At 60.0% G+C, this 40,556-nt stretch carries 31 protein-coding genes; 7 read left to right on the forward strand and 24 right to left on the reverse strand.

Translation table 11 applies throughout. From position 1 onward, the window contains the following. Positions 1-130: 130 nt before the first annotated feature. Positions 131-823, reverse strand: a complete 693-nt coding sequence (locus DWY05_RS08435; protein ID WP_117821305.1) for a GntR family transcriptional regulator — start codon at positions 821-823, stop codon at positions 131-133. Positions 824-1,212: 389 nt separating this feature from the next. Here DWY05_RS08435 and DWY05_RS08440 point away from each other — a divergent pair, with 389 nt between their 5' ends. Together DWY05_RS08440 and DWY05_RS08445 are read left to right on the forward strand one after the other, a co-directional pair. After that, positions 1,213-2,022: a gluconate 5-dehydrogenase gene (locus tag DWY05_RS08440; RefSeq protein ID WP_117797090.1), complete on the forward strand. Its 810-nt coding sequence runs from the start codon at positions 1,213-1,215 to the stop codon at positions 2,020-2,022. Between the two features lie 30 nt (positions 2,023-2,052). Beyond that, on the forward strand, positions 2,053-2,694 hold the full coding sequence (locus tag DWY05_RS08445; protein ID WP_055309683.1) for an RpiB/LacA/LacB family sugar-phosphate isomerase: 642 nt from the start codon (positions 2,053-2,055) through the stop codon (positions 2,692-2,694). Between the two features lie 140 nt (positions 2,695-2,834). Here the strand turns inward: DWY05_RS08445 and DWY05_RS08450 are convergent, their stop codons facing one another. The 20 genes from DWY05_RS08450 to DWY05_RS08545 form a co-directional block, all read right to left on the reverse strand. Further along, the gene (locus DWY05_RS08450) at positions 2,835-4,784 is read right to left on the reverse strand and encodes an NAD(P)/FAD-dependent oxidoreductase (protein ID WP_117821306.1); all 1,950 of its coding nucleotides are present in this window, start codon (positions 4,782-4,784) and stop codon (positions 2,835-2,837) included. Between the two features lie 198 nt (positions 4,785-4,982). After that, positions 4,983-6,200, reverse strand: coding sequence for an FAD-dependent oxidoreductase (locus DWY05_RS08455; protein ID WP_117821307.1), 1,218 nt, complete (start codon positions 6,198-6,200; stop codon positions 4,983-4,985). Between the two features lie 102 nt (positions 6,201-6,302). Further along, a complete protein-coding gene (locus DWY05_RS08460; protein ID WP_158558723.1) occupies positions 6,303-7,208 on the reverse strand; it encodes a sugar phosphate isomerase/epimerase in 906 nt (301 codons plus the stop codon). A 1-nt stretch (position 7,209) separates the two neighbouring features. Next, positions 7,210-8,448 carry a glycoside hydrolase family 105 protein gene (locus tag DWY05_RS08465; RefSeq protein WP_117821309.1) on the reverse strand — a complete coding sequence of 413 codons (1,239 nt, stop codon included), beginning with the start codon at positions 8,446-8,448 and terminating at the stop codon, positions 7,210-7,212. A gap of 106 nt (positions 8,449-8,554) precedes the next feature. Continuing rightward, positions 8,555-9,223 carry an SGNH/GDSL hydrolase family protein gene (locus DWY05_RS08470; RefSeq protein ID WP_233504062.1) on the reverse strand — a complete coding sequence of 223 codons (669 nt, stop codon included), beginning with the start codon at positions 9,221-9,223 and terminating at the stop codon, positions 8,555-8,557. A gap of 69 nt (positions 9,224-9,292) precedes the next feature. Further along, the gene (locus tag DWY05_RS08475) at positions 9,293-11,458 is read right to left on the reverse strand and encodes a pectinesterase family protein (protein ID WP_117821311.1); all 2,166 of its coding nucleotides are present in this window, start codon (positions 11,456-11,458) and stop codon (positions 9,293-9,295) included. A gap of 131 nt (positions 11,459-11,589) precedes the next feature. Next, positions 11,590-13,185 carry a glycoside hydrolase family 28 protein gene (locus DWY05_RS08480; protein WP_117821312.1) on the reverse strand — a complete coding sequence of 532 codons (1,596 nt, stop codon included), beginning with the start codon at positions 13,183-13,185 and terminating at the stop codon, positions 11,590-11,592. Positions 13,186-13,301: 116 nt separating this feature from the next. Further along, positions 13,302-14,861: an MFS transporter gene (locus DWY05_RS08485; protein ID WP_158558724.1), complete on the reverse strand. Its 1,560-nt coding sequence runs from the start codon at positions 14,859-14,861 to the stop codon at positions 13,302-13,304. 373 nt (positions 14,862-15,234) lie between these two features. Further along, entirely contained in the window at positions 15,235-16,719 is a 1,485-nt protein-coding gene (locus DWY05_RS08490) for a UxaA family hydrolase (protein WP_117821314.1), read from the reverse strand. A 75-nt stretch (positions 16,720-16,794) separates the two neighbouring features. Next, positions 16,795-18,309, reverse strand: coding sequence for a tagaturonate reductase (locus DWY05_RS08495; RefSeq protein WP_117821315.1), 1,515 nt, complete (start codon positions 18,307-18,309; stop codon positions 16,795-16,797). A gap of 96 nt (positions 18,310-18,405) precedes the next feature. Then, on the reverse strand, positions 18,406-19,833 hold the full coding sequence (uxaC, locus tag DWY05_RS08500) for a glucuronate isomerase (protein ID WP_117821316.1): 1,428 nt from the start codon (positions 19,831-19,833) through the stop codon (positions 18,406-18,408). A gap of 461 nt (positions 19,834-20,294) precedes the next feature. Beyond that, positions 20,295-21,374 (reverse strand): substrate-binding domain-containing protein, encoded by a 1,080-nt coding sequence (locus DWY05_RS08505; RefSeq protein WP_117821317.1) that lies wholly within the window; start codon positions 21,372-21,374, stop codon positions 20,295-20,297. 125 nt (positions 21,375-21,499) lie between these two features. Next, the gene (locus DWY05_RS08510) at positions 21,500-21,700 is read right to left on the reverse strand and encodes a hypothetical protein (protein WP_035136858.1); all 201 of its coding nucleotides are present in this window, start codon (positions 21,698-21,700) and stop codon (positions 21,500-21,502) included. Positions 21,701-21,874: 174 nt separating this feature from the next. Then, positions 21,875-24,205: a ferrous iron transporter B gene (locus DWY05_RS08515; protein ID WP_117821318.1), complete on the reverse strand. Its 2,331-nt coding sequence runs from the start codon at positions 24,203-24,205 to the stop codon at positions 21,875-21,877. 123 nt (positions 24,206-24,328) lie between these two features. Further along, complete coding sequence (locus tag DWY05_RS08520) at positions 24,329-24,550, reverse strand: FeoA family protein (RefSeq protein ID WP_006234774.1); 222 nt, start codon at positions 24,548-24,550, stop codon at positions 24,329-24,331. A gap of 40 nt (positions 24,551-24,590) precedes the next feature. After that, positions 24,591-24,833: a FeoA family protein gene (locus tag DWY05_RS08525; RefSeq protein WP_022094360.1), complete on the reverse strand. Its 243-nt coding sequence runs from the start codon at positions 24,831-24,833 to the stop codon at positions 24,591-24,593. Positions 24,834-25,021: 188 nt separating this feature from the next. Continuing rightward, positions 25,022-25,270 (reverse strand): HPr family phosphocarrier protein, encoded by a 249-nt coding sequence (locus tag DWY05_RS08530; protein WP_158558725.1) that lies wholly within the window; start codon positions 25,268-25,270, stop codon positions 25,022-25,024. Positions 25,271-25,691: 421 nt separating this feature from the next. Continuing rightward, a complete protein-coding gene (locus DWY05_RS08535; protein WP_117821320.1) occupies positions 25,692-27,155 on the reverse strand; it encodes an amino acid permease in 1,464 nt (487 codons plus the stop codon). 153 nt (positions 27,156-27,308) lie between these two features. Then, complete coding sequence (locus tag DWY05_RS08540; protein WP_117821321.1) at positions 27,309-27,764, reverse strand: hypothetical protein; 456 nt, start codon at positions 27,762-27,764, stop codon at positions 27,309-27,311. Positions 27,765-27,767: 3 nt separating this feature from the next. Continuing rightward, positions 27,768-30,776, reverse strand: a complete 3,009-nt coding sequence (locus tag DWY05_RS08545) for a glycoside hydrolase family 2 TIM barrel-domain containing protein (protein WP_117821322.1) — start codon at positions 30,774-30,776, stop codon at positions 27,768-27,770. Positions 30,777-31,152: 376 nt separating this feature from the next. Here DWY05_RS08545 and DWY05_RS08550 point away from each other — a divergent pair, with 376 nt between their 5' ends. Beyond that, the gene (locus DWY05_RS08550) at positions 31,153-32,169 is read left to right on the forward strand and encodes a LacI family DNA-binding transcriptional regulator (RefSeq protein WP_117821323.1); all 1,017 of its coding nucleotides are present in this window, start codon (positions 31,153-31,155) and stop codon (positions 32,167-32,169) included. Positions 32,170-32,474: 305 nt separating this feature from the next. Here the strand turns inward: DWY05_RS08550 and aspS are convergent, their stop codons facing one another. After that, complete coding sequence (gene aspS, locus DWY05_RS08555; protein WP_117837245.1) at positions 32,475-34,262, reverse strand: aspartate--tRNA ligase; 1,788 nt, start codon at positions 34,260-34,262, stop codon at positions 32,475-32,477. Between the two features lie 256 nt (positions 34,263-34,518). On the opposite strand from aspS, the gene serB reads away from it, so the two are divergent. The 4 genes from serB (at position 34,519) to DWY05_RS08575 (ending at position 37,509) form a co-directional block, all read left to right on the forward strand. Next, positions 34,519-35,154, forward strand: a complete 636-nt coding sequence (serB, locus tag DWY05_RS08560; protein ID WP_117821325.1) for a phosphoserine phosphatase SerB — start codon at positions 34,519-34,521, stop codon at positions 35,152-35,154. A 114-nt stretch (positions 35,155-35,268) separates the two neighbouring features. Further along, entirely contained in the window at positions 35,269-36,051 is a 783-nt protein-coding gene (gene larB, locus DWY05_RS08565) for a nickel pincer cofactor biosynthesis protein LarB (protein WP_117821326.1), read from the forward strand. Positions 36,052-36,061: 10 nt separating this feature from the next. After that, positions 36,062-36,967, forward strand: coding sequence for a LarC family nickel insertion protein (locus tag DWY05_RS08570; protein WP_117821327.1), 906 nt, complete (start codon positions 36,062-36,064; stop codon positions 36,965-36,967). 2 nt (positions 36,968-36,969) lie between these two features. After that, positions 36,970-37,509 carry a TetR/AcrR family transcriptional regulator gene (locus tag DWY05_RS08575; protein WP_117821328.1) on the forward strand — a complete coding sequence of 180 codons (540 nt, stop codon included), beginning with the start codon at positions 36,970-36,972 and terminating at the stop codon, positions 37,507-37,509. Between the two features lie 305 nt (positions 37,510-37,814). Here the strand turns inward: DWY05_RS08575 and larD are convergent, their stop codons facing one another. Together larD and larA are read right to left on the reverse strand one after the other, a co-directional pair. Next, positions 37,815-38,546: a D/L-lactic acid transporter LarD gene (gene larD, locus DWY05_RS08580; protein ID WP_117821329.1), complete on the reverse strand. Its 732-nt coding sequence runs from the start codon at positions 38,544-38,546 to the stop codon at positions 37,815-37,817. Positions 38,547-38,595: 49 nt separating this feature from the next. Continuing rightward, complete coding sequence (larA, locus tag DWY05_RS08585) at positions 38,596-39,873, reverse strand: nickel-dependent lactate racemase (RefSeq protein WP_233504063.1); 1,278 nt, start codon at positions 39,871-39,873, stop codon at positions 38,596-38,598. Positions 39,874-40,556 lie beyond the last annotated feature (683 nt).

The following is a 40,556-nucleotide window of genomic DNA, read 5'->3' on the forward strand; positions in this document are numbered from 1 at the left end:
CCATAAAAAAGCCTCCCATTTCTTGTGTCCAAGAAATGGGAGGCAGTTCAGTGAGTGAACTGGGGGGGGCGTCTGCACCACCTGGGCAGCACAACAACCCCTATTTCATCGCGACTTATGGGGGAGACGATTAGATGGCCGAGTCTTTGGACAGCTCAAAATAGTCGGGATGCAAGGCGATAACCGGACCTTGCTCCTCGGGCATCAAGTGCAGGTGTGTCTCTGCCAGATAGCTCGCCGCGTCGGTATCGCCCCTCTTAATGGCCTCGAGAATCCGGCGATGCTGCCGACGAATCGGCTCCCAATCCAGATCCTGCGACACCATACGCAACCAGTTGTATCGCTCAAAATGCGTGTTGACGCTCTTCATCCAATCCCACAACATGTGACGGCCAGCAATCACGAAACACGTCTCATGGAACAGGTTATCCAGGTCGAAAAAGCGACGCGTTTCGCTATGGTCGAGCGATTCGGACTCGGCAAGAACCTGCTCGAGCCGCTGCTTTTGCTCGGGCGTGGCGGCAGAGCAGCATTTAATAAGCACGCTTCTCTCGAGTTTCTCGCGCAAGAAACAGGCGTTCTCGGCGTGCTCCATGCTGATTTTAGAGACATAGGTGCCGCTTTTGGGACGCGTTTCCACCAGCTCCTGCTCGCGCAGGCGCACAAAAGACTCGCGAATGGGCGTGCGCCCGATCCCCGTCTCCTTTTCCAGACCAATCGCCGAAAGGCGCGTGCCGGGCCTGAGCTCGGCATAGATGATCTTGGAGCGCAGTGCGTTGTATGCCTGATCTTGCAGGCTCTGATAATGCTGGTGTTGTTCCATAAAGCCCTCGGATGAAGCCCACAGTTTGTCGAATATCTCTCCACGTAATACTATCGCATCCTGCGACGCTCCCCGCACAGGTTATGAGCATGTCGCCTCCCCTTCGAGCCGCAGATGGCAAGCATGGCCACAAAGCGCGCAAGCCCACCGCGGCACACGATGCGATGTGTTTGCACCTGCCCTACAACCGCAACATGATTGCGGAGAGTGCACAGGCACAGAGCGAATGGCGGGCATCGCGACAATCGGCCACAACCGTTCGCCTTTTAAAAGTGAACGTTCACCTGATTCTAGGAAAAGCTGCGAGTAAATTCCTCTGCTTCTCCTATACTGAGCTTGTATTAGAAGTAGGACTCATAAAGATGAACGTTTCTTTAGGAAGGATTGCTATGTCTGATCTTATGGACAGCTTCCGCCTAGATGGCAAAGTCGCGCTCGTGACCGGTGCCACCTACGGTATTGGCATGGCCATTGCCGAGGCACTCGGTGAGGCCGGGGCCAAGATTGCCTTTAACGCCCGTCACGCCGACAAAGTCGCCGAGGCCGAAAAGCACTACCGTGAGCTGGGCTTTGATGCTCACGGCTATGTTGCCGACGTCACCGACGAGACCGTCGTCGCCGAGCTCATAGCCAAGATCGAGGCAGATTTTGGCACCACGCCCGACATCCTGGTCAACAACGCCGGCGTCATCCAGCGCACCCCGATGCTCGACATGAGTGCAGAGGACTTCCGCCGCGTCGTCGATATCGACCTCAACGCACCGTTTATCGTGTCCAAGGCCTGCCTGCCCGGCATGATCGCCAAGGGCCACGGCAAGATCATCAATATCTGCTCGATGATGAGCGAACTGGGTCGCGAGACCATCGCCGGCTATGCCGCCGCCAAGGGCGGACTCAAGATGCTCACCAAGAACATCTGCTCCGAGTTCGGCGAGGCCAACATCCAGTGCAACGGCATTGGGCCCGGCTATATCGCCACGCCGCAAACCGCACCGCTGCGCGAGACGCAGCCCGACGGCAGCCGCCACCCATTTGACCAGTTCATCATTGCCAAGACGCCGGCGGCCCGTTGGGGCACGCCCGAGGACCTGAAGGGTCCCGCTGTGTTCCTGGCTTCCGACGCATCGAACTTTGTCAACGGGCACATTCTGTACGTCGATGGCGGCATCCTGGCCTACATCGGCAAGCAGCCACAGTAAGAAAACTGAAAAACTGAAAGGTTAACTCAAATGAAGATCGCACTTATCAACGAGAACTCTCAGAACTCCAAGAACCCCATGATCGAGGCTGCCCTTAAGAAGGTTGTCGAGCCCATGGGCCACACCGTCTTTAACTATGGCATGTATGCCGACGCCGACTCCAAGCCCCTCACCTACGTGCAGAACGGCATCCTTGCCGCCGTGCTGCTCAACTCCGGTGCCGCTGACTACGTCGTGACCGGCTGCGGCACCGGCGAGGGCGCCATGCTCGCCTGCAACTCCTTCCCCGGCGTGCTGTGCGGTCATGTTGCCGACCCGCTGGATGCCTACACCTTTGCCCAGGTCAACGATGGCAACGCCGTCGCCATGCCCTTCGCTCTCAAGAACGGCTGGGGCCAGGAGCTCAACCTCGAGTACACCTTCGAGAAGCTCTTTGGCTTTGGCTCGGGCAACGGCTACCCCGCCGAGCGCGTTGAGCCCGAGCAGCGCAACAAGAAGATCCTCGATGGCGTGCGCGCTGTGACCATGCGTCCGCTCGTCGACGTCCTGGGCGAGATCGACCAGGACCTGGTGAAGGGCGCCCTCGCTGGCGAGCACTTCCAGGAGTACTTCTTTGCCAACGCCACCGACGAGGCCATCATCGCCAAGGTCAAGGAGATCTTGGGCCTGTAATAAGGCCCACGGGGCGCACCGAACCCCAACAAACCACCAAGCAAAAGGCGCCGCGACAATCCATGTGTCGCGGCGCCTTTTTTTTGATTGGCTATCGCTTGAGCCACTGCAAGGCGGTCGCTCCCCTATTTGCCAAGAGCCTACAGTTCGCAGGCAACCTTGTAGCCATCGCCGATGGCGTCGCGGATGTTACCACACTTGTTGGCATCGCCCAGCACGTGGGTGGCAACACCGGCTGCAGCCAGGTCGTCGGCCAGCTTGGTATTGGGACGATAGCCCATGGCAAGCACCAGCGTATCGGCATCGGCGATGGTGTGGACCTCGCCGTCCTTCTCGTAGCTGATAGCATCCTCGGTAATCTCGGTCACCTTGGCCTCAGTCAGCACGTGGACACCCTTGGAGAGCATGCGCGTGATGAGCACCGCGCGGCCGGCGCCGCCCTCGTTGGCGGCGAGCGTCTTGGTCATCTCGATAACGGTGACATCGCGATTGGCCGGCGACAGGTCGTTGACCAGCGGGGCCAGGTAATCGGCCGTCTCGCAACCGACGGTGCCGCCGCCCACGATGACGATCTTCTTGCCCGGGAAAGCCTTGCCACCCAGCAGGTCGTCAGCCGTCATAACCTGCTTAAAGCTCTGCATAAAGGCCGGAGCGATGGGTTCGGCGCCATAAGCCAGGACAACCTCGTAGCCCGCGTAATCGCGCTGGATGTCCTCGGCAGAAAGCTCGGTACCAAAGACGCACTTCACGCCGGCCTCGGCCAGGCGACGGTACTGATACTTGATCACACGCGTGAGCTCCTGCTTTGCCGGCGGAACGGCCGCAATGCGCATCTCGCCGCCCGGCTCGTCCTGCTTGTCAACGAGCACCACGTTGTGGCCGCGCTTGGCGGCAATGAACGCCGCCTCCATGCCCGCGGGACCGGCGCCCACAACCAGTACGTTCTTGGCCTCGGCGGCAGGCTCGTAGCCGGCCTCGTCGCGCTCCACGTCCGGGTTGACGGTGCAGGAGATGCGCTTGCCAAACATGATGCCGTTCAGGCAGCGCAGGCAACCGATGCAGGGGCGGATGTCGTCGGCGTTGCCGGCAGCAGCCTTGTTGCAGAACTCGGCATCGCACAGATTGGCGCGGCCCATCATGCAAATATCGGCAGCGCCGTCCTCGATCAGCTCCTCGGCAATCCAGGCCTCGTTAATGCGTCCGACGGTGGCGACGGGAATGTTGACGTGCTTCTTAATCTCGCGCGAGCAGGCGGCATGCGAGGCCTGCTGCGTGCCGGCGGCAGGAATCGCGGAGCCGCGCTTGATGGTGGTACCACCCGACACATGAATCATGTCGACGCCGGCCTTCTCCAGGCGACGCGAGACGTAGATCATGTCGTTGAGGGTCAGGCCGCCATCGGTGTACTCGTCGCCCGAAATACGAACGTCGATGATAAAATCCTTGCCGCAGCGCTCGCGAATCTCAGCGATGACCTCGAGCAAAAAGCGCATGCGGGCGTCGAGCGAACCGCCGTACTCGTCGGTGCGCTTGTTGTAGAGCGGAGTCAAAAAGCCGCCAAGCATGCCGTGAGCGTGCGCCGCATGGACCTCGACGCCATCGACGCCAGCCTTCTGCATGCGCACAGCGGCATCGCCAAACTGATGTGTGAGCTCGTGAATCTCATCAACCGTGATGGGGCGCGGTGCCTCGCGGGCATAAGACGGGCCCACAAAGGACGGAGCGATCAAGCGCGGCGTGCCCGGAATGTTAAAGGCCATGTAGGCGGGGTGGAAGAGCTGCGGCATGATCTTGCAGCCATACTCGTGGACGGCTGCGGCGAGCTTTTCCCAACCGGGGATGAACGTGTCGTCGTAGCAGCACATGTCACCCGGCAGATAGGTATAGGTGGGCTCGACCGTCACGACCTCGGTGATGATCAGGCCCACACCGCCCTTGGCGCGGGCGCGGTAGTGGTCGACCAGATCGTCGGTCACATAGCCATGATCGGCCAGGTTGGTGGACACCGGCGGCATAAAGACGCGGTTCTTGACCTCGGTCGTACCGACCTTGATCGGGCTAAAGAGCATCGGGTAGGCGGAGGACTCCATACAGGGTTCCTTTCATTTGAGCCGCTCGGCGGCAGTTGCTGACGTACCTATCGTATCAGTATCCGCGCAGTACCCGATCGCACGCGCTCCCCCAGCTTTCGCTCGACCCACAAAAAATTTGCGGTGAAATAGTTCCTGAATGGGGCTCTTGGCGCGTCAAACAGGAACTATTTCACCGCAACTGATGGATGGGATGGGTTAGAGGCCCAGGTAGTTAGTCATGCCTTCGACGGCGAGTTTGGCGCCCGCTACGGCATGGACCACGGTGAGCGGGCCGTTGACGACGTCGCCGGCGGCAAAGACGCCCGGCACGGTGGTCATGCCGCGCTCATCGACCGAAAGAAGGCCGCGATGGTCGGTCTCCAGACCGCCCGTCGTAAGCACCAGCTTGTCCTTAGGCACCTGCGAGGCCGCAATCACAACCGTGTCGGCGGGCACATGGTCAAGTTCTTCCTCGTAGCCCACCACGTTGTCGTCCTCGTCAAAGATAGCCGTCTCGAACACCGGACCGTTATCGTCGATGGCGCAGATCGCCTTGCCGCGCACGATCTCGGCACCGTCAAGCTCGGTCAGCTCCACCTCGTCATCGATGGCCGAGATATGGCGCGATCGGGCATACACGGTAACCTTGCGAGCACCTGAGCGCAGGGCCGTACGGGCAACATCCATGGCCACGTTGCCGGCACCGATAACCGCCACGTTCTGACCGATCGCCACGCTCGCGGGATCGACCAGGTAATCGATACCAAACAGTACGTTGCCACGCGACTCGCCGGGAATACCCAGCTTGCGGGCGCGCCAGGTACCGGTACCGACAAAGACCGCATCGTAACCGTCGCGCAGCAGGTCGTCGATATGCAGCGCGCCACCGATGGTGGTCGAGGGACGGACGCGCACGCCAAGCGAGCACATCACGTGACGATACTTTTGCACGAGAGCACGGGGCAGGCGAAACTCGGGGATGCCGTACTCCAGCACGCCGCCGATCTCGGGGCGCTGTTCAAACACCGTGACGGCACAGCCCAACTGGGCCATCTTAATGGCCACGGTAATGCCGGCAGGACCGGAACCGACCACGGCAACCTGCTTGCCGCACGACGGCGAGGGCTTCCACTCCTTGCGGTCCAAATATGCAGTCGAGATATAGTTCTCGATGCTCGAGAAATGCACCGGTGCGCCCTTGCGGCCCTGGATGCACGCGCCCTCGCACTGGCCCGAATGGTTGCAGACCATGGAGCAGACCGCGCTCATGGGATTGTTCTGAAACAGCAGCTCGCCCGCCTCTTCAAGACGGCGCTGCTTAAACAGGTCGATGACCTGCGAAATAGGCGTCTGAACCGGGCAGCCTTTAAGCTGGCAGAACGCCTTCTTGCACCCAAGGCAACGATTCGCTTCTTCGACAATGTGGATAGCCATGCAACTCCCCTTTTTGATGTAATCCAATGGGGCGACGATAAAGATCCTTCACCGCCGCCCCCGTCAGGCAAACTCAATCGGCCGCCACGGCAAAAGCCAATGCTATATCTCGCGATGCGAAGCCCCACAGCGAGCAGACATGCGCTCGAGTGTCGACAGGCACCCGGCCGCCGTCGCCGGCACGCTGTTCTCGACCACGCAGGGAATCCCAGGGCAGGCGGCAGCCGCCCAGGCCACCACGGGCTCAAAGTCATATCGTCCCGTCTCGCCCACACCGTGGCACACCAGGCGCGAACCCGTACCGTCGCACCAACCAGCCTCGTCCTCGTTGTCGACGACCTCAAAATCCTTGGCGTGCAGCACGCGAATCTTGCTGCCGCACAAGTAGAGCATACGCGCTGTGATTTCCTGCGCCTCGTTAACGACGCTGGGGTGCAGCAGCGACACCGGGTCGTAGATCACGCCGAGCGCTGGGCTCGAAACGCGCTCCAGCACCACACGGCAGCGATCCGGCGTGTTGACCGTCTCGTTCCAGCCGGGCTCAATCAGTATTTGCCCGCCAACGGCCTCGGCGCGCTCGCAGACACGTGCGAGTCCGTCCATAAACGCATCGAGTGCCTCGTCGGTCATACGGTCGTCAGCAACGCGGTTCTGCGCATTGGGACGACCGGTCTCGGTGCCAACAGGACATCCGCCGAGCATCTGGGCAAAGTTCAAGCACGCCTCATACTCGGCATAGTTATCCATGAGCTGCTGGCGATCGGGCGTCGCCAGATTCTTATAGCAGCCAAACACTGCCACCGCAACGCCTGCCTCGTCGAGCACCGCACGCAGGTGCTCGGCAAGCTCGCGAGTCAGGCCGCCCCGATCGATCCCCATCGATGCGTAGAGCACCTTGCTCGGCAGTTGGATGCACGAATAGCCCAGCTCTCCTGCCATGCGAATGCGTTCCTCGACGGTTCCCTGCACAAGATCGTGCAAACGTACGCCCGGAGTAATGGCCCCCACGCTATTCACACCCCTTATGAGCATTGATGCCCGGCGTGTAGCCGCCAAACGGGTCGTCGATAGAGCACACACCCGAAGGGGCGAGCGGATCGCGCTTGCCGGCCAGCTTGTCGTGATGCATGGTCTCGATATAGGCAAGCACCAGCGGCGCCACGCCCTTTGCATCATTTTTGACCACAGGCTCGCTCATGTAATACTCAAACGTGCCCTCGCGGTGCGCGGCGTTGCCAAGACCCGCCACCAGGCAGATGTTGTCGAGCGCCAGCTGCCCGTCGCGCTCGGACAGGCACGTATCGCAGATGCCGTCAAACGCACGGCGGCCGTACTGGTAGTAGCGCTCGCCCAGCACGCCCAGGCGCACGCCCTTCATGATGGCATTGGCAAAAATCGCGCTGCCCGACTCCTCCAGATAGTTGGGGGCGATATTGGGCAGGTTGATGACCTGGTGCCACATGCCGGTCTTCTCGTCCTGATACGGCAGCATAGCGTCGATCAGGTCGTGGAACATCTTACGGATCTCGTCCTTCTCGGCCGACATCGAAGGCGGCATGAGCTCCCAGGTATCGATGAGCGCCATGGCAAACCAGCCCTCGGCGCGCAGCCAGAAGTTGGCCGAAAGACCGGTAACGGGATCGCACCAGAACTGCTTGCGACTCGCGTCGTAGGCGTGATAGTACAGGCCGTTGAGGGGGTTGCGCATCAGGTCATGCACCACTTGGAACATATGGAAGCTATCCGAGCAGGCACGGCGGTTGTGGAAGCTCAGCTCGTACTGCATGTAGAACGGCTGAGCCATGTACATGCCATCGAGCCAGATCTGGTTGGGATAGACGGCCTTGTGCCAAAACACGCCCTCTTTGGTACGCGGCTGGGTCTCGAGCTGACGATAGATGGTATCCATGGCGGCACGGTACTTGGGCTTGCCCACCAGGTCATAGAGCTTGTAGAGGGTTTTGCCCGCGTTGACGTTGTCGAGGTTGTACTCCTGGGGATCGTAATGCTTGATGGTGCCGTCATCCTGGACAAAGAAGTCGATATAGTCGTCGGCGAAGGTCAGGTAACGCTGCTCGCCGGTGATCTCGTACAGCTCGATGAGTGCCTTGATCATGCAGCCGTCAATGTAATTCCAGGTGTTCTCCTTGCCGGCGCGAAGCTTTTCGATGTTCCAGGCCGGCGCCTGCGGCGTAGAGGTCTCGATCAACTGCTCGATATAACGGTCCAGAATCTGATTGCAACCCATTGCTGTCCCCTCTGACGTTTTTGATGGGTGAACGTTAACCCTAGTGTAACGCGAAGGGGATTATAGGGTGAACGTTAACCCTATAATCCCCGCAAACGGCATCCTTTTAGCGGCAAACGGCGGTGAGAGCCGCGGCGATGCGATGCGCCAGGCGCTCGTAGCCGGCAGGGCTGTAATGCAGACCGTCCGGCATGTAGAGCTCGCGGTGCTCCGGCAAAAACGGGCTGATGCCGCTTTGCGCATACAGGTCGATCACCGGCACCGAGTAGCGATCGCAAACCTCCAGCATCGCGCGCACATAGGCGTCTTGCGTCAGGCCCAGATGGTTGGCCTCGTTGCTTGCCGGGATATCCTTCTCGTGCTTACCACTTGTCTTGCACGGCGTCATAAACACCAGCTTTGCCTGAGGCGAGCGCGCCGTGATGGTGCGGATAAGGTAGTCGAGCGCGCCATAGAACTCGTGCACGTCGGTGCTGCCCGGCTCTCCCAGCGGCACGTTACGGCTAAAGTCGTTAACGCCGCCAAAGACGATGCAGATGTCTGCCGCGTGATCGATGCCGTCCAAACGCTCAACAAACGAATCGGTACGGTCGGCCTTGACGGCAATACGCGAACCCTTAATGCCAAAATTCTCGACCGTAGCGCCGCCCAGCAGCGCACCCAGGTGCGAGGTCCAGGAGATATTGTTGCCTCCCCCGCCGCATCCGTTATCGCCCCAGGTGGTCGAATCGCCAAAGCAGCAGATGGTCGATTCACTCAAGTTTTTCGTTTCCATATTCTTCTCCTCACCCGCACACCGGCGGTCATACAGGTACATACCGTTCATTCGCAACATGCCGAGGGGCTATGCGTGGGCGCATTCCGCAACTTGCGAATCGAGCCATTCGATATCCTCGGCAAGATGCGCCACGCCAAGATGGTGTCCACCCGGACACACCTCGTGCCGCAGGCCTCCTCTGCGGCCCAGCAACTCGTAGGCATCGCGCACGATTTTGAGTTGCTCGTCAACATTTTTGAGCCCGCGTACCCCATTCAAATGATCCTCTTCGCAACTTTGGACCAACAACGGCCGTGGCGCGACAAGCGATGCAATGTCGCCCATGTCGAGCAGACGCCAGAGTCCAGGGGTGTAATTGCAACTGCAGTTGCCGTTGAGATGCAGCAGCGAGTCATCGACACCGTACAGGTAGCCCGAGACAAACGCCTTGCGCACGCGCGGGTCGAGTGCGGCCAGATACAGCGTCATGTAACCGCCGCCCGAAAAACCAAAGCAGCCCAGGTCGTCCATGGCAATGTCACCGCGTGTCTCCAAGTAATCAATCAAGCGCATGTTGTCCCAGGCGTTGAGACCCGCGACCGTAAGACCCAGCGGCTCGGCCATACGTGCTTGATTCAGACACGTACCGCGTAGGTAGCTATTCTCGTCGTCGCCCTGACCCTTCCAGTCACGACGGTATCCCCAACCACGCGCATCGGGGCAGACGGTCACGTAACCCATGCGCGCCAAACGCAGACCGTAATCGTAATTGAACTTACGCACGGCATCGTCGACCGCCGGCACGCCCGCAACGCCGGCTATGCTTGCAGCACCCGCCCCCTGGTGACCATGCGGGCAGATATAGCAGCGCTTGAGTCCCCGCTCGTCAAGCTTGGGGCGGGACGGCTCCAACAGGTAAAACGGCATCCACACATCGTGCTCAACCTGCAACACCGCATGAGTACGCACGATGCTGCCGGCAACCCGCACGCGATTGAGCTCACGAATCTCAATCGGGACGCGGTCCATAAGCGAAAGACCCAAAATATCGTACAGACGAGTCCTGGTCGCAGCCTTCCATGCCTCAAAGTCTGTGGGAGTCTTGCCCGTAAATGCGGCCGAGCGCCCTTCGCGCTTCAGTCGGGCGCGCAGCGCAGGTTCGTCCTCGTAGTACGTCTCGATGTGCACGGTGCGGCCATTGGCAGATAGCCCGGCCGTCTCTACCGCATCACCGTCGCCGCCCTCGGGATCCCAACCATCCGTGCCGGCAAGCACTCGGTCACGCGCATAGCGTTCGGAATCCTGACCGGTCAGGCAATGCGCCCACGGCACCCAAGCGGCAGCATCACCCGCCGGGCCAAACAGGGTACCGCCGGCATACAGGGTGCCGTCATGTGCCGCTGGCTTATTCCAATCCCACCAGCCCTCGGACTTGATATGCGAGCCCAGCCAGCAATCGATAAGCACGGTCTGGGCCCATTCGCGCCACGGGCGACCCAGATAGACCGAACCGGGCGCCATGTCGTCCGGCGCCGTGAAGGAACAACCGTGAAACACAAAACCACAGGGCTCGCCCTGGGGCGTCGAGGCCGCCGTAACGTAGCCGTTCACGTCCATGTCGCGGTTGAGCGAGCGAATCTCACACCCCTCAAAGTAGGCACGCGCGCCGCCAAAGATAAAGTCGACATCGCCCTCGATCCGGCAACGTCGAAAATACTGGCGCCCCACCCGGCGCGGGGCGAACTGCTTGGGGCCTATAAAGCCGCCCGGCTTAGCCTCGCGCGGCGGCAGCGGCCCCAAAAAGAGCGTGTCCTGATGGCCCAGGATGCGGCAGGTATCGACCACCAGGCGGTCGCCGTCGGCATACAGGGCAATCGCCTGGCCGACCTTGCGACTGTCACCGGCGTCGTTTTCGATTGTTAGGCCCGCAAGCGTCACGTCGTCGGCATCGACCAGCACCGTGTACGTACGGAAGGTGCCGAGTCTTCCATCTTGGCCGCTACCGTCTTCCGAAGGCATCTTGGCGCCCAGACCGCGCACGATACGCACGCTTTCGGCCGTCTCGCCCTCAAGCGTCACATGCGGACGACGAATTTCAACCCGCTCGCGGTACTCACCCGGCGCCACCAGCACGCGCACCGGCACGGTCGCATCGGGCACACACCGCTCCGCCGCCTCGAGCGCTGCCGAAATGCTGCGATACGCGCCCTCGCGTTCGAGCGATACCTCAAAGAGCTGTTCTTTCCCACTCATCTGTCACTACGCTTTCTGTCGCAGAATACTCACCATGCAATACCGGCGCCTATAGATTGCGTGCGACGCCCGGGCAGCCCCGTCCGTCGCACGCCTCAACATGCCGTATTCACTTGTGCAGGAGCACTACCCTATGCGCGAATCACCTTGTCGACGTTCTGCAGCTGCAGCTCGTCACCGTCCTGACCCTCGATCACCACGTTTTGCAGGTCGAGCACGGCAACGTTCTGCGCGATGATGCCCTGGCGCACCATCGGCTCCACACCACAGGCCATGGCCGGCACAAAGGGCTCGGCATCGTCGGCAAAGGTCACATGGACGTCCTGGAACGTCAGGCGCGTCACTTTGCTCTCGGGCAGGCCCGTGATATAGGCCGCGGCAGCATGGCAGTTGGTTGCCTCGATATCGCAAAACGTCGTGGCGCCAAAGCCGGGCGTGCGGTCGTCGACGGGCAGCGCCTCGCGAGACTGCACGTAGTCGGTCTTGCCGTCCTTGTCGCAAAAATAGAACGAGTTGACCACGAAGGGCGTAAGCACCTCGTCCATGCGAATGTGCTCAAAGGTGATTCCCTCGTTGACGGCATCCTTGCCGCGGCCACGACGGGTCTTGACGCGCAGGCCGCGGTCAGTGCGCTCAAAGAGGCACTTGCTCACGGTAAGGTCCTTGATACCGCCGGCGGCCTCGGATCCCAGTACCACGGCGCCATGGCCGTCGTGCATGTAGCAGTGCGAGATCAACACGTCGTGTGTGGCGGGACGAAGCTCGGGCTCAATGCCCAGCTTGCCGCTCTTGATGGCGATGCAGTCGTCGCCCACCGAGAACTGGCAGCCAAGGATGCGGACAAAACCGCAGCTCTCGGGATCAAAGCCGTCGGTGTTATGAGAGTTCTTGGGACCCTCGATGGACAGGCAGAGCGCATCGACGCGCTCGCACAGGACGGGGTGGATGTTCCACGCGGGGCTATTGCACACGGTAAAACCAGCCATGCTCACGTTTTCGCACTCGGACAGGAAGATCATGCGCGGGCGGGCGATCTCGCGGCCCTCCTCGGGGCGGAAGATGTTCTTAAAGTCCTTGTTCCACCAGTTGTCCTCGGCAAAATCGGTCTGGCCATCGATCGCGCCGCGCCCATAGATGCACACGTCGTGCACACCCAGGCCCGTAAAGGTAGAGCAGTAGGTCGAGAAGCTCTCGCCCTCCCAGCGGCCCAGGGGCAGCATGTCGGTACCGGCATACCCGGCGCCCTCATCGCCCGTGACCGTGCCCGGAATGTAGGCGAGCGCCGCGCGGTCGTAGCGGGCCAGCAGCACCGCACCCTCGGCAAGCTCAATATTGATATCGCTCTTAAGGAAGAGCGACTTGATGCGGTAGCTGCCGGCGGGAATCAGCACGCGTCCGCCCTTGGGGCAGGCCATGATGGCAGCCTGGATATTGGTGGTGTCGTCGTGCTCGGCATCGCCCTTGGCGCCGCAGTCGCGAACGTTGATGGTGAAGGGCTCGGCCGGCGTGGTGACTCCCACGCTCAGCTCGCGCTCGCCACAGACAAAACGAATCAAGTTGCGCTTGCCGGGAATCAGGCCGTCGACATAGGTCTCGACCGTATTGGTGGTACCGGCGGGCTCGCCGTTGACAAAGACCTCCCACGTATCGGCACAGGTAAAGTAGCCGCCATCGTCAAGCTCGATAACGGCCGCACGCGCGTTGCGCCAGATAACGTTCGTCTCCATGGGTTTCTCCCTCAAAAAAGATGCTCTAAAGGCAAATTGTACGCTGTAGAAAAAGGGCCGTGCCTGCCGGCGGAATTCCGGTGGCACGGCCCTGTGGTTTGAACGATGCGTATGTCCTACTCGGCGGGAATTACGCTACCGTCCTGGAAGCCAACGTTGTTGTGGGCAAAGCAGTCCTCGTACTTAAAGCCGGAGAGCTCCTCGCAAAGCGCCTTGACCTCGGGCTTGACGTCGGCCATCTTGCCACCCTCCTTGACACGGTGAATCTCGTCGCAAAGGATGTCGCACTGCTCCTTGTCGATCTTGATGCCGCGGGCAAGGACAGCCGCGAGCAGGAAGAAGCCGGCGCAGCCGATGAGCATGTAGCCGCAGATGTACAGAGGCACGGTGGCGGGCTGGGTCACGGCGTCGCTGTTGCCGGCGGTCTGAATGAAGCCGGAGGCAGCAAGGACGATAGCCCATACGTTGACGGCAACAGCCTGGGCAATCTGCTGGCAGAGCTGCTGAGCGGAGCTGTAGATGCCCTCGCGGCGACGCAGGGTGATGAGCTCATCGACATCGGGGATGTAGTTGAGCAGAACATCGGGCAGATACTGGAAGCCAACGTAGAAGAACTTCCAGATGGCGAAGATGATGGGATAGGCGATCATGGCGATGGCGACCGTGGAGGTGCCGTTGATCTGACCAAAGGCGAAGTAGTTGTAGGCGATGATGCACGCAGCGCAACCGACGTTGGCCAGGTACCAAGACTTGTGGAAGCCCTTCTTGGCCATGAGGGCGACCCAGATGGCAGTGCAGACGATAGCGACGACCTTGCCGGGCATCTCCATCACGGACTCGTAGGACTTAGGAATCTGCAGGCAGTAGACGATGAAGAAGGACAGGCAGGCAGACCAGCAGGCGGCAGCGAGCTTCGTGGAGACCTGTGCATACAGGACCTTGCGGAAGGACTTGTTGCGGAACGTGGAGATAACGTCGATGAAGAACTTCTTGATGCCCTCGCCGACGCTCTCGATCTTCTCCTGAGCGACCTCCTCGGGGGTGTGCTCCCACGTGGACAGGTACACGCAGAGCAGCGAGATTGCCATGACCGAAGCGTTGATCGTAGCGATGATGAAATAGCTGAACGGGTTGGTCTCGCCGAAGGTGCCAAAGCCAAAGCCGACGAGCGCTGCCATCAGGAAGCCGGCGGCGTTACCAAAGAGGTGCTTGTAGCCGGTGAGGTACGTACGCTCCTTGAAGTCGTCGGTCATCTCGATGGTAAGCGGCGACAGGTTGGCGGTGCAGAACGTGTACGCGACGTTGTAGATCAGGTACAGCGCAAAGTAGTACGGGAAGCCAAACGGCGTAGCCACAAAGATGAGCGGCTCAGCGACCATCATCGGGATAGCGAGCAAGATCCAGAAACGGCGACGACCAAAGATGCGGCCGATCTTGGTGGCATAGAAGTTATCGGCCACAAAACCCATCAGCGGGCAAAGAATGGCGTTGAGATAGATGGCGAACGAGCTAATCAGCGCAGCCTCGCCTGCGGACAGGCCGCACTCCGTGGACAGGAACAGCACCATGTAGCTGTGCGTAAAGCTCAGGGCACCGGAGTTGAGCATGCCGCCCATACCAAAGCCCAAGCGCGTCCAGAATGTGATTTTGCGCTTTTTTCCAATCTTATTAGTCATCGAGCTCCCTCTCTTCTCTCGATTGTCTTGTAACAAGACATTGGAATCCATACCGACATCCGTCTGCATGTCGTTCAGGGTGAACGTTTAGCTAGATTATGCGCGATTGCTTATGATAGGTGAACGTTCACTTGAATAATATCCCTGAACGGTCGTTTTTCATCGCTGAACGGACACCTAACTCAAAATATTCTCGATTACAGGGGCATTCGGTGGGTTTTAATTTCAGGGTGACTGGGTGAACGTTTATTGTATTCACCGCCCCCCGCGCTCCCAGGAAGACGCGCTTCTGCAGCCCGGACAAAAATGGCCCCGCCGGGAACACTCCCGACGGGGCCATGGCCAATAGCGCCCTATGCGAACCCGCTTGCCGCTACAGGCAGACGCCGTCCTTCCAGATGCTGATCTCGTGACAACCGCGACGCTCGGCACTCGTAAGCTTGCCGCCCGCCGTCTCCAGCACCAGCTGGTACAGGTCGTGGGCAGCCTCGTCGAGCGTGCACTCGCCTGTGGCGACCACGCCGGCGTTAAAGTCCATCCAGTTGGCCTTGTGGTCGCACAGACGCTGGTTGGTAAACACCTTGAGCGTCGGCGCCGGCGCGCCAAACGGCGTGCCGCGGCCGGTCGAGAACAAAATCACGTGGCAGCCGGCAGCCGTCAGGGCCGTGGTGGATACCATGTCGTTGCCCGGACCGCACAGCATGTTCAGACCATGCTTGGTGGCCTGACCGGCATACGGCAGCACGTCGACGATGGGGGCAGATCCGCCCTTTTGCACGCAGCCGCAGCTCTTGTCCTCGAGCGTGGTAATACCGCCGTCCTTGTTACCGGGACTCGGGTTCTCATAGACGACCTCGCCGTGGCTAATGAAGTAGTCCTTAAAGCCGTTGAGCATGTCGGCCGCCGCGTTAAAGACGTCCTGACTCTCGCAGCGATCGAGCAGAATGCTCTCCGCGCCAAACATCTCGGGCACCTCGGTGAGCACCGACGTGCCGCCGCGGGCGACAACCATATCGCTCACGCGGCCGATCGTGGGGTTGGCGGTAATGCCCGAAAGACCGTCAGAACCACCGCACTTAAGGCCAATGACCAGCTCGGAGGCCGGAATGGGCTCACGCTTGGCCTGCTTGGCCAGGTCAGCCAACTCGGACAGAATCTTGTGGCCCTCGACCTGCTCGTCAGCTACATCCTGGCAGGTAAGGAAGCGAACGCGCTCGTGATCGAAGTCACCGAGCTCATCGAGCACCTGCTGGTGCGTGCAGTTTTCGCAACCGAGGGACAGGAACAGTACACCCGCAGCGTTTGCGTGACGCGAGAGCGCCACCAGCAGACGACGCGTCTGGGCATGGTCGGCGCCGGTCTGCGAGCAGCCAAAGGGATGTGGGAAGTAGTAAACGCCCTCCAGCGAGCCCTCGACCAGATCCTGAGCCTGCTCGCACATGGCACGTGCGACCTCGTTGACGCAGCCGACCGTGGGGATGATCCACAGCTCGTTGCGCGTGGCGGCGCGGCCGTCGGCGCGACGGAAACCCATAAAGGTCTCGGGCTCAACCGGCTCAACAACCGGATGCGTCGGGTTGTAAGCATACTCGACCTCGCCCGAAAGGTTGGTCTTGACGTTATGCGTATGAAGCAACTGACCGGGCTGGATGTCGCCCGTCACGTGGCCGATAGGAAGACCGTACTTGACGACGTCCTCCCCCGCCGCAATGGCACGCACGGCCATCTTGTGGCCCTGCGGAATATCCTCCGCGGCCACGACCTCGCCCACCCCGGGAACCGCGACGGCGGTGCCCTTGGCAAGCGGCGACAGCGCGACGATCACGTTATCGGCCGGATTGATCTGGATAGTGTTCATTACAAATGGTCCTAACCTTACAGGTTGAGCAGAAGTCGAGGCGCGGACAAGCCGTCTGGCGCCCGCACCGGGAATTTACGCCTGAGCGTTGGCGAAGGCCTGCTTGGCGCCCTCGACGCGCACGACAGCGAGCGCGTTGACGACAAACTCCTCGAGACCAGTGATCTGCGTAAGGTCCTCGCCCCACATTTGCTCATTGGTGAGCACGTCGTGCACCAGCTCGGCATCGTCGGTGCCGGCGTGGGCGGCGTAGAAATCGAGCACGAAGGCATCGTCCTGAGCGGTGTACTCGGTGCCGTCGGCGCGACGCAGGTGCAGGCCGTCTCCCTCGCGAGCAACGAGCTCCTGCGTATAGAAAGCGATGAGCGTAGCGAGGCTCGTCGCCAGGCACTTGGGCAAGCTGCCGGTCTTGGCAACGTAGTCCTTGAGCGTGGGCAGGTCGCGGGCACGCCACTTGGCGGTGGAGTTGAGACAAATGGAGAGCAGCGCGTGGTCGATAAACGGGTTGTCGAAGCGGTTCTCGACGGCGGCGGCAAAGGCCTTGCAGTCCTCGACATCCAGGTCGGCGGCAAGCGTCGGGATGACCTCGTCGTAGAGCATGGTGTTCATGAAGCCGCGAACAGTCTCGTCGTGCATGCAATCGCGCACGATATCAAAGCCAGCGACCCAGGAACCCGGCACAAAGGCGGTGTGGGCGCCGTTGAGGATGCGGACTTTGCGTTTCTTGTACGGAGTGACGTCGGGGGTCACAAAGACACCCGGCAGGCCGGCCTTCACAAAGGGAAGCTTCTCGGCAAGCGACTCGTCACCCTGGATGCCCCACATCTGGAAGGGCTCGCGCACAGTCAGGAAGGGATCCTCATAGCCCAAGCGCTCGGCAACCGCCGCAGCCTCGGATGCGTCGCGGATACGACCCGGCACGATAGTGTCGACGAGCGTGGTGCAGACGGTGCAGTCGTTGGACATCCACTGCGAGAACTCGTCTTCCCAGCCCCAGTCGCTCACGTACTGGTTCATGATGCGCAACAGCTCCTCGCCGTTGTGGTCGATGAGCTCGCAGGCGAGCACGATAACGCCCGGCTTGCCGGCAGCCCAGCGGGCATGCAGGACCTGAACAAGTTTGGCGGGGAAGCTCGCAGGCGGCATGTCGTCGGCCTTGCAGGACGGATCGTAGGCAATGCCGGCCTCGGTGGTGTTGGAAACGATGATCTCCAGATCGTTGGAAACAGCGACCTCCATGATGGCGCGGTAGTCCGCCTCGCGATACGGATTGAGGCAGCGGCTGCAGGCGCTGATCACGCGGGACTCGTCAACCGTGTCGCCGTTCTCTTTGCCGCGCATCAGCACGGTATACAGGTCGTCCTGGGCATTGATGCCATCGGCAAAGCCAAAGGCGCCGTTGATGGGCTGGACCATGACGATCTTGCCGTTCCAGCCGGTTGCCTCGTTGCCCATGTCAAAGAAGCGGTCGACGAAGGCGCGCAGGAAATTGCCCTCGCCAAACTGCAGAACCTTCTCGGGCGCGTCCTTGGGCAGCAGGTAGCCCTTGTAGCCGATCTTCTCGAGCGCATCGTAGCTGATGTTCTCCATCTATGTCTCTCCTTAGATAGCTGTTAGCGTGCAGGCAAAACGGGGGCGCCGCGTGTGGCAACGGCACTCCCGATCTCGATGTAATTCGGTGCGGGTCTAGGCCTCGACGGTGTCCAGGTCAAAGCCAAAGTAACGGACCGCATTGTTGTAGCTGATGTCGCGCACGATGGTGCCCAGCAGCTCCATGTCGGCCGGGTACTTGCCCTGCTCGACCCACTCGCCGATCACGCTGCACAGCACGCGACGGAAGTACTCGTGACGCGGATAGGACAAGAAGGAACGGGAGTCGGTAAGCATGCCCACAAAGTTGCCCAGCACGCCCTCGTTGGCAAGGGCCGTGAGCTGCTCGCGCATACCGACCTCGTTGTCGTTGAACCACCAGGCAGAACCGTTCTGGATCTTGCCGGCGGTCGGAGCCTCCTGGAAGCAGCCCATCACGGTATCGATCATGGTGTTATCGATGGGATTCAGGCTGTACAGGATGGTCTTGGGCAGGCCGCAGGTCTCCTGGATGGAGTTGAGGAAATCGGCAAGCTGGTCGGACGGCGTGTAGTTGGAGATGCAATCGTAGCCGGTATCGGGGCCGAGCTTGGCAAACATGGCGCGGTTGTTGTCGCGCTTGCAGCCAAAGTGCAGCTGCATGGCCCAGCCCAGACGGACATACTCGCCGGCAACGAACTGCATAAAGGCAGTCTTGTACTTGAGGACCTCGTCTTCGGTAAGCGGCTCGGCGGCAAGGCCCTTGGCAAAGATGGCCTCGATCTCGTCGGCGGTAGCCGGGGCGTACATAACGTAGTCGAGTGCATGGTCGGATGCGCGACATCCCAGCTCGTGAGCAACGTCGTAGCGCTTGGAGATGGCGGCCTTCATGCCCTCGAAGTCGCTTACCTCAACGCCGGCAACCTCGGAGAGGTGCTTGCAGTAGTCGGCAAACTCCTGGCCGCGCTCGATGCGCAGGGCGGCATCGGGGCGCATGGCAGGAACGACCTGAACGTCAAAGCTGTCGTCGGCGGCAATCTTTTTGTGCCACTCAAAGCTATCGGCGGGATCGTCGGTAGTACAGATCATGCGAACGTTAGACTGCTTGATCAGGTTGCGACAAGTAAAGCTGGACTCGGCGAGCTTGGCGTTGGCAAGGTCCCAGACCTCCTGAGCGGTTTTGCCGTTCAGAACGCCCTCGTAGCCAAAGTAGCGCTTAAGCTCCAGGTGGCTCCACTCAAAGACGGGGTTGCCCACGCAACGGCCCAGGGTCTCGGCCCACTTTTGGAACTTCTCGCGGGCGGGGGCGTCGCCGGTAATGAAGCGCTCGTCAACGCCGTTGGCGCGCATCAGGCGCCACTTGTAGTGGTCGCCGCCCAGCCAAACCTCGGTGATGTTCTCGAAACGCTTGTCATCCCAGATTTCCTTGGGAGAAATGTGGCAGTGATAGTCGACGATGGGCATGCCCTCGGCAAAGTTGTGGAACAGCTCCTCGCCGGTCTTGGTGCTCAGCAGGAAATCCTGATCGTCCATAAAGTTTTTCATCAAACAACCCCTTTGTTGGCAAAACGGGCGCACGGCGCGCTCGTTATCCTTTAGGTGAACGTTCACTATACTAGTTCATTACGGCTGAAAAGGTGAACGTTCACCTAACCCTCACGGGGCGAACGGTCGATTTTGCCCGTTCAACGGTTGTTGGAGCTGTGATCTGTATATGTTGCGGCTCGGCTGGCGTCCCCGAACACCAAACATGAGCGCTTTTGTCCAGGTGGGTCATGTCCCGACGTTCATTTTTAGGAATATTCAGCATCGGAGCGCACCGCGTACCGTCCTTGACGCCCTATTTGATACGCATATTGCGCCCGATCGGCATAAATAAGTGCCGCCGATGGCGAATTACGCCACCGGCGGCACTTAAAACAGTCGTTCTGTCCCTCTATCGGAACATGCGTTTGCTGAATATTCCCAAAAATGTACGTCGCAAGAGGGGGTACCCGCCCAAGCGGCTAAATTCCCGCAAGCTTGCAGTAGCGGTCGACGTTGCTGGCAAACACCATCTCGACGGAACCCTTCTGCACGGGCTCCGCCGGAGTCCTTCCCCACAGCAGATAATCGCCCAGCGTCTTAGCACCGCGGTATGCCAGACTCACCGGGTCCTTATAGACGATATTGGTAAAGATGCCACGGCGCAAAGCCAAAGCGCTTTCGGGAAATAGGTCGTTGCCAATTACCATGACCTGGCCAGCCTTGCCGCTCGAAACGAGCGCGTCGGCGACCACTTCGGAACCAACGGCAAAAACGCTACAGATAAGTTCGGGGGCGTTCGGTGCACTCAAGCGCTTCTCAAGCTCGCACTCGAGCTGTTTGACTTGCGCATGGGCGCCGGCAAGGTCCTCGACCTGCCACGGAATATCATGTTCGCGCAGGTAATTATGGAAGGCGCGGGCGGTTAAATAGTGCGAATCGGTATAAGGGTCGCCTGTCAAGAGGAGCACGCGAGCGTCAGCACCAGAAGCATGGACCAGGTTTGCCGCCTGCTCGGCCATAAGGCTGCCTGCCGTCGAATAGTCGGCCAAGCTCGCACCCAAACGGTTCAAATGCGGGCGGTCGCCGTCGACGAGCTCAATCACCACGCCCGCCTCGGCAATCTGTCCCAAAAGCTCAGTTGCACGATCATCGCCCGGCGCATAGGCAAGCAAGCCATCGATCTTCTCGCCCACCTGCAGACGCTCATCGATTTGCTCAAGGGCATCGGCGTAGCCGCCCACGCCAAATTCAACGCGTTCAACCGTAATGCCCTGGTCGATGACCTCCTGTTCAAAGCGATTGCAACCTTCCCACAGGTAACGGAAAAAGTACGCTCCCTCGCGCGATGCGCGGGGCAGGCAAAATACCAGGTTGATATCCTTGCGGCGCAGGCTCGAGGCGCTCGTATTGCGATGGTAGCCCATGGCCTCGGCCTTGGCATTCACCTTGGCGCGTACGGATTCGCTCACGCCGGCCTTGCCCGTCAGGGCCTTGTGCACGGTATTGATGGAAACGCCAAGCTCGGCGGCTATGTCCTTCATGGTTACGCGAGCGCTCATGGGGTTACTCCGTTATAGATAAGTTGCCAATCAACAGTACAGGTAACGATACCCCAAAATTACTCTTCAACTCGCCGCGCTCGCCCCCAAATGCGCAAAGCGCCCCGCGAACGGATACCTGGGCCCTATTTGATACCGCGGCCCAAGTCTTCGGCAATTTTGTCCACGCCCTTAAGTGCGGCGCAGGTCTTTTTGTTGGAACAATGTCCTGTACAAACGCCACCCTGGGCGCAGTCGGCGCAGGTGCCCTTTCGGTAGATGCGCACACATACCGCGACAAACGCAATACCGATAACAGCCAGTACAACAATATCGATAGGTGCCATAGCAAGCCTCCTCTAGTTAACCATCACTTACTTTACCCCATTCTCCACCTACCAAAAAGGGACAGGTTTGTTTTGGTCGGTTTTATCTGCGGAAACGCCACATCTCCCTACCAAAAAGCCCGAGTGTCGCTGGGACACCCGGGCTTTCGGAAAGGGGTTGATCCTTATTCGGACTTAAGCGGAAACTGCGGCGGAAGCAGTGTTGGTCTCGTCCTCATCGGTCCATGCATGTTTGGGCATGGGACGGAAGATCTGGAAGAGCATCGCAACCAGTAGCACAATGGCCACAACCGTCCAGAAGCCAAACTGACCCAGAACAAGCAGGTTGTAGAACTGGTTGATGAACAGGCCGATCACCCAAGCGAAGGCGCACTCGTAACCGATGGCAATCGCGGTCCACTTGCCGGAGTCCATCTGGTTGCGGATAGTGCCCATGGCGGCAAAGCACGGAGCACACAGCAGGTTGAAAGCGCCAAAGGCAACGCAAGCGCCCATAGTCGGGAACATGCCGGCGAACGCGGTCCACAGGCTCGGGTCGGTCTCGCCGGCGTCGGCGACGGACAGCAGCGAACCGGCGGTGGCGACGACGTTCTCCTTAGCGACAAGGCCCGAGACGGTCAGCGCAGTTGCCTGCCAGGTGCTAAAGCCGAGCGGGGCGAAGATCCAGGCGACCAGGTTGCCCAGCATGGCGAGCACGGAGTAGTCCATGAACTCCTCGGGGATGCCGTCCATCGCAGGCAGGAAGCCAAACGTGCCGTTGTAGCTACCAAAGTTGGACAGGAACCAAACCGCGACAGTGGACGCGAAGATGACCGTGCCGGCCTTCTTGATAAAGGCCCAGCAGCGCTCCCACACGTGCAGCGCCCAAGAGCGGATCGCCGGGAAGTGGTAGGCAGGAAGCTCCATAACGAACGGCGTCGGGCGGCCGGCGAAGAGCTTGGTCTTCTTGAGCATAAGGCCCGAGGCGATGACGGCAAAGACGCCCAGGAAGTAGAAGAGCGGGCTGATCCACGCGGCGGTGGTGGAAGAATCACCGATGATGGAACCCATGAGCAGGGCGATGATCGGCAGCTTGGCGCCGCAGGGGATGAACGTGGTGGTCATGACCGTCATGCGGCGGTCCTTCTCATTCTCGATGGTCTTGGTGGCCATGACGCCGGGGACGCCGCAGCCCGAGGACACGAGCATGGGGATAAAGGACTTACCGGACAGGCCAAAGCGGCGGAACACGCGGTCCATAATGAAGGCGACGCGGGCCATGTAGCCGCAGTCCTCCAGGAAAGACAGCATCACGAACAGCAGGAACATCTGCGGCACAAAGCCAAAGATGGCACCCAAACCGCCGACGATGCCGTCGCAGACCAGCGAATCGACCAGGCCACCGTCCTCGGTGCCGCCCGCCACGAGGGCATCGTGCACCATGGTGGTAATACCCGGAACATATGGGCCGTACTGTGCCGGGTCGATCGAATCGGCAGCGTCCTCGCCCGCAGCCTCGACGGCTGCATCGTAGGCGTCGCGGCCCTGACCAACCACATACCAACCGTCGGTGCCAAAGAGCTGGTCGTTGGTGAAGTCGGTCACCGTGCCGCCCAAGGTAGAGACGGCAATGTAGTACACGCAGAACATGATGACCACAAAGATCGGCAGGCCCAGAATACGGTTGGTAACCACGCGGTCGATCTTCTCGGAAGTGCTCATCTTGGCCGGAGCCTTGGTGAGGCACTCGTCAATGATGTGGGCAATCACGCCGTAACGCTCGCCGGTGATGATGGACTCGGCGTCGTCATCGCAGTCCTGCTCGCACTGGGCAACCAGCTGCTCCACGCGAGTGGCCTTCTCCTTGGTGAGGTTGATGAGCTTGCAGGCGTCCGCATCGCGCTCAAACAGCTTGACAGCGTAGTAGCGACGCTTGTTGGCAGGAACGCTCGCAGGCAGATTGTTCTCGATGTGGTCCAGAACGTCCTCGATGGAGGAATCGAACTTGTGCTCCGGCACCTGGCCCTTGGAAGCAGCGGACTTCTTGACCTGCTCGAACAGCTCCTTGATGCCCTTGTTCTTAAGAGCCGAGATCATCATGACCGGGCAGCCGAGCTTCTTGGAGAGCTTGTCCGTGTCGATCTTGTCACCGTTCTTCTCGACCAAGTCGGCCATGTTGAGGGCGACGACCACGGGCAGGCCGGTCTCGATAACCTGAAGCGCCAGGTACAGGTTACGCTCGAGGTTGGTGGCATCGACCACCTGGACGACAACATCGGGCTCGCCGCTCATGAGGTAATCGCGCGAGCATTGCTCCTCGGGGCTGTAGGGGGAAAGCGAGTAGATGCCAGGGAGGTCCGTAATGGTAACGTTCTTGTCGCTTAGGAGCTTGGCCTCCTTTTTCTCAACCGTGACGCCGGGCCAGTTGCCAACGTAGCCGTTGGCGCCGGTGATCAGGTTGAAAAGCGTGGTCTTGCCGCAGTTGGGGTTACCCGCCAGCGCGACATGGATCTGAGAATCCGCCATTCAATCCTTCTTCCTTGTGTGCCTGTGCTGCTTTCTCCGCGCAGGCTGGATAATGTGCTTCAAAGATGCTGCATTAAGTTAGAAAAACCTAACTTTATCTGCAGAAATACGCGCCGCGAGTCCTTACTGAACCTCGACGACGGCGGCCTCCTCCTTGCGGATGGAAAGCTCGTAGCCGCGCACGTTGATCTCGACCGGATCACCGAGCGGTGCAACCTTCACGACCTTGAACGAAGTGCCCTTGATGAGCCCCAGGTCCATAAGGTGGCGGCGAAGCGCACCCTCACCGTGAAGCTTGACGATGGTGGAGCTCTCGCCCACCTTAACGTCACCCAACGTCTTCATTTACTTGTCCCCCTTTCAGTGCGTACAGAAATACCGTCGACTAACCGACGGTCATGATGTGCATGGCAACCTTGGAATCGATGCCAAAGCGTGCGCCCAGCACCGTGACGATGATATTGGCGCCACTCGAGCTCACCACGTGGATTTCGTTGCCCTCGACAAAGCCGAGGTCCTTGAGGTGGTGCTTCATATCCTCATTGCCCTTTACACGAGACACGCGCACGGTTTCGCCCGCTTTTACCATCGAAAGCGGCATTGCCGGCATCTGCGGTCCGCAAGACATGAGTGGCTCCTAACGTCAGTTCGTCCTCAACATCGACGCGATAAAAGTTAACCACGTCTATGTTCGCTTTAGTAAACTAGCATGTGGTTAACTTTTTGGAAAGGGTCCCCATTCAGATTTCGAAAAAGTTTCCTATACGAAACAAAAAGGCGCGGCAAAGGACCATCCTTTACCGCGCCCTATCATGCTTAGAGCGAGAGATTTCTGATCGATGTGACACAGGAGGCCTCATCCACGCCCGAAACGCGGAACACGATGTCCTCGCCACATTCGCCACAGAGTGCCATGAGCCCTATAACGTCGCGGCCATCGACATGACGATTGCCAATCGAAACCGACACGTCGCTACGATGCTTGGCAATGATGTCATAAAGCAGCGCAACCGGGCGGGCATGCAGTCCCAACGGATCTTTAATCGTCTTTGTAAACTCGACCATGTCCCCTCCCACGACATCGCACATTCGGCCGGCAAACCCAGCCACGTGGTAGCTATTGTAGCGTTAGATGCTTGTCGAGAGCTCCTCTGAACACCTCGTGGGCAAAAAGTGGCAAATATGAGTACTGTCACCAATTTAGTAGCAGCAAAATCGAGAGCAAATTGCCTAATTTGAGCGATCCGAAGAGGTTGAAAGCCGTCAAACGCCCTTTAAAGGGGGTTAGATAAATTGATTATGAGCCCATTTTCGCTCAGAGCAGGCCGAAAAATATGACACCTCTTTTGCAACAGTACTCATATTTGGCATTTTTTGACCACGGGGTCCAAAACCATGCCCCAAAGCACAAAAGGAGGGGCCTCGTAAGGCCCCTCCTTAGGAAAGGGAATCGATTTATTCCACAGCCGTAGATTAATCCTAGCCGCTACTCCATCATGTCGAGGACGGAGGGGCGAAGCTCGTTCTCGGCGGCCTCGGGATCGGTCTCACGCAGGCGGTTGATGTGGCGGTTGTACCACATCACGGCAAGGCCCAGGAAGACAACCACGCCGCCAACGTTGTAGACCAGCGTCAGCCACAGCGGCTGATCGAGCGGAATGGTGCCGCAGATAAGCACGAAGCAGAAGACCACAAGCAGGAATGCGGCAACGACCAGGCCAAAGCTGCGCGAGCCCATGCGGAAGCCACGGGGAGCAGCATCGAAGTTCTTGCGCAGCATAAAGTAGGCAAGCAGGATCAGCAGCGGCGGGAGCAGAGCGGTGGCAGCCGTCATGTTGGTGACGATCATGAGCAGGTCGTCGAGGTTACCAGAGCCCAGGGCCGGGATGATCAGGATGGGGACGACGATGGCGAACTGCAGCCAGGCAGCGCGGGCAGGAATGCCGTGCTCGTTGAGCTCGACGATCTTGCTACCAAAGACGCCCTTGGGGATCTCGGTGAAGAAAACCTTGATGGGAGCGGAGGTCCACATCATGAGGGAGCCCAGCGTAGCGGCGAGAAGGATCAAGCCGATGGCGCGCGTAGACACTTCCATGGGAATGTCAAAGTGGGCAAAGACAGCGCCGAACACGTCGAAGATGCCGGTGGAGATGGCAACGCCGCCCTCGGGGATGAACAGGTTAACCAGCAGCGAAGCGCCTGCATACAGAAGGCCGATGGTCAGGCCGGCGATAACGACGGTGCGCACGAAGGCCTTGACGCCACCCTTAAGGTCGTTAAGGAACACGCCGACAGACTCGGCGCCGCCAACGCCCTGGATGATCCAGGCAAGCGTACCGAAGAAGCCCCACGTAGTTGCGAAGTTGCTCATGTCGGGAGCCATGTTAGCGGGCGTAGGAGCCGTAGCGAACTCGACGCCGCCAAGGGCAGCAGCCAGGGACAGCAAGATGAACACGGCAGTCAGGCCGAGAGCCGCGGTCGAGCCGAAGGAGGAAATGGAGCCGATCCACTTAGCGCCCTTGGTCGAGACCCACGTGGCGATAGCAAAGACGACGATTTCGATAATGGTGATCCACAGCTGCGAGAGCTCGGCGTTGGCGCCAAAGAATACGTAGCTCGCGTAGATGATGACATTGGGCAGTACGGACGCAAAGTAGAACAGGTTGACGAACCAGTAGCTAAACGCCGTCAGGAATGCCCAGCGGCCGCCCATCGAGGTCTTAATCCAGGCGTACACGCCCGACTCGGAGTCTTTGTTAAGGCCGACGAACTCGGCGGTAACCAGGGTATAGGGGACAAAGTACAAAAGCGTGGCGAAGAAGAACGACGGCGCAGCTGCCAAGCCGATGGCCGCGTTGTTGTTGATGATGTTCTTGATACCGAACACGGCGGCGACCGTCATGCCCAGCAGAGCGAACGAACCAATCGTTCCTCGTTTTTCAGAGCTCATAAGCCCTCCCAATCATCTATTAAATGTCATCTAAAACCGTCCGACCTGCAAGTGCAAACACGGACGGCGCACCTGCTAAGGGGAATGGGGAAAAGGGAGTCAACAAAGCCATCCCCCTTAACGGCGCGAAGCAAACGTCCAAACGGACGAATACTACTTGTTGGGGAAGGAATAACCTTCAACCGTCACGTGCAGTACCACGACGCGGGGATCCGCGGCATCGGCCACGACACGGTAGGCCTCGTCAATTTCGACGACGGCAACGCCGCCGGCGGGAATCGTCACGGTCTCCCCCGCCCCCTCAAAGCGCTCGCGATCATCGATATCGCTGTAAGCGCGGGTGCAGGTGAGGCCTGCCTTGGGGGCAACCTCGACGGTCAGGTCGCCGTCGAGCGGAGCGAGCGCGGCATGGTAGCGACGGTGACCGACCAGGTCGGCGGTTGCGGCCTCGCGGGCATAGACCCACCAGTAAACCAACGAGTCGCCGATGGAGTAAGCCACGTCGTGCTGTAGGTCGGCAACACCATCGAGCGCCTGGCCGGTGCGCATCCACTTCTTGACGGACTTCATCTGAGCGTCGAAATCGGCGCGCGAGTTAAAGACATGCATGGCTTATGCCTCCTTAATGGGTGCCAGCGCCTGAGCCAGATCGGCAGACGTCAGCGGTCGCAGGGACACCTCAAAGCTGAAGCTCTCAAAACGGGTGCGATAGGAATCGAGCACCTCGGAACCCCAAGAGTTCGAGCCAAGGCCGAGCAACTGGTCGTTGATGTTGACCGTAACCGTATCGCCCTTGACAAGGTCGTAGACGTGCTTGGCGTTATCGATGGCCTCGCAGCTATAGGGCCATGCCGAGAATGAGAACGGGTTGGAGGCGGCGTCAGCCGGACGGGTCACCAGCACGCCGTCGCCATGGCTAGAGCGCAGAGCAACCCAGCGGGTACCCTCGCGGTTGGCGCAGTCCTGAGGCATGACATACGGCGTGAACATGTCGTCGACCGTAGTGTGGTAATGACCGACCGGGTTGGCGCGCAGCGAGTCCGGATAGTTCTCGCCCGGGCCGTGGCCATACCACTCGACGGCACGATCGCAACCGGGGACTTCGAAGGAGATGCCGATGCGCGGGATAATATCCGAGTAATCGCCGTAGGGCTCGCCGGAAACCTTGAGGTCGACACGACCGCTCGGAAGCACGGTGTAGACGAGCTCGACGCGCATGCCGAACGCGCGGACGGGAGGAGCGATACGCTGGCTCACGGTCACGACGACCGCATTGCCATCCTGCTTCCAAGAAACCTTGCGGGTAGACGTCTGCATCACATCGATGAAGTTGTCCTTCCACAGTGAGTCATACTCCTGCGCATGGTTATCGACGAGCGGATGCCAAAAACCAACCTGGGGACCAGAGGCCATGACGTCGCGGCCGGATGCCTTCCACTCGCTCACGGTACCGTTGACCTTGCTGAAGGTCAGCTCGCCGTTGAGGAAGTGAATGCGAATCTCCTGCTCGGTCTCCTCGACCGTAAGCTCAGGACGAGTGGGAGCCGCAATGGCCGGCGCCGGATGGTTTGCGATGGCAAACTGGCTTGCGCCCAGTTGGAACATCGGCTCGCACCAGACGTGAGCGGCCATGGTGTAAGCGCGCACGGTCAGCAGGGTCTCGCCTACCGCGGCCTCGCGAATCACCAGCGGAAGCTGGACGGACTCGCCGGGGGCAACCGCGCCGGGCATAAGCGTCTTGCGGCAGACCGCGTCGCCGTCCACCAGGGTCTCCGCCGACAGGCAGACATCCTCGAGGGTGGTAAACCAACGTTTGTTGGTGACGGTCAGCTCGCCCGCCTCGGCATCGTAGGCCATGCGAACCGGGCAGATGACCTGGCCATACTCAGTGAGGCCCGGGCTCGGCTGCTGCCAAGGGAACACCATGCCATCGATGCAGAAGTTGCTGTTGTTGGGGTAATCGCCGTTGTCGCCACCGTACATATCGTAGGCAACGCCGTCCTCGGTCACAGCAGCCAAACCGTGGTCGCACCATTCCCAGATAAACTGGCCTTGGATGCAATCCCAGCGATCGAAGACCTCCTGATACTCGGACAGGCCTCCGGGGCCGTTGCCCATGGAGTGACCGTACTCGCAGTTGATGCGCGGCTTGGGGAATGGATGCTCACCAAAGTCGTTCATCTGCGACACACGGGAGTACATCGTGGAAATGACGTCGACGGTATCGGCGTTGCGATCCTCCTCGTAGTGAACCGGACGACCATCGAGCTCGTGAGCCTTGGCGTACATCGCGCGGATGTTACAGCCATAGCCGCTCTCGTTGCCCATCGACCACATAATGATGCAGGCGTGGTTGCGCTCCTGCATCACCAGGCGCTCGATGCGGTCGACGTAGGCCGGCTCCCATGTCGGGTCGTCGGTGACCAGGGCGATATTGCCGATATTCTCGAAGCCGTGGCTCTCCATATCGGTCTCGGCGACCAGCATGATGCCATACTCGTCGCACAGCTCGTAGAAGCGCGGGTCGTTGGCGTAGTGGGACGTGCGCACCGCGTTGATGTTGTGCTGCTTCATGAGCTCCAGGTCGCGGCGCATGCGATCGAGGCCCACGGCGCGGCCCTTGTGATCGTCGTGATCGTGGCGGTTGACGCCATGCATCTTAAAGTAAGTGCCGTTGAGGTAGATATGATTGCCCTCGACCGTCACCTCGGCAAGACCCTGGCGATGCGGAACGTACTCGCTGACCTGGTCACCGTCGTAGACCTCAAACGTAAGGTCATAGAGGAAGGGGTCCTCGGGATTCCAGAAGTGGGCATCGGCAACGTTGCACTCGGCATGGCCGTCGACGCACTCGCCCGTAGCCACCACGTTCTCGCCATCGCTGAGCGTAAACACAACGCGGGAAGCGCCCTCGGCAACCGTATCGAGCGTAATCAAAGCGGTATCGCCCTCGCGGTGCGTGCGGAACCTAAAGTCGACCAGGCGCGCGGCGGGACGCTGCATAAGGTACACATCGCGGAAGATGCCCGAGGCCCACCACATGTCCTGATCCTCGATATAGCTGCCATCGCTGTACTGCAGGACCTTGACCGCAAACAGGTTATCGCCCTCGACGAGCGCGTCGGTCACGTCGAACTCGGCAGACAGGCGCGAGCCCTTGGTCATGCCGATAAACTTGCCGTTGACGTACAGCTCGCCATAGCTCTCGATGCCGTCAAAGCGAATGATCTCGCGAGCGCCGGCAGGCACGGCGGGAAGATTGACGATGCGCTGGTACACGCCCGTGGGATCGTCAGAGGGAACGAACGGCTGATCCACCGGGAACGGGAAACCCTCGTCGGTGTAGGCAAGGTTGCCATAGCCGTCTACCTGCCACAGGTGCGGAACCTCCACGTGATCCCACTCGGGCTCGTACGTGGAGAGCTCCTCGTTGGAGACGGCAGCGGGGCCCTCAAAGAGGCGGAACTGCCACGAGCCGGACAGCTGGACAAACCCGCGCGACAGCTCGCGGCTGTACGTTGCAGCGAGATCGGCAGTCTCGTAGCCCATAAAGTACGCATGAGGTGCCAGGCGGTTCCTGTGGGTGAGCGCTTGGTTTTCCCAATCGTTAATGGCGTCCATGGTGATGCTCCTTCGTCATCGTAGTGATTCTTGTGCAACCGGTTGTCCTTATCTTACGGGCGATGCAAAAAACTGTGCAACCGGTTGTCCGCTGAACGGTCGATTTGGTCGGGTTAACGGTGCAACCGGTTGTACAACCGCGACACTTATGTCACCCTGAGTATCGAAACTCAGCGCAAGACATCGTTCTTAAGCTCGTAGGCAACCGCCACGCCCGCTGATATCTCGCCCATACGAGACGTATTCGATTGCGGCTTGGTTGCAAAACGACACCGGTCACCGGATATCATGAACGCTGTTCAGGCGCACTATAGTAAGCTGTATCCGCACCAGCCCGTATCAGCGACAACATCGACCGCATTCTCCAGGAGACGCCATGACCCAACCAGTTCGCACCGCACCTACGCTTGCCGAGGTTGCCGCAGCTGCCGGCGTGTCGCGCTCCACGGCATCGCGCGCTCTCAACGATTCGCCCCGCATTAGCGAGGAAACCAAAAAGCGCGTCCGCGCGGCGGCCAAGGAAGTCAATTTTGTCCCCAACGCTCGTGGCCGAGCGCTCGCTGTCGGGCGCACGGAAATCATCGCCGTGCTCGTGACCGAGCCCCTGAGTGAACTCTTCAGCGACCCCACTTATAGCGAGTTTTTGAGCGGCATTACCGAGGAACTGTCGGAGTCGTCCTATCTGCCCGTTATCTTGCAGGCGTCTTCTACGCATGAGCGCAACCGCGCGCGCGAGCACTTTGAGCGCCGCTCGTTCGACGCCGTGATCGACGTCTCCCCCTACAAGGGCAGCGAGCTGCTCGAGGTACTGCGCGAGCTGGGCGTACCCACCGTGTTGTGCGGCCAGCTCGAGGGCCACCCCTATCGCGATGTGTTCTCGACAGTCTACTCTGACGACGAAGAGGGCGGACGCTTTGCAGCGCTCGCTATGAAAGAGCGCGGGCGTAAGGATATCGTTGCCGTGCTGGGACCTCAGGACAACCCCGCCGTCATCGACCGCCTTCGCGGCTACCGTGCCGTCTTGGGCGAAGACCTCCTAGACGCAAACGTTATCTATACCGGCTGGAACAGCGGAGACGGCTATCAGGCCATGCACCAGATCCTCGCGCGCGAGATTGCTTTCGATGGCGTGCTTTGCGGATCGGACCGTATCGCGGCTGGCGTCATCACCGCACTCAACGAGGCAGGCCTATCCGTTCCGGCGGACGTTTCCGTCGTCGGCTTCGACGATCACGAGATTGCGGCGCGCTGCGTCCCCGCGCTCACGACCGTCCGCCAGCCCCTGCGCGAAGAAGGCCACATGGCCGCCAACATTGCGCTCGACATGATCAAGGGTGCCGAGCCTACCACCTCCGTAATGCACATGCAGCTGATTCAGAGAGACTCACTATAAGAAACTAGGACAGGCTTTCCGCCAGACAGTTGTTGCGGAAAGCCCGTCCCGTTTTGAGCGCTCATTCTGGGGCACAGTTTCCGTTAGACAGCTCAACCGGAAACTGTGTCCCATTATTTGGCTGAATTCTAGGCCGCGGTTTCCCAAGGGGCCCTGTTTGGGAAACTGCGACCCGTTTTGGACGCAAATTCCGGGTCGCAGTTTCCGCGACGCCCGGTCACTCCATGCCATCACAACGCCCGCGCATAAAAAACGAGGGAAGGCACGCGTCCTTCCCTCGTTACGGGCAATATGTAGCTGCTCGCCTACATCAGGCGCAGGCTGACGTCCTTGAGCTGGGCGCCGGAAACGGCACTCGGGGCGCCCGACATGAGGTCGGAGCCACTGGCCGTCTTGGGGAACGCCATGACGTCGCGGATGGAGTCGGAGCCGGTGAGCAGCATGCACACGCGGTCCAGGCCCAGGGCGAAGCCGCCCATCGGGGGCGCACCAAACTTGAGCGCCTCCATGAGGAAGCCAAACTGAGACTCGGCGCGCTCTTCGGTAAAGCCCAGGAGCTTGAGCATGGACATCTGCATCTCGGCGTTGTGGATACGCATACCGCCGCCGCCGGCCTCAAAGCCGTCCATGACAAAGTCGTAGGTGCAAGAACCGGCTGCCAGCGGATCGGCCTCGATCTTGGCGATGTCGGTCTCGGTCGGCAGGGTGAAGGGCTGGTGCTCGGCAGCATAGGCCTTGCGGTCCTCGTCCCAGTGGAACAGCGGGAAGTTGACGACCCACAGGAAGTCGTGACCCTCGCGCTTGATCTCGAGCGCGTTGGCCATGTGGGAGCGCATGCCGCCCAGGATTTCGTCGGAAAGCAGGCGCGGGCCGGCGGCGAACATCACGAGGTCGCCGGGCTCGACGTCCATGCGCTCGCGCATAGCCGCCATCTCCTCGTCCGAGAAGAACTTGACGATGGGGCTGTTGATGGAGCCGTCCTCGCGGAAGGCGATCCAGGCCAAGCCCTTGGCGCCAAACGTGGAGGCCACGCCAGCGAGCTTATCGATCTTGGCGCGGGCCCAGGCACCGGCGCCCTTGGCGTTGATGGCCTTGACGACGGAACCCTCCTCGTTTGCGGCAGTCGCAAAGACCTTGAACTTGGAGTTGGCAAAGATGTCGGTCAGGTCGACCAGGTGCATACCATAGCGGGTATCGGGCTTGTCGGAGCCATAGGTGTCCATGGCCTCCCAGTAGTTCATGCGGCGCAGCGGCGTGGGCATCTCGACACCCATACGGCCGAAGGCATCGGCCAGGACTTCTTCGAGCGCGCTCATAACGTCGTTCTGGTCCACGAAGGACATCTCGATATCGACCTGGGTGAACTCGGGCTGACGGTCGGCGCGCAGATCCTCGTCGCGGAAGCACTTGGCAACCTGGTAGTAGCGCTCGACGCCACCGACCATGAGCAGCTGCTTCAGGAGCTGCGGGGACTGCGGCAGGGCGTAGAAGTTGCCCGGCTGGATGCGGCTGGGGACGATGAAGTCGCGGGCGCCCTCGGGCGTGGACTTGAACAGGGAGGGCGTCTCGACCTCCATGAACTCACGGTTATGCAGCGCCTCGCGAATGGCAAAGGTGAAGTCGGAGCGCAGCTTGAGGTTGGCCATCATCTCGGGACGGCGGAGGTCCAGATAGCGATAGCGCAGGCGGGTGTCCTCGCTGGTCTCGATGCCGTCCTCGATCTGGAACGGCGGGGGGACGGACGTGTTGAGCACCTCGGCGTGGTCGGTCAGAACCTCGATCTCGCCGGTCGCGAGCTTGGTGTTGGTGGTCTCCTCGCCACGAGCGCGCACGACGCCGTGGATCTTGATGGGCCACTCGGGACGCATAGTCTCGGCGATCTTAAAGGCGTCGCCGTCAGAGTGCTCGGGGTCGAAGGTGAGCTGCGTGATGCCCTCGCGGTCGCGAAGGTCGCAGAAAATAAGGCCGCCGTGGTCACGGCGACGGCTCACCCAACCGGTGAGGGTGACCTCTTCGCCCACGTTCTCGCGGCGAAGCTCGCCGCAGGTACGGGTGTGCATGGAATGCTCGTCGATGGGACGGGTCTGGCTCATACCAGTGATCCTCCTTTATGGATCTGTGCCGCCCCGTGTCGTTCCGGGCGGCGTCGTACAGATTTGCCCAGCCTGCGTAAACCGCGCAGCCAGACATGGCGTTCTATCTTATCGCACCTGTGTCGATGTGCCGCGGAAAAGTAGCTCATGCCCAAAGACTTGACGGAGACGAAACAATTGGTGCACCGCGGCCGTCGCCAAGGCGTGCCACGTGCGACAATGTGCCCCAATACAACTGCACTCGGAAAGGCCCGCCATGACTGCACGCCTCATCGTTATGGATATCGACTCCACGCTCATCAACCAGGAGGTCATCGACCTGTTGGGCGAGGAAGCCGGCGTGGGCAAGCAAGTTGCGCGGATCACCGAACGCGCCATGCGCGGCGAGCTTGACTTTAAGCAGGCGCTCGAGGAGCGCGTGGGGCTGCTTGCCGGCTTGGACGAGAGCGTGTTCGAGCGCACCTTTGCGCGCGTGACGTTTACCCCCGGCGCGCTGGAGCTTGTGCGCTCGGCGCACAGCAAGGGCTGGAAGGTCGGCGTGGTAAGCGGCGGCTTTCACGAGGTCGCCGACAAGATCGTGGCTGCCGCGGGTATCGACTTTTGCCTGGCCAATCGTCTGGAGGTCGTGGACGGCAAGCTCACCGGTAAGCTGGCTGCCGACATTGTGACCAAGGAGTCCAAGCTCATCCAGCTGCTGGACTGGGCAGTTGAGTGCGGCGTCGATATGGCTCACACGGTCGCTATTGGCGACGGGGCAAACGACATCCCCATGATCCAGGCCGCGGGCACGGGCATCGCATTTTGCGCCAAGCCCAAGACGCGCGAGGCAGCCCCGTTTACCATCGACGAGCGTAACCTGATGCTCGCCATGGACATCATCCTGCGTGACTAGCCGATCCGTCTAACAACTGAATCAGTCTGTCCTATAGTTTCCGAACAATTTTATCTTAGTGTTCGGAAACATACCCTTTGAGTGCTAGACTTTGCGCCGTCGAAGGGAACATATATGGATAAGCGAGATCTTGAGCAGCTGCTGAGCGATGTTGCCGGCGGATCAGTCACCCCGGCAGTTGCCCTCACACGCATCCAGACGGCGCCAACCGCCGATCTGGGTTTTGCGCAGCTCGATCTTTCGCGCGGGGTGCGCCAGGGAGCCGGCGAGGTTGTCTACGGTGCCGGTAAAACCGCCGAACAGATCGCCGCCATTATCGAAGCGCTGCGCGATGCCGGCCAGGAGCGCATCCTAGTCACGCGCCTGGACGACGAAAAAGCCGCGCGCACCGCTGAGCTTCTCGGCAACGGCATCGACCTGGGATATGTCCCGGACGCACAGCTCGCCCTCGTGGGCGGCAAGCCCTCCCCTACCGGCAACGGACGCATCGTCGTCGCCTGCGCCGGTACGAGCGACCTGCCCGTCGCCGAGGAAGCCGCATTGACGGCCGAGTTCTATGGCAACGAGGTCGACCGCCTCTACGACGTGGGTGTCGCCGGCCTGCACCGTCTGCTCGCGCATGCCGAGGAACTTGCCCAGGCGCAGGTGGTCATCGCCATCGCCGGCATGGAGGGCGCGTTGGCGAGCGTTATCGGCGGTCTGGTGAGCTGTCCGGTCATCGCCGTTCCCACCAGCGTGGGCTACGGCGCGAGTTTTGGTGGCGTAGCCGCGCTGCTCGCCATGCTCAACTCCTGCGCCAGCGGCGTTTCGGTCGTCAATATCGACAACGGCTTCGGTGCCGCCTACCAGGCAAGTCTTATCAATCATCTGAGCGCCGGCACGCCCTGCGCCCGCTAAGGAGCATCCCATGTCCAACCATCAGCACACGCTTATCATCGACGGAACCTCGGGCATCAGCGGCGATATGACCGTCGCGGCCCTGCTCGACCTGGGCGCCAGCGAAGAGCATCTGCGCGAACAGCTCGCCACGCTGCCTGTCGATGGCTTTTCGATCGCCGTCACGCGCGTAAACAAGCACGGCATCGATGCCTGCGATTTCGACGTCCAGCTTGCAGAGGGCCTCGAGAACCATGATCACGATATGGCCTGGCTCTACGGCAACGAAGCAGCTGCCGAGCTCACACATGAGCATGAGCACCATCATCATGACCATGTCGAGCATGACCACTGCCACGAGCACGACCATGAGAGCCATGGACACGAGGGTCACCATCACGCCCACCACCATCACCACCGTTCTTTGGCGGACGTCACCGCCATCATCGATGGCTCGCAGCTGAGCGATGGCGCCAAGCGTCGTGCGCTCGCCATCTTTACCGCACTCGCCGCCGCCGAGGCCAAGGCTCACGGCAAAACGCCCGAGACCGTCATGTTCCACGAGGTGGGCGCCGTCGACTCTATCGTCGACGTCTGCTCTGTCGCCATCTGCCTCGACGACCTGGGTATTGAGGACATCGTGGTTGAGTCGCTCTCCGAGGGTCACGGTACTATCCACTGCGCCCACGGCCTTATGCCCATTCCCGTCCCCGCCGTCGTCAACCTGTGCCAGGCAGGCAATATCGCCCTCACGCCTGCACCGGTCGCCGGCGAGCTCGTGACGCCCACGGGCGCCGCCATCGTCGCCGCACTGCGCACGTCCGAGCACCTGCCGGCCCGCTACCGCATCGAGGCCGTCGGCTACGGCGCCGGTAAGCGCCCCTACGAGGGTTGCTCCGGCACGCTCCGTTGCCTGCTCGTTCACGCGGACGCATAGCCATGGATGCCCGCAAGGCAAAAAGCCGCGCTGCCATCGTTGCGGCGTTCTCCGAGCTGCTGCGCGAAGAGGACTACGGCAAGATCACCGTCGGCGACATCATCGCTCGCGCCCATGTGGGTCGGGCCACGTTCTACGGCCTCTTCAAGAGCAAAGATGACCTACTGTCCGAGCTCGTGAGCGACATCTGCACCCACGCCCTCGATGACGATGGCACACCGCTCGACGACCCACTCGTGCAGGTCGAACATATTCTCAACAATCTATGGGAACGTCGCCAGGGCGTCCGAGCGCTGGTAGCCGGCGCCGGCTCACGCGTCTTCGCCGACTGCTTACGCAAGACCATCATGTCACGAGCAGCCGAAACCGTCCCTACCGACCCAAACGGCCCCGCCGCCGCCATAGACCGAAGCTTCCTACTGCACCACATAGCCTCAAGCTTCGTAGGAATGGTCCAATGGTGGGCCTGGCACAACTTCCAAGCAGATAAGGCCGAAGTAGCCAAAGACTACCTATCAGCCATTAAGCCTCTCTTCAGCTAAGTAAGAAGCCCATCCCAAAGCATCGCCCCAACCCAAGCCGCTACGCATCCCAAAGTGTCACTCGCGCTTCAACGCCCCTACCAGCAACAAGCCCCTCCCATCCAAATTCAGATATATATGTTGGGTTGCTTGTTCGAACACAGCCAAGAATGCCCAGGGCTCGGCAAGGGTTTACTTTCCAACGCATTCCGCAGGACGCAAAAAGGCTCGCCGCACAAAGTGCGCAGCGAGCCTTTTTGCATGTCCGAGGACGCGTTGGAAAGTAAACCCTTGCCGAGCCCGAACCTTATAGAGCCGTCCTTCGACTAGAACATGCCCAAGAAACCATGCACAAACAGCGCGGCCACAATAGCACCGACAAACGGCGCGATGCCAGGAACAAGCAGGCCATACTTCCAGTTGTTGTCAGCCTTGTTCTTAATCGGCAGCACCTGATAGGCCATGCGAGGACCAAGGTCACGTGCCTGGTTCATGGCGAAGCCGGTGATGCCGCCCATGCCCATGCCAACGGCCCAGACAATCAGGCCGACGCAGATGGCGAGCAACAGAACGTTCTCACCAGCACGGCTAGCAGCAGCAAGGATGGCGCTGATAAACACGAAGGTGCAGATAGCCTCGCAGAAGAAGTTGCGGGCATAGTTCGTGCCCTCGGTGGTGGGGTTGGTCGAGAAGATGTTGCGCTGAGCAATGGGATCGACGACACCCTCGGAAGCCTTGAACTCATCGGCATACATAAACCAAGCGATCACGGCACCCACAAAGCCGCCGAGCATATCGGCAAGCATAAAGGGAATGCAGTTGCCCCACGGCACCAGACCGACGATGCACTGGGCAAGCACCATAGCGGGGTTCATGCACACGGCGCCGCCAAAGACAAACAGGCAGACCGAGATGCCAAAAGACCAAGTGGTGATGGCAAACATATGGCCGGAGCCCTGATACTTGGTGCCCTTAAGCACGGTATCGCAGTGCACGCCCACGCCAAAGATGATCATGAGGGCCGTTGCGCCGAATTCGCAGAGGAGTTTGGTAAGCATAAAACCTTATCTTTCTTGTCGGTTAAAAACGATTCGTTTAGGCCGCGCACTAGTGCTGCGCGACGACAACGCCCAGGCCATCGGGGATGACGGCCACCTTGGCGTCGGCACCCTTCATCTCAAAGGCGAGCTTGAGCGCCTCCTCGAGGGTGTTGACCGGCGTCATGTGCATATCCTTGATCATCTGGTGATCGCACAGATCGGTGACCATGATCACAGGGTGATGCGCCAGGATGCGGGCGAAAATCTGGCTCGTCCACTGATCGGGCAGGGTCTCGTCCTTAGGACGGTCGATGCAGGCGCGCTCAAACTCCGCCGGATCATTGTCGGCGATGTTGTGATAGAAGCCCTCGCCACCGTGACCGTCGGCACAACCGGCGACATCGATGATCACACCGCCCTCGGGAAGCGTGGCCTCGGCAGCGCACATGCCCTTCACAGCCTGATAGATGTTCTGATCGAGGGGGTAGCCACCATTGGTGGTGATGGCAATCTCGCACTCGACGGGCTCAACGCCGGCAAGGCTCTTCACGAACTCGCAGCCGGCCTCGTGCGCCTTGTGGATGTCGCCGGCAAAGGAGCCGATGACCTCGTGCTTGCCGTTAAGCACCACGTTGAGCACAAAGGCAAGGTGAGCCATCTCGGCGGCGGCGAACATGTCCTCGCTCACGTGGTTGTGGCACAGGTTGCCGGCACGCGAGTGGGAATCGTTCACAAACTGACCGTTGTGGTTGTACATGATGGTCTTATAGCTGGCGATGCCGGGCAGGACGGACTTACGGCTGCCAGAGAAACCGGCAAAGAAGTGCGGCTCAATGAAGCCCTCGGCAAGCAGCAGATCGCAATCGGCGGCAATCTTGTTGATGATGCACTCGCCACCAGAAGGCAGGGTGCCGATCTTTTTCATCATGCTGTCATCAGTCGCGACGTGCATAACGATTTCCTCGTTGGCAACGATCTCCTCGCCATACTTATTGACGAGCTCCTCGTGCGTCGACGGACGGTGCATACCCGTAGCAACCAAAATACGCACACGGGCCTCGGGCGCAGCGGAATGGATGTGATGCAGCAGAATAGGCATCGTCACACGCGAGGGAACGGGACGCGTATGATCGGAGCTAATGATGACGATATCCTTCTTGCCAGCACAAAGCTCCTCGAGCGAAGGCGAGCCATAAGGGTTGGCAAGCGACTCCTCTACCAGCTCTTCCTGAGATTTTGTAGTCTTAAACTCGTTTTGATGACCTTCCATCACACCCGCGAAGTTCTTATCCTCGAGCTCCAGATGCAACGTCTTGTGGTCAAACGGCAGTTCACATTCAAACAATGATGAGCGCCCTCTTCCTTTCAACTGACACACTAGATAAACCGTTGGAAGGATACGCCGCTCACCGAAAAACACCACCGTCCACCGACTCATTAACACAACGTTCATATTTGACCCACAACAAAACGGCCACGATCCCAAACGGAGCCGCGGCCGCCCGTAAAAGACACAATAGAAAGGATGACTTACACAGCGCCGAGGCAAACATCTACCCCGAGACGTACGCACGTAAAGCATTTTGCATAAATGCGTTAATAATTGCATAAAATGGCGCATGGATTTCTAGCCGTAACAGGGTAGTACCCTCCGGAGCGTGCATTTTTGCGAGTATTCAGCATCGCGGGATAAGATTTTGGTGTCAAAAGTCTTTCAAAAAGTAGATAGTCCTCATGACTCGACCCATCTGGATAGCATGCGGCGAGAAACCAGCTATATATGGACATCGCCAAGGCCCAATTGTCGTGCAAAAGCATCAACAAAGGCAGCGAAAGCCGGCTATGGCCTTATGCATCAATCTTTGGCTGCTGAAAACTCCGTTTTTTGCACGTCGCCCCAAGCACCACCCTCACCCAGCGGCCAATCCGCTGAAGACCGGACATCGCAGGGCCCGCCATCAGTTTACTTTTAGGCACACTCCGCACTGATATCTTCTGTATTGAAGACGTCGATGATGCACCCGTATA

This window comes from Collinsella sp. AF23-4AC, from assembly GCF_003462685.1.
GTDB lineage: Bacteria > Actinomycetota > Coriobacteriia > Coriobacteriales > Coriobacteriaceae > Collinsella.

What these genes read in the sequence shown, in the direction of transcription:
- DWY05_RS08435 (WP_117821305.1), bottom strand. Translation starts at nt 823, where the DNA reads ATGGAACAACACCAGCATTATCAGAGCCTGCAAGATCAGGCATACAAC.
- DWY05_RS08440 (WP_117797090.1), top strand. Translation starts at nt 1,213, where the DNA reads ATGTCTGATCTTATGGACAGCTTCCGCCTAGATGGCAAAGTCGCGCTC.
- DWY05_RS08445 (WP_055309683.1), top strand. Translation starts at nt 2,053, where the DNA reads ATGAAGATCGCACTTATCAACGAGAACTCTCAGAACTCCAAGAACCCC.
- DWY05_RS08450 (WP_117821306.1), bottom strand. Translation starts at nt 4,784, where the DNA reads ATGGAGTCCTCCGCCTACCCGATGCTCTTTAGCCCGATCAAGGTCGGT.
- DWY05_RS08455 (WP_117821307.1), bottom strand. Translation starts at nt 6,200, where the DNA reads ATGGCTATCCACATTGTCGAAGAAGCGAATCGTTGCCTTGGGTGCAAG.
- DWY05_RS08465 (WP_117821309.1), bottom strand. Translation starts at nt 8,448, where the DNA reads ATGGGTTGCAATCAGATTCTGGACCGTTATATCGAGCAGTTGATCGAG.
- DWY05_RS08470 (WP_233504062.1), bottom strand. Translation starts at nt 9,223, where the DNA reads ATGGAAACGAAAAACTTGAGTGAATCGACCATCTGCTGCTTTGGCGAT.
- DWY05_RS08475 (WP_117821311.1), bottom strand. Translation starts at nt 11,458, where the DNA reads ATGAGTGGGAAAGAACAGCTCTTTGAGGTATCGCTCGAACGCGAGGGC.
- DWY05_RS08480 (WP_117821312.1), bottom strand. Translation starts at nt 13,185, where the DNA reads ATGGAGACGAACGTTATCTGGCGCAACGCGCGTGCGGCCGTTATCGAG.
- DWY05_RS08485 (WP_158558724.1), bottom strand. Translation starts at nt 14,861, where the DNA reads ATGACTAATAAGATTGGAAAAAAGCGCAAAATCACATTCTGGACGCGC.
- DWY05_RS08490 (WP_117821314.1), bottom strand. Translation starts at nt 16,719, where the DNA reads ATGAACACTATCCAGATCAATCCGGCCGATAACGTGATCGTCGCGCTG.
- DWY05_RS08495 (WP_117821315.1), bottom strand. Translation starts at nt 18,309, where the DNA reads ATGGAGAACATCAGCTACGATGCGCTCGAGAAGATCGGCTACAAGGGC.
- uxaC (WP_117821316.1), bottom strand. Translation starts at nt 19,833, where the DNA reads ATGAAAAACTTTATGGACGATCAGGATTTCCTGCTGAGCACCAAGACC.
- DWY05_RS08505 (WP_117821317.1), bottom strand. Translation starts at nt 21,374, where the DNA reads ATGAGCGCTCGCGTAACCATGAAGGACATAGCCGCCGAGCTTGGCGTT.
- DWY05_RS08510 (WP_035136858.1), bottom strand. Translation starts at nt 21,700, where the DNA reads ATGGCACCTATCGATATTGTTGTACTGGCTGTTATCGGTATTGCGTTT.
- DWY05_RS08515 (WP_117821318.1), bottom strand. Translation starts at nt 24,205, where the DNA reads ATGGCGGATTCTCAGATCCATGTCGCGCTGGCGGGTAACCCCAACTGC.
- DWY05_RS08520 (WP_006234774.1), bottom strand. Translation starts at nt 24,550, where the DNA reads ATGAAGACGTTGGGTGACGTTAAGGTGGGCGAGAGCTCCACCATCGTC.
- DWY05_RS08525 (WP_022094360.1), bottom strand. Translation starts at nt 24,833, where the DNA reads ATGTCTTGCGGACCGCAGATGCCGGCAATGCCGCTTTCGATGGTAAAA.
- DWY05_RS08530 (WP_158558725.1), bottom strand. Translation starts at nt 25,270, where the DNA reads ATGGTCGAGTTTACAAAGACGATTAAAGATCCGTTGGGACTGCATGCC.
- DWY05_RS08535 (WP_117821320.1), bottom strand. Translation starts at nt 27,155, where the DNA reads ATGAGCTCTGAAAAACGAGGAACGATTGGTTCGTTCGCTCTGCTGGGC.
- DWY05_RS08540 (WP_117821321.1), bottom strand. Translation starts at nt 27,764, where the DNA reads ATGCATGTCTTTAACTCGCGCGCCGATTTCGACGCTCAGATGAAGTCC.
- DWY05_RS08545 (WP_117821322.1), bottom strand. Translation starts at nt 30,776, where the DNA reads ATGGACGCCATTAACGATTGGGAAAACCAAGCGCTCACCCACAGGAAC.
- DWY05_RS08550 (WP_117821323.1), top strand. Translation starts at nt 31,153, where the DNA reads ATGACCCAACCAGTTCGCACCGCACCTACGCTTGCCGAGGTTGCCGCA.
- aspS (WP_117837245.1), bottom strand. Translation starts at nt 34,262, where the DNA reads ATGAGCCAGACCCGTCCCATCGACGAGCATTCCATGCACACCCGTACC.
- serB (WP_117821325.1), top strand. Translation starts at nt 34,519, where the DNA reads ATGACTGCACGCCTCATCGTTATGGATATCGACTCCACGCTCATCAAC.
- larB (WP_117821326.1), top strand. Translation starts at nt 35,269, where the DNA reads ATGGATAAGCGAGATCTTGAGCAGCTGCTGAGCGATGTTGCCGGCGGA.
- DWY05_RS08570 (WP_117821327.1), top strand. Translation starts at nt 36,062, where the DNA reads ATGTCCAACCATCAGCACACGCTTATCATCGACGGAACCTCGGGCATC.
- DWY05_RS08575 (WP_117821328.1), top strand. Translation starts at nt 36,970, where the DNA reads ATGGATGCCCGCAAGGCAAAAAGCCGCGCTGCCATCGTTGCGGCGTTC.
- larD (WP_117821329.1), bottom strand. Translation starts at nt 38,546, where the DNA reads ATGCTTACCAAACTCCTCTGCGAATTCGGCGCAACGGCCCTCATGATC.